General features: G+C 61.0%; 53 protein-coding genes (1 of these 53 cut by a window edge). 19 read left to right on the plus strand and 34 right to left on the minus strand.

Annotation, left to right across the window (positions count from 1 at the left end; genetic code table 11):
- From AC07N4_RS18460 to AC07N4_RS18480, 5 genes are all read right to left on the minus strand, one after another.
- On the minus strand, nucleotides 1–188 hold the beginning of the coding sequence (locus AC07N4_RS18460) for a nucleoside recognition domain-containing protein (protein WP_007954056.1). Its footprint begins 1,042 nt before the window's first position; the window shows 188 of its 1,230 coding nt (coding positions 1–188); its start codon is at nucleotides 186–188; its stop codon lies beyond the left edge, outside the window.
- A 102-nt stretch (nucleotides 189–290) separates the two neighbouring features.
- On the minus strand, nucleotides 291–1,622 hold the full coding sequence (gltP, locus tag AC07N4_RS18465; RefSeq protein WP_011331769.1) for a glutamate/aspartate:proton symporter GltP: 1,332 nt from the start codon (nucleotides 1,620–1,622) through the stop codon (nucleotides 291–293).
- A 697-nt stretch (nucleotides 1,623–2,319) separates the two neighbouring features.
- Nucleotides 2,320–2,784 (minus strand): inhibitor of vertebrate lysozyme family protein, encoded by a 465-nt coding sequence (locus AC07N4_RS18470; protein WP_096822412.1) that lies wholly within the window; start codon nucleotides 2,782–2,784, stop codon nucleotides 2,320–2,322.
- Nucleotides 2,785–2,786: 2 nt separating this feature from the next.
- Entirely contained in the window at nucleotides 2,787–2,951 is a 165-nt protein-coding gene (locus AC07N4_RS18475) for a DUF1328 domain-containing protein (protein ID WP_003177151.1), read from the minus strand.
- Nucleotides 2,952–3,018: 67 nt separating this feature from the next.
- On the minus strand, nucleotides 3,019–3,303 hold the full coding sequence (locus AC07N4_RS18480; RefSeq protein WP_493065556.1) for a hypothetical protein: 285 nt from the start codon (nucleotides 3,301–3,303) through the stop codon (nucleotides 3,019–3,021).
- 427 nt (nucleotides 3,304–3,730) lie between these two features.
- Here AC07N4_RS18480 and algB point away from each other — a divergent pair, with 427 nt between their 5' ends.
- Both algB and AC07N4_RS18490 read left to right on the plus strand, forming a co-directional pair.
- Nucleotides 3,731–5,077 (plus strand): sigma-54-dependent response regulator transcription factor AlgB, encoded by a 1,347-nt coding sequence (algB, locus tag AC07N4_RS18485; RefSeq protein ID WP_096822414.1) that lies wholly within the window; start codon nucleotides 3,731–3,733, stop codon nucleotides 5,075–5,077.
- 10 nt (nucleotides 5,078–5,087) lie between these two features.
- The gene (locus tag AC07N4_RS18490) at nucleotides 5,088–6,878 is read left to right on the plus strand and encodes a KinB sensor domain-containing domain (protein WP_273537556.1); all 1,791 of its coding nucleotides are present in this window, start codon (nucleotides 5,088–5,090) and stop codon (nucleotides 6,876–6,878) included.
- Here the strand turns inward: AC07N4_RS18490 and AC07N4_RS18495 are convergent.
- The 7 genes from AC07N4_RS18495 to AC07N4_RS18525 form a co-directional block, all read right to left on the minus strand.
- Nucleotides 6,875–8,491 (minus strand): EAL domain-containing protein, encoded by a 1,617-nt coding sequence (locus tag AC07N4_RS18495; RefSeq protein ID WP_096822416.1) that lies wholly within the window; start codon nucleotides 8,489–8,491, stop codon nucleotides 6,875–6,877. The genes AC07N4_RS18490 and AC07N4_RS18495 overlap by 4 nt on opposite strands.
- A 72-nt stretch (nucleotides 8,492–8,563) precedes the next feature.
- Nucleotides 8,564–9,343 carry an N-acetylmuramoyl-L-alanine amidase gene (locus AC07N4_RS18500; RefSeq protein ID WP_102621166.1) on the minus strand — a complete coding sequence of 260 codons (780 nt, stop codon included), beginning with the start codon at nucleotides 9,341–9,343 and terminating at the stop codon, nucleotides 8,564–8,566.
- Nucleotides 9,344–9,438: 95 nt separating this feature from the next.
- Entirely contained in the window at nucleotides 9,439–11,547 is a 2,109-nt protein-coding gene (locus tag AC07N4_RS18505) for a diguanylate cyclase (protein WP_493065555.1), read from the minus strand.
- A complete protein-coding gene (locus AC07N4_RS18510) occupies nucleotides 11,544–12,422 on the minus strand; it encodes an endonuclease/exonuclease/phosphatase family protein (RefSeq protein WP_096822419.1) in 879 nt (292 codons plus the stop codon). Before AC07N4_RS18510 ends, AC07N4_RS18505 begins: the two co-directional genes overlap by 4 nt.
- Before the next feature lie 14 nt (nucleotides 12,423–12,436).
- Nucleotides 12,437–13,078, minus strand: coding sequence for a thiol:disulfide interchange protein DsbA/DsbL (locus AC07N4_RS18515; RefSeq protein ID WP_493065554.1), 642 nt, complete (start codon nucleotides 13,076–13,078; stop codon nucleotides 12,437–12,439).
- A 208-nt stretch (nucleotides 13,079–13,286) separates the two neighbouring features.
- Entirely contained in the window at nucleotides 13,287–13,904 is a 618-nt protein-coding gene (locus AC07N4_RS18520) for a c-type cytochrome (protein WP_096822422.1), read from the minus strand.
- A 32-nt stretch (nucleotides 13,905–13,936) separates the two neighbouring features.
- A complete protein-coding gene (locus AC07N4_RS18525) occupies nucleotides 13,937–14,242 on the minus strand; it encodes a c-type cytochrome (RefSeq protein WP_085713044.1) in 306 nt (101 codons plus the stop codon).
- Nucleotides 14,243–14,433: 191 nt separating this feature from the next.
- Here AC07N4_RS18525 and yihA point away from each other — a divergent pair, with 191 nt between their 5' ends.
- Complete coding sequence (yihA, locus tag AC07N4_RS18530; RefSeq protein WP_085606393.1) at nucleotides 14,434–15,078, plus strand: ribosome biogenesis GTP-binding protein YihA/YsxC; 645 nt, start codon at nucleotides 14,434–14,436, stop codon at nucleotides 15,076–15,078.
- Nucleotides 15,079–15,491: 413 nt separating this feature from the next.
- Here yihA and polA read toward each other — a convergent pair whose 3' ends face one another.
- The gene (gene polA, locus AC07N4_RS18535) at nucleotides 15,492–18,296 is read right to left on the minus strand and encodes a DNA polymerase I (protein WP_493065553.1); all 2,805 of its coding nucleotides are present in this window, start codon (nucleotides 18,294–18,296) and stop codon (nucleotides 15,492–15,494) included.
- Between the two features lie 74 nt (nucleotides 18,297–18,370).
- On the opposite strand from polA, the gene AC07N4_RS18540 reads away from it, so the two are divergent.
- Together AC07N4_RS18540 and AC07N4_RS18545 are read left to right on the plus strand one after the other, a co-directional pair.
- A complete protein-coding gene (locus tag AC07N4_RS18540; protein WP_493065552.1) occupies nucleotides 18,371–18,661 on the plus strand; it encodes a DUF2782 domain-containing protein in 291 nt (96 codons plus the stop codon).
- A gap of 60 nt (nucleotides 18,662–18,721) precedes the next feature.
- On the plus strand, nucleotides 18,722–19,675 hold the full coding sequence (locus AC07N4_RS18545) for a homoserine kinase (RefSeq protein ID WP_493065551.1): 954 nt from the start codon (nucleotides 18,722–18,724) through the stop codon (nucleotides 19,673–19,675).
- Nucleotides 19,676–19,717: 42 nt separating this feature from the next.
- Here AC07N4_RS18545 and AC07N4_RS18550 read toward each other — a convergent pair whose 3' ends face one another.
- Nucleotides 19,718–20,638 (minus strand): zinc ABC transporter substrate-binding protein ZnuA, encoded by a 921-nt coding sequence (locus tag AC07N4_RS18550; RefSeq protein WP_102621161.1) that lies wholly within the window; start codon nucleotides 20,636–20,638, stop codon nucleotides 19,718–19,720.
- Between the two features lie 66 nt (nucleotides 20,639–20,704).
- Here AC07N4_RS18550 and zur point away from each other — a divergent pair, with 66 nt between their 5' ends.
- Genes zur through AC07N4_RS18570 form a run of 4 tightly spaced genes read left to right on the plus strand, consistent with a single transcriptional unit; the run spans nucleotide 20,705 to nucleotide 23,504 of the window.
- The gene (gene zur, locus AC07N4_RS18555; RefSeq protein ID WP_011331783.1) at nucleotides 20,705–21,187 is read left to right on the plus strand and encodes a zinc uptake transcriptional repressor Zur; all 483 of its coding nucleotides are present in this window, start codon (nucleotides 20,705–20,707) and stop codon (nucleotides 21,185–21,187) included.
- Nucleotides 21,187–21,972, plus strand: a complete 786-nt coding sequence (znuC, locus tag AC07N4_RS18560; RefSeq protein ID WP_096822428.1) for a zinc ABC transporter ATP-binding protein ZnuC — start codon at nucleotides 21,187–21,189, stop codon at nucleotides 21,970–21,972. Before zur ends, znuC begins: the two co-directional genes overlap by 1 nt.
- Nucleotides 21,965–22,753: a zinc ABC transporter permease subunit ZnuB gene (znuB, locus tag AC07N4_RS18565; RefSeq protein ID WP_065260666.1), complete on the plus strand. Its 789-nt coding sequence runs from the start codon at nucleotides 21,965–21,967 to the stop codon at nucleotides 22,751–22,753. Before znuC ends, znuB begins: the two co-directional genes overlap by 8 nt.
- A 37-nt stretch (nucleotides 22,754–22,790) precedes the next feature.
- Nucleotides 22,791–23,504 (plus strand): PA5502 family lipoprotein, encoded by a 714-nt coding sequence (locus tag AC07N4_RS18570; RefSeq protein ID WP_102621160.1) that lies wholly within the window; start codon nucleotides 22,791–22,793, stop codon nucleotides 23,502–23,504.
- Nucleotides 23,505–23,541: 37 nt separating this feature from the next.
- Here the strand turns inward: AC07N4_RS18570 and katE are convergent, their stop codons facing one another.
- On the minus strand, nucleotides 23,542–25,683 hold the full coding sequence (katE, locus tag AC07N4_RS18575; RefSeq protein ID WP_493065550.1) for a catalase HPII: 2,142 nt from the start codon (nucleotides 25,681–25,683) through the stop codon (nucleotides 23,542–23,544).
- A gap of 259 nt (nucleotides 25,684–25,942) precedes the next feature.
- Between katE and AC07N4_RS18580 the strand changes: the two genes are divergently transcribed.
- From AC07N4_RS18580 to AC07N4_RS18590, 3 genes are all read left to right on the plus strand, one after another.
- On the plus strand, nucleotides 25,943–26,950 hold the full coding sequence (locus tag AC07N4_RS18580; protein ID WP_493065549.1) for a methionine ABC transporter ATP-binding protein: 1,008 nt from the start codon (nucleotides 25,943–25,945) through the stop codon (nucleotides 26,948–26,950).
- Nucleotides 26,950–27,624: a methionine ABC transporter permease gene (locus AC07N4_RS18585; RefSeq protein ID WP_096822432.1), complete on the plus strand. Its 675-nt coding sequence runs from the start codon at nucleotides 26,950–26,952 to the stop codon at nucleotides 27,622–27,624. Before AC07N4_RS18580 ends, AC07N4_RS18585 begins: the two co-directional genes overlap by 1 nt.
- Nucleotides 27,625–27,698: 74 nt before the next feature.
- On the plus strand, nucleotides 27,699–28,472 hold the full coding sequence (locus AC07N4_RS18590; protein WP_096822433.1) for a MetQ/NlpA family ABC transporter substrate-binding protein: 774 nt from the start codon (nucleotides 27,699–27,701) through the stop codon (nucleotides 28,470–28,472).
- Nucleotides 28,473–28,754: 282 nt separating this feature from the next.
- Here the strand turns inward: AC07N4_RS18590 and AC07N4_RS18595 are convergent, their stop codons facing one another.
- The 5 genes from AC07N4_RS18595 to AC07N4_RS18615 are packed head-to-tail and all read right to left on the minus strand — an operon-like array spanning nucleotide 28,755 to nucleotide 32,663.
- Complete coding sequence (locus AC07N4_RS18595; protein ID WP_085733848.1) at nucleotides 28,755–29,390, minus strand: SCO family protein; 636 nt, start codon at nucleotides 29,388–29,390, stop codon at nucleotides 28,755–28,757.
- Nucleotides 29,387–30,286 (minus strand): heme o synthase, encoded by a 900-nt coding sequence (cyoE, locus tag AC07N4_RS18600; protein ID WP_085733847.1) that lies wholly within the window; start codon nucleotides 30,284–30,286, stop codon nucleotides 29,387–29,389. Before cyoE ends, AC07N4_RS18595 begins: the two co-directional genes overlap by 4 nt.
- Nucleotides 30,274–31,353 carry a COX15/CtaA family protein gene (locus AC07N4_RS18605; RefSeq protein ID WP_273537541.1) on the minus strand — a complete coding sequence of 360 codons (1,080 nt, stop codon included), beginning with the start codon at nucleotides 31,351–31,353 and terminating at the stop codon, nucleotides 30,274–30,276. Before AC07N4_RS18605 ends, cyoE begins: the two co-directional genes overlap by 13 nt.
- A gap of 10 nt (nucleotides 31,354–31,363) precedes the next feature.
- Nucleotides 31,364–31,957: a PA_0111/PP_0108 family redox-active disulfide protein gene (locus AC07N4_RS18610; protein ID WP_493065548.1), complete on the minus strand. Its 594-nt coding sequence runs from the start codon at nucleotides 31,955–31,957 to the stop codon at nucleotides 31,364–31,366.
- On the minus strand, nucleotides 31,923–32,663 hold the full coding sequence (locus AC07N4_RS18615; RefSeq protein WP_273537544.1) for an SURF1 family protein: 741 nt from the start codon (nucleotides 32,661–32,663) through the stop codon (nucleotides 31,923–31,925). The genes AC07N4_RS18610 and AC07N4_RS18615 overlap by 35 nt, the downstream gene beginning before the upstream one ends.
- 71 nt (nucleotides 32,664–32,734) lie before the next feature.
- Between AC07N4_RS18615 and AC07N4_RS18620 the strand changes: the two genes are divergently transcribed.
- Nucleotides 32,735–32,938 carry a twin transmembrane helix small protein gene (locus AC07N4_RS18620; RefSeq protein ID WP_065260656.1) on the plus strand — a complete coding sequence of 68 codons (204 nt, stop codon included), beginning with the start codon at nucleotides 32,735–32,737 and terminating at the stop codon, nucleotides 32,936–32,938.
- A 9-nt stretch (nucleotides 32,939–32,947) separates the two neighbouring features.
- Here the strand turns inward: AC07N4_RS18620 and AC07N4_RS18625 are convergent, their stop codons facing one another.
- The 4 genes from AC07N4_RS18625 to coxB all read right to left on the minus strand — a co-directional run bounded on the left by AC07N4_RS18625 (nucleotide 32,948) and on the right by coxB (nucleotide 37,236).
- Nucleotides 32,948–33,835, minus strand: coding sequence for a cytochrome c oxidase subunit 3 (locus AC07N4_RS18625; RefSeq protein ID WP_085733844.1), 888 nt, complete (start codon nucleotides 33,833–33,835; stop codon nucleotides 32,948–32,950).
- A gap of 25 nt (nucleotides 33,836–33,860) precedes the next feature.
- Nucleotides 33,861–34,412 carry a cytochrome c oxidase assembly protein gene (locus tag AC07N4_RS18630; protein ID WP_085733843.1) on the minus strand — a complete coding sequence of 184 codons (552 nt, stop codon included), beginning with the start codon at nucleotides 34,410–34,412 and terminating at the stop codon, nucleotides 33,861–33,863.
- A 27-nt stretch (nucleotides 34,413–34,439) separates the two neighbouring features.
- Nucleotides 34,440–36,026, minus strand: a complete 1,587-nt coding sequence (ctaD, locus tag AC07N4_RS18635; protein ID WP_102621155.1) for a cytochrome c oxidase subunit I — start codon at nucleotides 36,024–36,026, stop codon at nucleotides 34,440–34,442.
- Between the two features lie 82 nt (nucleotides 36,027–36,108).
- Entirely contained in the window at nucleotides 36,109–37,236 is a 1,128-nt protein-coding gene (coxB, locus tag AC07N4_RS18640) for a cytochrome c oxidase subunit II (RefSeq protein ID WP_102621154.1), read from the minus strand.
- Between the two features lie 369 nt (nucleotides 37,237–37,605).
- On the opposite strand from coxB, the gene AC07N4_RS18645 reads away from it, so the two are divergent.
- Nucleotides 37,606–38,238 (plus strand): hypothetical protein, encoded by a 633-nt coding sequence (locus AC07N4_RS18645; RefSeq protein ID WP_096822440.1) that lies wholly within the window; start codon nucleotides 37,606–37,608, stop codon nucleotides 38,236–38,238.
- A 51-nt stretch (nucleotides 38,239–38,289) separates the two neighbouring features.
- On the opposite strand, the gene AC07N4_RS18650 is transcribed toward AC07N4_RS18645, so the two are convergent.
- The 3 genes from AC07N4_RS18650 to AC07N4_RS18660 form a co-directional block, all read right to left on the minus strand.
- Nucleotides 38,290–39,816: a SulP family inorganic anion transporter gene (locus AC07N4_RS18650; RefSeq protein WP_493065547.1), complete on the minus strand. Its 1,527-nt coding sequence runs from the start codon at nucleotides 39,814–39,816 to the stop codon at nucleotides 38,290–38,292.
- A gap of 90 nt (nucleotides 39,817–39,906) precedes the next feature.
- A complete protein-coding gene (locus AC07N4_RS18655) occupies nucleotides 39,907–40,638 on the minus strand; it encodes a carbonic anhydrase (RefSeq protein ID WP_096822442.1) in 732 nt (243 codons plus the stop codon).
- A gap of 238 nt (nucleotides 40,639–40,876) precedes the next feature.
- The gene (locus tag AC07N4_RS18660) at nucleotides 40,877–41,935 is read right to left on the minus strand and encodes a PA0069 family radical SAM protein (protein ID WP_102621152.1); all 1,059 of its coding nucleotides are present in this window, start codon (nucleotides 41,933–41,935) and stop codon (nucleotides 40,877–40,879) included.
- Nucleotides 41,936–42,168: 233 nt separating this feature from the next.
- Between AC07N4_RS18660 and AC07N4_RS18665 the strand changes: the two genes are divergently transcribed.
- Nucleotides 42,169–42,471, plus strand: a complete 303-nt coding sequence (locus AC07N4_RS18665) for a hypothetical protein (protein ID WP_102621151.1) — start codon at nucleotides 42,169–42,171, stop codon at nucleotides 42,469–42,471.
- Between the two features lie 53 nt (nucleotides 42,472–42,524).
- Here the strand turns inward: AC07N4_RS18665 and AC07N4_RS18670 are convergent, their stop codons facing one another.
- The 3 genes from AC07N4_RS18670 to AC07N4_RS18680 are packed head-to-tail and all read right to left on the minus strand — an operon-like array spanning nucleotide 42,525 to nucleotide 46,372.
- Complete coding sequence (locus AC07N4_RS18670) at nucleotides 42,525–43,826, minus strand: c-type cytochrome (protein WP_493065546.1); 1,302 nt, start codon at nucleotides 43,824–43,826, stop codon at nucleotides 42,525–42,527.
- Between the two features lie 12 nt (nucleotides 43,827–43,838).
- Nucleotides 43,839–45,623 (minus strand): GMC family oxidoreductase, encoded by a 1,785-nt coding sequence (locus AC07N4_RS18675; RefSeq protein WP_096822445.1) that lies wholly within the window; start codon nucleotides 45,621–45,623, stop codon nucleotides 43,839–43,841.
- A gap of 2 nt (nucleotides 45,624–45,625) precedes the next feature.
- The gene (locus AC07N4_RS18680) at nucleotides 45,626–46,372 is read right to left on the minus strand and encodes a gluconate 2-dehydrogenase subunit 3 family protein (RefSeq protein ID WP_493065545.1); all 747 of its coding nucleotides are present in this window, start codon (nucleotides 46,370–46,372) and stop codon (nucleotides 45,626–45,628) included.
- Nucleotides 46,373–46,670: 298 nt separating this feature from the next.
- Here AC07N4_RS18680 and AC07N4_RS18685 point away from each other — a divergent pair, with 298 nt between their 5' ends.
- On the plus strand, nucleotides 46,671–47,315 hold the full coding sequence (locus AC07N4_RS18685) for a dual specificity protein phosphatase family protein (protein ID WP_096822447.1): 645 nt from the start codon (nucleotides 46,671–46,673) through the stop codon (nucleotides 47,313–47,315).
- Here the strand turns inward: AC07N4_RS18685 and AC07N4_RS18690 are convergent.
- From AC07N4_RS18690 to prlC, 3 genes are all read right to left on the minus strand, one after another.
- Nucleotides 47,302–49,353: a M3 family metallopeptidase gene (locus AC07N4_RS18690; RefSeq protein WP_493065544.1), complete on the minus strand. Its 2,052-nt coding sequence runs from the start codon at nucleotides 49,351–49,353 to the stop codon at nucleotides 47,302–47,304. The two genes, AC07N4_RS18685 and AC07N4_RS18690, sit on opposite strands and share 14 nt — an antisense overlap.
- Nucleotides 49,354–49,465: 112 nt before the next feature.
- A complete protein-coding gene (locus tag AC07N4_RS18695) occupies nucleotides 49,466–49,756 on the minus strand; it encodes a YheV family putative zinc ribbon protein (RefSeq protein ID WP_007953955.1) in 291 nt (96 codons plus the stop codon).
- A complete protein-coding gene (gene prlC, locus AC07N4_RS18700) occupies nucleotides 49,753–51,831 on the minus strand; it encodes an oligopeptidase A (RefSeq protein ID WP_493065543.1) in 2,079 nt (692 codons plus the stop codon). The genes AC07N4_RS18695 and prlC overlap by 4 nt, the downstream gene beginning before the upstream one ends.
- A gap of 62 nt (nucleotides 51,832–51,893) precedes the next feature.
- On the opposite strand from prlC, the gene AC07N4_RS18705 reads away from it, so the two are divergent.
- Both AC07N4_RS18705 and AC07N4_RS18710 read left to right on the plus strand, forming a co-directional pair.
- Complete coding sequence (locus AC07N4_RS18705) at nucleotides 51,894–52,439, plus strand: gamma carbonic anhydrase family protein (RefSeq protein ID WP_085647197.1); 546 nt, start codon at nucleotides 51,894–51,896, stop codon at nucleotides 52,437–52,439.
- Between the two features lie 28 nt (nucleotides 52,440–52,467).
- Entirely contained in the window at nucleotides 52,468–53,118 is a 651-nt protein-coding gene (locus AC07N4_RS18710) for an HAD family hydrolase (RefSeq protein WP_493065542.1), read from the plus strand.
- 3 nt (nucleotides 53,119–53,121) lie between these two features.
- On the opposite strand, the gene AC07N4_RS18715 is transcribed toward AC07N4_RS18710, so the two are convergent.
- A complete protein-coding gene (locus AC07N4_RS18715) occupies nucleotides 53,122–54,207 on the minus strand; it encodes an aminopeptidase (protein WP_493065541.1) in 1,086 nt (361 codons plus the stop codon).
- A 59-nt stretch (nucleotides 54,208–54,266) separates the two neighbouring features.
- Between AC07N4_RS18715 and AC07N4_RS18720 the strand changes: the two genes are divergently transcribed.
- Nucleotides 54,267–54,689, plus strand: coding sequence for a PA0061/PA0062 family lipoprotein (locus AC07N4_RS18720; protein ID WP_096822451.1), 423 nt, complete (start codon nucleotides 54,267–54,269; stop codon nucleotides 54,687–54,689).
- Nucleotides 54,690–54,727: the final 38 nt, after the last annotated feature.

Here is a 54,727-nt window from a genome sequence, read left to right on the forward strand (position 1 = left end):
CGCAGGAAGCCCAGCCACAGGGTCAGCGTGCCGAACAGCAGCACCATGACCTCGACCGACAGCTTGGCCATGGCAAAAATGCTTTCCACCATCGCCGCGAAGATCCCGGCGTTGCCGCCGATCAGCCATTGCCCCAGCGCCGAAACGGCTGCCACGATGAAGAAGCCAAGCCACAGGCCATTAAGCATCAGTCAAATCCCCCGGAAGATGCGGCGAATGATAGCGGGGTCGCCAGAAACGACAAACCCCGGATTTCTCCGGGGTTTGTCAGGGTGCCTTGCGGGCGGGGATCAGTTCTTGGAAACGTCACCGGCCGGCAGTTTTTCCTTGCTGCGCCAGTGCGGCAGCGAGTTCCAGTAGCGCTGGCCTTTCGCGTCGTCGTACATGCCTTCCCAACGCGCGATAACCAGTACGGCGAGGGCGTTGCCGATTACGTTCAGGGCGGTACGCGCCATGTCCATCACACGGTCGACACCAGCGATGAACGCCAGGCCTTCCAGCGGAATACCGACGCTGCCCAGAGTGGCCAGCAGTACTACGAAGGACACGCCCGGCACGCCGGCGATACCTTTGGAGGTCACCATCAGGGTCAGGACCAGCAGCAGTTGCTGGCTGATCGACAGGTCGATGCCGTACAGCTGGGCAATGAAGATCGCCGCGATGGACTGGTACAGGGTCGAACCGTCGAGGTTGAACGAGTAACCGGTCGGCACCACGAAGCTGCAGATGGCTTTCGGTGCGCCGTAGGCTTCCATCTTCTCGATCACGCGTGGCAGCACGGTTTCCGAGGAAGCGGTGGAGTAAGCCAGGACCAGCTCATCCTTGAAGATGCGCATCAGCTTGATCACCGAGAAACCGAACATCTTGGCGATCAGGCCCAGAATCACGAAGGCGAAGAAGGCGATGGCGACGTAAACCAGGATCACCAGTTTGGCCAGCGGCAGCAGCGAGGCGAAACCGAAGTTGGCCACGGTCACCGCGATCAGAGCGAACACACCAATTGGCGCGTAGTTCATGATCATGTGGGTGACTTTGAACATGCTTTCCGAGACGCCCTGGAACATCTTCACCAGCGGCTCGCGCAGGTCCGACTGCAGGCTCGACAGACCGAGACCGAACAGCACGGAGAAGAAAATGATCGGCAGCATTTCGCCGCGGGCCATGGCCGCGAAGATGTTCGACGGGATCAGGTTGAGGATGGTCTCGATGAACGCGTGTTCATGCTGTACTTCGGCGGCGGTCGCCTGGTACTTGGAGATGTCCACGGTGCCCAGGGTGCTCATGTCGATGCCGGCACCCGGATGGAACAGGTTGGCCAGCAGCAGGCCGACGACGATGGCGATGGTGGTGACGATTTCGAAGTAGATGATGGTCTTCAGGCCGATGCGCCCGAGCTTCTTGGCGTCGCCCACGCCGGCGATGCCGACGATCAGGGAAGAGATGACGATCGGGATCACGATCATCTTGATCAGACGGATAAAGATATCGCCTGCCGGTTGCAGGACGTTGCTGATCCACCAGGCCTTCTCGGCACTGAAATGGTTGAGCAACGCACCGATTGCAATCCCCAATACCAGACCGATGAGGATCTGCCAGGCGAGGCTAAGCTTTGCCTTCTTCATTATCTTTACCCTTACTTGCGTTTGACTCAGGCACATGCAGGAACTGGAACGCTCTTTAGCGGAAAAGTTTGTGCATCTGCCTCCGTATAAGGTGCCCCGGGCCGCGTGTTTACGGCTCTCCGGCAGGCGAAAAAAGGCGCAACTATTCCGATGCAAGGTTGCGCCGTCTAATGCCGTAAACGCCTACCCTATGCCGAATCGGCATGAGCTTTTTTAAATGAAACTGGCGTCCCAACCGGTTCGAATACGACATTTCAGCAGGCATAAGTGCCGTGAACCGGCCATTACAGCGTAGGTTGGTTATTTTTTGAACGAGTGATTTCGACGAAAAATTTAGGAAAAAGCCTACGTTTGGAAACTAAAAGTCCGACTGGCTCAATCGACTCTTTCTCGATATACGGTCGCGACGAAACACCGCGAAACGCTTTTCGCGCGCAGTCTGAGCGATAAAAAGATGAGCAGAACGCTCTGGATCAATGTTTTGTCACTTTGAAAGCTCAGCGCAAGTCCGTCGAACCACCCCGGGTTGGCGAACTTGCGTCGCAGCTTTTACCCTGACCCGGCCCTTATCGCAGGCACTCCCTGTACCCGTAGGTCACTCCGACCCTGCAACAGTCAGAACGTCCCGGCCCCCTGGTCATGCGCCGGCCTTCCTCGGGCGGGCGCAATGGAAGGCAGCGCGTTGCTGCCCTCATGTTCAATACCAGTTCGGATCTTTCTTCAGCGTTTCCATCAACAGATCCTGCATGCCCTGATCGGGTTTGCCGAGGAAGCGGTAGGTGGCATGTCGCGTTGGCGACTTGTCGGCCGGCAGTCCTTCGGGCACATCGACCAGCATGGCGTAAGCGTGTTTCTTGTCGAAGCTGAACGCGACGATCAAGCGGTGGTTGAGGCACTTGTCCTGGGATTCGCAGAGCGGCCCGACCAGGTACTTGTCGCCGTCTTCAGTGACGGCATTCATCTGTTGGTCCGGCGTACCGGAAAGGTTCATCACCCATTCCGGCAGGCGTTCTTCCTTCTTCACCACGCCTTCCCAGGTTTCCCTGTAGTGCGGGTCCGAACTCAACAGTTCGTTGACCCGCGCCTGGCCATCATTGGCCGCCATCGCCATGGCACTGCCGCCCAGGAGCAGGGCGGCTGCCAGTGTCTTTAAAGCACTCATGGTCAACCTCGGCCGCGACGGCCAAAGAAGAACGAGGCGATGAACATCACCAGGAACACGACAAAGAGAATCTTGGCGATACCCGTGGCGGTGCCCGCGATACCACCGAAGCCCAGTACTGCAGCGATGATGGCAATGATCAGGAATGTGATTGCCCAGCTCAACATGGTGATTCTCCTTGTTTCTATTTAGGGGTGTTGCCGGTCTCGGCGCGGGGGCGCCCAGATTCGTTGATCAGAAAACCCAGCGTTCTTCGCGTGGTATGTCGCCCAGGGGTTGTGGCTGGTCGACATCCATCATGCGCATCGCGCCGCTATCGGCCTGGCTGCTGCTGACGGCGCTGAAGTGCGTTTGTGTCGCGTGCTGCATCGAAATCAGGGGTTCAGGTTGCTGACTCTGTTCCCAGCGCAGGTATTGCTGGCAAGCGATCAGAGTGATCAGCAGCGCAAGTGCGCCAAACAGGCCCTGCTGTAGATGCAGGGGCGAGATACGCATTTGGGCGGCACGTTGGCGAGTCATCCTGGGTTCCTCACTCTTATTCGGTTAGGGCAGTGCATATCTGCCCGGGCTGAGAGAGGTATTGCAGCCTGCATGCCAGCTTTTTTGTTTGAAAAAAGTCAATAAAATCAAATAGTTAAAGATGCGTAGAAAAATCCAGACGACGCATCCTGCACGATGGGTCCGCCACGGTCGTGCGTAATGCACGATTGTTTCGTAGGAGAAATCATTCTTTTTGAATTGAGAGCAGGGTGCGGATGTCAGAAAAGGACGCAGGCAAATGCATGAAAAACGCTGATTGCTTAAAAATTCAACAAATTCAGTGGATTAGCTGTGAGGGCAGGAGAGAGCTACCCTGCTATGACTGGAATCGATCAGAATCAACCATGCAACTTGCCCGATTTTTCCGGGACTAAACCAAGACATTCACTTATGGAGCGTAGGAAAAATGGAATCAGCCACTGAGCACCAAGGCCGCATTCTGCTGGTGGACGATGAATCCGCCATCCTGCGAACCTTCCGTTATTGCCTCGAAGACGAAGGTTATACCGTCGCCACCGCCAACAGCGCGGCCCAGGCTGACGCGCTGTTGCAGCGTCAAGTGTTCGATCTGTGCTTTCTCGATCTGCGTCTGGGCGAAGACAACGGCCTGGATGTATTGGCGCAGATGCGCATTCAGGCGCCGTGGATGCGCGTGGTGATCGTCACCGCTCATTCGGCCGTCGACACGGCGGTGGACGCGATTCAGGCGGGTGCCGCCGACTATCTGGTCAAGCCGTGCAGCCCTGACCAGTTGCGTCTGGCCACTGCCAAGCAGCTGGAAGTGCGCCAGCTCTCGGCGCGTCTGGAAGCCCTCGAAGGTGAGATCCGCAAACCCAGGGACGGTCTCGATTCCCACAGCCCGGCGATGAAAGTCGTACTGGAAACCGCGCGGCAAGTGGCGAGTACCGACGCCAATATCCTGATCCTTGGCGAGTCCGGCACCGGTAAAGGTGAACTGGCCCGGGCGATCCATGGCTGGAGCAAGCGCGAGAAGAAGTCCTGCGTCACCATCAATTGCCCGTCGCTGACCGCCGAACTGATGGAAAGCGAGTTGTTCGGCCACAGTCGCGGCGCGTTCACCGGGGCCAGCGAAAGTACCTTGGGCCGGGTCAATCAGGCGGATGGCGGTACGCTGTTTCTCGACGAGATCGGCGATTTTCCACTGACCTTGCAGCCAAAGTTGCTGCGTTTCATCCAGGACAAGGAATACGAGCGGGTAGGGGATCCCGTCACGCGTCGCGCCGACGTGCGCATCCTTGCGGCCACCAACCTCAACCTTGAAGACATGGTGCGCGACGGACGCTTCCGCGAAGACCTGCTCTATCGCCTGAACGTCATCACCCTGCATCTGCCGCCGCTGCGCGAACGCGCTGAAGACATTCTGACTCTGGCTGACCGATTCCTTGCTCGCTTCGTGAAGGAATACGCGCGGCCGGCCCGGGGTTTCAGTGACGAGGCGCGGGAAGCGCTGCTGGGTTACCGCTGGCCCGGCAACATCCGCGAGCTGCGCAACGTGGTCGAGCGGGCGAGCATCATCTGCCCGCAGGAGCGCGTGGAAATCAGCCACCTCGGCATGGCCGAGCAACCCGCCAACAATGCGCCTCGGGTCGGCGCGGCCCTGAGCCTCGACGAGTTGGAGAAGGCTCACATCGGCGCGGTACTGGCGACCGCCGGCACCCTCGACCAGGCGGCCAAGACCCTGGGGATCGACGCCTCGACCCTGTATCGCAAGCGCAAGCAGTACAACTTGTGAGCGTGCGCCGATGAAACTGGCGATGAAGTTGCGGACCCGCTTGTTCCTGAGCATTTCCGCGCTGATCACCGTGGCCTTGCTCGGGCTGATGCTCGGGCTGGTCAGCGTGATGCAAATGGCCGGGACTCAGGAGGCGTTGATCCGCAATAACTTCGTCACCCTTGATCTGGGGCTCAAGCTGCGCCAGACCCTGGGCGATCAACTGATCATGATGCTCGCCGAGAAGCCCGATCCAGCCGCCTTCGAAGCGTCGAAACAGCATTACTTCGAGCTGCTCGACGAAGGCATCGCTCAGGAGCAGAAAGGCGACGACCGTCAATACGGGTTCAGTCAGGCCAAGGCCGATTACCTGAGCTTTCTTCAGGCGTTCGACGTGTCCCGCAATCCGGGCGCGGCCCTGAGCGGCGGTGGCGACTTGCGCGAGCGCTTCAACACCCTGCGCAACGGTCTGATCGCCGAGCACAAGCACGCATTGGATAACATCAACGCCGTGCAACATGCCGCCCGCGACCGGGCGCTGCTGATCGCCGGCCTGCTCGGGTTGGTGGGGCTGGCGGTGTTGATCATCGGTTTCATTACCGCCCAGGGGATCGCTCGTCGGTTCGGTGCACCGATCGAGGCACTGGCGAAAGCAGCGGACAACATCGGCCAGGGCAATTTCGAAGTGACCCTGCCGGTGTCCTCGGCCATGGAAATCAACCTGCTGACCCGGCGTTTCGGGCTGATGGCCGAAGCGCTACGCGAGCATCAGGCGACCAATGTCGATGAACTGCTGGCCGGCCAGCAACGCTTGCAAGCCGTGCTCGACAGCATCGATGACGGCTTGCTGATGATTGACCGCCAGGGGCATCTGGAGCATTTGAACCCGGTGGCCCAGCGGCAACTGGGCTGGGACAGCGACCGGTTTGGCGAGGGCCTTGGCACTGCGCTTCAGCGTCCCGAACTGGATGCGCAGCTGCAACTGGTGCTGCGTGGCGGCACCCTTGAGCGTGCACCGGAAGATTTGAGCATCGAAGTTGATGGCGAGTCGCGACTGCTTACCTACAGCCTGACCCCGGTCAGCCACACTCAGGGGCATATCCTCGGCGCGGTGATGGTGCTGCACGACGTCACCGAGCAGCGGGCCTTCGAGCGGGTGCGCAGCGAATTCGTGTTGCGTGCATCACACGAACTGCGTACGCCGGTGACCGGCATGCACATGGCGTTCGGGCTGTTTCGTGAGCGGGCGAAGTTTCCGGCGGAATCCCGGGAGTCCGATCTGCTCGACACCGTCAATGAAGAGATGCAGCGCTTGATGCAGCTGATCAACGATCTGCTGAATTTTTCGCGCTATCAGAGCGGCCTGCAGAAACTCGCGCTGGCGCCGTGCTCCATCGAGGATTTGCTGGCCCAGGCGCAATCGCGTTTTGCCGACTCGGCAGCGCAGAAGGGCGTTGCATTGAACATTGAGGTGCAAGGCCCGCTACCGCGTTTGCAGGCTGACCAGGCCCAACTGGATCGAGTCCTGGACAACCTCATCGACAACGCGTTGCGCCATACCGCCCGCGACGGCCTGATCCGTTTGCAGGCGCGCCGGCATGGCGAGCGGGTGATCATCAGCGTCGAGGACAATGGCGAAGGTATTGCCTACGGCCAGCAAGGGCGGATCTTCGAACCGTTCGTTCAGGTCGGGCGCAAGAAGGGCGGGGCCGGGCTCGGGCTGGCGCTGTGCAAGGAAATCGTCCAGTTGCACGGCGGGCGGATGGGTGTCTATTCGCGACCGGGGCAGGGCACGCAGTTCTACATGGCGCTGGCGGTCTAGGCCTCGTCATCCATCCGGCGGCCGGCGAGACGCCGTCCTCGGGTGATCAGCTCGATGAATTGCACGGCGCTCAAGGCGTGAGCGAACAGCCAGCCCTGGCCGAACTTCACGCCTTCGCTGCTGAGCAGCGCCGCCTGGGACTCATACTCGATCCCTTCGGCGATCACTTTCAGATCCAGTGCCTGGGCCATGTGAATGATGTGCGGTGCCACGCCGCTGCTGGCGGCGTCATGGCCGAGCGCATCGATGAACGCCTTGTCGATTTTCAGGCAATCCACCGGCAGGGTTTGCAGGTAGGCGAGGCTGCAATAGCCGGTGCCGAAATCGTCGATCAGCACTTGGTGGCCGACATCGCGCAGCGCTTGCAGGTTTTCCCGGGCCACCACCACATCGATCAGGCCGCGCTCGGTCACTTCAAAGGCGATCTGCCGTGCCGCCACCCGGTGCAGCGTCAACAGCCGCGCCATGACCTGGCCGATACGCGGCACCATCACGTCGCACGCCGCCAGGTTCACCGAGATGTACAACTGCGGATTGGCCCGCAGTAATTGGCCCAGTTGTTCCAGCAGGCGCTGGAGGACGAAGTCGGTCATCTGGCGGATCTGTCCGGTGTTTTCCGCCATCGGGATAAACAGGTCGGGACTGGTCAGCGTGCCGTCCGGCCGGCGCCAGCGCAGCAAGGCTTCGGCGCCGACGCAGTTGCGGCTGTCGAGGTCGAAGATCGGTTGATACAGCACCTGCAATTCGCCACGGCGGATCGCGCCGTGCAGTTCGGCATCCAGCGATTGATGCTGACGCACCAGCCAGAACACGGTGAGCCCGACCAGCACGCCCAGCAGCAGACAGACCGGCACCATCCACCACCAAAGCTCGGGGATGTGCATGCCGGTGCGCGGGGTAATCAGCACCAACTGATATTCCGGGTTGTCGGTGGGCATGCGATAGATCAGATGGCTCTGGGTGACTTGCAGGGCGTCCAGACTCTTGGGAGGCCATGGCTCGGTGGGCGGCCATGTCTGTGGCACGCCGAGCACGGGAATCGCCCGGCTGCCATGGTCCAGCACCACCAGCAGGCTGCTGCCGGGGGACAGGTCGACCATGTCGGTCAGGTGCCCGCGTGAGGTGGCCACGCGAAAGTTGCCGCGCCCGAGCATCAGCGCCGCGCGATTTTCATCGGGTTCGGTGGTGGTGTTCAGCCAGTAGCTGTAGGTCGGGCCCTTGATGTCGGGCGGGCGCACGACCGACAGGCCTTCCTGACGCGGGCGGTTGGAGCAGATCCGCGAGGCGTCCATATAGGCGGCTTCATAGACGAAGCGATAGTTGAAGGTCACTTGCTGCAGCGTGGCGATCATCTCGTCGTCGCAGCTGCGCAGGGGCTGGGCCTCGAGGTCGTCGAGGCTTTCACGCAACTGGCCGAACAACTGTTCCAGTCGGGCCAGGAAGCGCTCCCCCTGGGCGTTCATTTCTTGGCTTTCGCTTTGTTCGACCTGATGCACGGCCACGAACAACCCGCCGGTGATCAGCAGACTCGCACTGAGGACAGCCGCCAGCATCGCCAGAAACCAGGGGCGATAAAACCAGCTACGCAGCGTCTCTCGGGTAGCAACCATCATGGATATCCGAAGAATTACCAATGAGTTATAGCTGCTGATTGCACTTTCGCCCTGACCGTCGGGCGGGCGTCATTATTTTGTCTGATTCAGCACCAGCAGCAAGGCTGCCGTTTGCGCATCCGGGGTGCCGTCGAAGCGGGAAGGGCGGAAGTGCATCTGGAAGGCTGCGAGTACATGGCGGGTCGCCACGTCCAGCTCGCCGTTCTGCGGCGTTGCGTAGCCCAGGCGTGCCAGTTGCGCCTGGAACCAACTGATGCTCGGTAACTCGACGTCGAACCTTACTTGCTGGCGGGCTACGGCGTGTTCATCGGGCCACAAGCCAAGACCTTCGGCGGCCAGGCGCTTCCACGGGAACAACGGGCCCGGATCAAGCTTGCGCAACGGTGCGATATCGCTGTGACCGATGATGTGGTCCGGGCTGATGCCGTTGCGTTTGCTGATGTCTTTGAGCAGCACGATCAGCGACTGCACCTGGGCTTCACTGTACGGATACCAAATGCGCCCGGTCGGAGTGTCCTTGAAGCCAGGGTTGACGATTTCGATGCCGATCGAGCTTGAGTTGAGCCAGGTACGACCCTGCCATTCGCTTTCGCCGGCATGCCAGGCGCGCAGGTTTTCGTCCATCAGCTTGTAGATCGTGCCGTTTTTGTCATCGCCGATCAGGTAGTGGCTGCTGACTTCACCGTGGGTCAGCAGTTGCAGCGAACGCTCGAGGGAGGCGGAGGTGTAATGCACGATCACAAACTGCGCGCGGCTGTCGTGATTGGCAGAAGGGTGGCTGGTGTCGTAGCGCGGGCCGCTGGCACAACCGGCCAGAACGAGCAGCGACGCGATGAGAGCAAGGAATTTCATGGCAGTACACGCAAGTCGATAATGCAACAGTGTAACGTACTGACTTGCGTGCGAACGGCAAAAGGGCTGATTTAAATGAAATGGAACAATTGTCTTCAGCCCAGCTCCACCCGGTTGCGGCCTGCGTTTTTGGCCCGGTACAACGCCTGATCGGCTCTTTTGAGCACCAGATCGCTGTGTTCTCCCGGCCTGAACGCCGCCAGCCCCATGGAAATAGTGATCGTGACTCGCTCACCCTTGAAGTGGAACGGGCAGGCCTCGATGGAGGCGCGCAGGGTTTCCAGCAGTTTGGCGCCGACGGCCGGCGGGGTTGCCGGTAGCAGCAGGACAAATTCCTCACCGCCGAAGCGGGCAATGAAATCGCTGCCGCGCAGGCGCTTGCGCAGCACCGTGGCGATGATCTTCAACACCTTGTCGCCGGCCAGATGCCCGTAGTTGTCGTTGATCCGTTTGAAGTGATCGAGGTCGAGCATCGCCAGGCTCAAGGTGTTGCCATGCTGCTGCCATTGGGCGATTTCGTGGTCGAGTCGCTCGCTCCAGGCGGCGCGGTTGGGCAGGCCGGTGAGCGGATCGTTCAGGGCTTTCTGGCGCTGCTCTTCGAGGTGTTCGCGGTAACCAAGGGCTTCCTGTTCCATGTGCGCCACGCGCTCGGCCAGGCTTTTCAGGCGTCCAGCCACTTCCTGTTCACGGGCGTCACGTTGTTTCTGGTGCTGGTCCATCGTGCCGAGCAGGCCTTCGAGATGGTTTTCCAGTACCTGCTTGAGGTCGTTCAGATCCGCCGCTTCCTGCACGCTGTTCTGCAGGCCATCGACCTGTTCACGGATCTGCGTGTCCATCGCCCGCGCCGCAGAGCTGTTGTCGGCGTGACCTTCGCTGGCGGCCTGCAGGTTGCTCTGGAACGCCTCGAGGCGTTCGTTGAGTTGTTGCAGATAGGCTTCGAACTCGTGCTGACCGCTGTCGGTGATGGCCAGCATCAAGGTCGCCAGATCGTCGAGGATCGGTAGCAACTCGTACCAGTTGAGGCCATGTTTCAGTCGATCGCGCATGGCCTCGGCTTGCGGGCGATGGCGTTCCGGCAAGGTCAGATCGTCCAGCAGGCCGATCAGCGTGTCTTCGATGTGTTTGGCCACCGAGCTGTAGGACGGTTCGGGCGAGTCCGGTAACGCGTAGAGAATGTCCTGCTCGGACTGCTCCGGATCGATGGCCGCCAATGCCTGCGCGATAGGCTCGGGCAAGGGCAGGCTGTCGAGGATGACCGGGAGCGGGTTGTCGCCGGGGTGGATCAGTTCGTCAGGGTTGAAGGCCGCCGGCATTGCCGGCGCGAAGACCGGAGGTGGCGTGAAGGCTTGCGGCTCGGGTTCTGGCTCTGGCTTGGCGGGTGCCGGTTCGCTGGGAGCCGGAACAACTTCTGTGAGGATCCGGGCAGGCTCGAAGGCAACCACCTCCGGCTCTGCAACAGGCTCCGGAGTTGAGAGTGGTGCTGGCGCTGAAGCTTGCAGTGGCGCGACCAGAGGTGCGGTGACCGGTGTTTCGATGACGGTCGCAATGGCTGCCGGTTCGACGATTGCGACAGGCGCTTCCGGCACTGGCGTGCTTTCAGGTGCAGCGGGTGGTTGCTCTGGCTGAGCGGCTGGAGAAGCCACGGCAGGCTGAGCCACAGGTGCAGGCGTTTCCTCGCTGTCGCGGCTGCCGAACAGGCGCTGCAACAGTCCCGGCCGTCCCGGTTCCGCCGGGGTCTCCAGTTGGCTCAGGGCCTTGCCCTGCAAGCCGCTGAGTTCGCTGAGCAGCAGCGGCATTTCCCGCGCCTGACTGACCCGGCCATCCAGCTGCTTGGCGAATTTCTTCAGTGGCTGGGCGACTTCCCGGGGCAGGGGCAGCGATTGCAGCTGAGTCACCAGCGAGTTCAGGGCAGTGCTGACCTGATTGATCCGGGTTTCACGACGCTGTTCGGAGTCGAGCACGGCTTTCTCAAGGCGCGGCAACAGGGCGGCGAGGCCGGCATCCATGTCGTCGGTGCGCACCACGTCGCGCATTTCTTTCATGCATTGATCGACCACGCGGTCGGTGCCTTCCGCCGCCAGCGTGCTGCGCACCAGGCCGCGGCGCAGCAGGTCGAGCCGGGCGTCCCATCGACGTTCGAGCTTTTCCTGTTGTTCGATGCTTTTGAGGTATTTCTCTTTCCAGCGCTGGGCTTCGTCGCTCATTCAGGCGTTCCGCGAGGGGCAGGACTCAACGCGGGCAATGCATCGGCCGTGAGCGAACCCGGCAGACGAATCTCTACCGCGACGGGCAGGTGATCGGAAATCGGTTGCGCCAGCACTTCGACTTTTTCCAGGGTCAGGGTCGGGCTGAGCAGAATATGGTCCAGGCAGCGCTGCGGGCGCCAGCTGGGGAACGTCGCTTCGAGTTGCGGGGCCAGCAGGCCGAGGTCGCGCAAGGGCGAGTGTTGGAGCAGGTCGCTTGCGTGGGTGTTCATGTCACCCATCAGGACCTGATGCTTGTAGCCGCCGATCAGCTCGCGAATGTAGGCCAGTTGCATCGTGCGTACCCGGGCGCCGAGCGCCAGGTGCATCATCACCACCACCAGCGCCTCGGGACCTTCGCCGAAACGTACCAGAATCGCCCCGCGACCTTTCGGCCCCGGCAGCGGGTGGTCTTCGATCGCCCACGGGCGCAGACGACTGAGCACACCGTTGCTGTGCTGGGCCAGTCGGCCGAGGTTGCGATTGAGTTGTTGATACCAGTACGGGAAGGCGCCGAGATGGGCCAGGTGTTCGACCTGATTGACGTAGCCTGAACGCAGGCTGCCGCCATCGGCTTCCTGCAGGGCGACCAGGTCGAAGTCGCCGAGCAGATTGCCGATCTTTTGCAGATTGCCGGAGCGCCCGGGGTGCGGCAGCAGATGCTGCCAGCTGCGGGTCAGGTAGTGCCGATAACGCTCGGTGCTGATGCCGACCTGGATGTTGAAGCTGAGCAGGCGCAAACGGCTGTCTGCGGGCAGGCCCGTGGACTCCAGGTGATGCTCGTTGACCTGCGGATCATGCAGGCCAACGAGACGTTCGGCTCCCCAGCGGCGCATGGCGATTGCCGCGCTTAGTTGGCGGCTGCCTTGTTGGTCGCTCGCTCTTTGGCGACCAGTTGGTCAGCCAGCTTCAGAGCTTCTTCGGCACCACCGGCGGAGCCGATGTCGAAACGGTATTTACCGTTGACGATCATGGTTGGAACGCCGGAGATTTCATACTTCTTGGCCAGTTCGCGAGCCTTGATGATCTGGCCCTTGATGGCGAAGGAGTCGAAGGTGGCCAGGAACTTGTCCTTATCTACGCCTTGGGTGGCGAGGAAGTCGGCCATGTCGTTCTTGTCGGTCAGCTTCTTGTGTTCTTTCTGGATCGCGTTGAAGACGGCAGCGTGAACGCTGTGCTCGACGCTCATGGCTTCCAGGGTCAGGAACATTTGACCGTGAGCGTCCCACGGGCCGCCGAACATGGCAGGAATGCGTACGAAGTTGACGTCGGAAGGCAGTTTTTCAACCCATGGATTGATCACGGGTTCGAAGGCGTAGCAGTGCGGGCAGCCGTACCAGAACAGCTCCACCACTTCGATCTTGCCAGGCACGGCAACCGGCACCGGATTGCTCAGTTCGACGTACGGGGCGGCAGGTGCTTCGGCGGCCTGGGCCGTCACGCCGAACAGGCTGGCAGCGACGAGGGCGGCGCTGATGATCAGATTACGCATGCTTTACTCCTGGGCAAATTGGGTCGCCTCGCGCGACCTGTTTTCAGACAGATCCTGGCGGGCATGAGTTCTGTAGTGTAACGGCAGCGGCCACAAAAAAGGGCGGCCAAAGCCACCCTTTTTATACTTCATGCAACGGATTAATCGAGCGTTAACGTGGCAGGCGTTGTCCTTCGCACGCAACGCTCGAATCACCATCGCAGTGACCTTAGTGCAGGCCTTGAATGTAGCTGGAGACCGCCGCGATGTCCTCGTCGCTCAGCTTGCGAGCGATGGTGCGCATGGTCATGGCATCACCGTCGTTGCTGCGGCCGACGGCAGGATCTTCCTTACGGAAATCGGTCAGTTGCTTGGCGATGTATTGAGCGTGTTGGCCACCCAGATGCGGGAAACCGGCGGCTGCGTTGCCAGCGCCGTTCGGCGAGTGGCAACCGGTGCAGGCTGGCAGGCCTTTTTCCAGGTTGCCGCCACGGAACAGGGCTTCACCGCGAGCGACGATCTTCGGATCGGCGGCGCCGACGCTGCCTTTCTGGCTGGCGAAGTAGGCGGCGATGTCGGACAGGTCCTGATCGCTCAGGTTGGTCAGTAGCCCGGTCATTTCCAGAACGGTGCGCTTGCCCGACTTGATGTCGTGCAACTGCTTGGTCAGGTAGCGTTCACCCTGTCCGGCCAGTTTTGGAAAGTTTGGCGCCATGCTGTTGCCATCCGGGCCATGGCAGGCCCCGCAAACGGCGGCTTTCGCCTGGCCTGCGGCGGCATCACCGGCAGCATGGGCGAAGCCTGAGATTCCCACGGTCAACAGCAGACTCACGATCAATTTGTTCATCAGCTAATCCAACTACGGCTAAGGGTTAAGAGTTATGGACCGGGTTTACTTCCGCTCATCCAGAGGATGATGGCCTGGTAATCCTCGGCACTGCAGTCCATGCACAAACCACGCGGCGGCATCGCCTTGAAACCCTGGGTCACGTGTTGCACCAGCGTCTCCATACCTTTCGCCAACCTCGGCGTCCAAGCTTCCTGATCGCCTCTTCTGGGCGCCATGGGGAGTTGGCCGGAATGACAGGCACCACAAACACGGTTGTACACTGCTTCCGGATCCTGTGTAGCCTGTGCGCTGTAAAGCGGCATCAAGACTCCGGCAGCCAGCAGCCATTTCGTCATAAAACGACCTTTTCAGGGTTGAGAGCGTTCTGCGTTCTAATGCGCAATCAAGGTCTGTCGCTCTCGTGAACTTCATCCTTCGCTGGGACAAAGCACACACAAAATCTGCGGCATTATATACTGGCGTCACTGAAACGGAAGCGACACCGCGTTCCGCGCCCAATCCCGGCGCCGCCCACATCGGAAATCCCATGCAACTCAAGAATCCCATCCTCGGCCTGTGCCAACAGTCCACGTTCATGCTCAGTGCCGCCAAAGTCGATCAGTGCCCCGACGACGAAGGCTTCGAAGTGGCGTTCGCCGGTCGTTCCAACGCCGGTAAATCCAGCGCGCTGAACACCCTGACTCACGCCAGCCTGGCGCGCACCTCGAAAACCCCGGGTCGCACACAGCTGTTGAACTTCTTCAAGCTAGACGATGAACGGCGTCTGGTCGACCTGCCGGGCTACGGTTATGCAAAAGTACCGATCCCGCTCAAGCAACACTGGCAGCGTCACCTCGAGGCTTACCTCGGTGGTCGCGAGAGTTTGAAGGGTTTGATTCTGATGATGGACATCCGTCATCCAATGACCGACTTCGACCTGCTGATGCTCGATTGGGCCGTTGCGGCCGGCATGCCGATGCACATTCTGCTGACCAAGGCCGACAAGCTGACCTACGGCGCAGCGAAGAACACGCTGCTCAAGGTGCAGTCGGAAATTCGTAAGGGTTGGGGTGATCTGGTGACAATCCAGCTGTTCTCCGCACCAAAACGCATGGGCCTGGAAGAGGCCTACACTGTGCTGGCGGGCTGGATGGAACTGGCAGACAAAGGCGCCGAAGCGGCGACCGAATAATCGGAATATAGAAAATTGGCTGTAGTGCGGTCAGGCAAGGCAAAAGTGTTAGTAAAAAGCGGAGTTTAGGGGACCTAAATGAGCATTTTTAGTAACGCTTTTAACGCAGCATGACCGCGCTACAGCCGATTTTGGGGCAAAAAAAGCCCCGGACTTCATATGGGGAGGGAGAAGTTCCGGGGTTCAAGTTCCGAACCGCTAGGGCGGGGTTCAGATATCTGCCAACACTTAACACAACATAGGAGCATCGAAGGGCTTCACCAGCCATTCAGTAACTCTGAGTGGCCTGTCGCAAGATTAGTTCAGATTCTTTTCAAAAAACTTTGGAATAAGCTCAAGAGCGATCAGAACTAAGCGTCATTCGATGCCTTTGCCGCGACGTCATGTCGCGGCAAAACCCCGTCCCAGAGGCCTCAGTGCGCCTCGTCCCAATTGTTGCCAACCCCGACTTCCACCAGTAACGGCACGTCCAGTTTCGCCGCTTCGCTCATGTGGACGCGAATTTCGTCGCGAACCTGATCGACCAGATCCTCGCGAACCTCCAGTACCAGTTCGTCGTGCACCTGCAGGATGACTTTGGCGTCCAGCCCCGAAGTGCTCAGCCAGTTATCCACCGCGACCATGGCTTTCTTGATGATGTCCGCTGCGGTGCCCTGCATCGGCGCGTTGATCGCCGTGCGTTCAGCGGCAGCGCGTTCCTGCGGCTTGTTGGAGTTGATGTCCGGCAGGTACAGACGACGGCCGAAGATCGTTTCCACGAAGCCTTGGTCTGCAGCCTGTGCACGGGTGCGATCCATGTATTCACGTACGCCCGGATAGCGCGCGAAGTAGGTGTCGATGTAGGCCTTGGCGGTCTTGGTGTCGACACCGATGTCCTTGCCCAGTTTCTGCGCGCCCATGCCGTAGATCAGGCCGAAGTTGATCGCCTTGGCGCCACGGCGCTGGTCGGATGTCACTTCGTTCAGCTCGACCTTGAACACTTCGGCCGCCGTGGCGGTGTGCACGTCCAGGTTGTTGCGGAAAGCGTTCATCAGGCCTTCGTCGCGGGACAGGTGCGCCATGATCCGCAATTCGATCTGCGAGTAGTCCGCCGCCAGCAGTTTGTAGCCTTTCGGCGCGACGAACGCCTGACGAATGCGTCGGCCTTCAGCGGTACGCACCGGAATGTTCTGCAGGTTCGGATCGCTCGACGACAAGCGGCCGGTCGACGCGACAGCCTGATGATACGAGGTGTGGATACGCCCGGTGCGCGGGTTGATCTGCTCCGGCAGGCGATCGGTGTAGGTGCTTTTCAGCTTGCTCATGGAACGGTGTTCCATCAGCACTTTTGGCAAGCGGTGATCGTCTTCGGCCAGTTTCGCCAGCACTTCTTCGGCGGTGGACGGCTGGCCCTTGGCGGTTTTCTTCAGCACCGGCAGGCCGAGTTTTTCGTAGAGGATCACGCCGAGTTGCTTCGGCGAGCCCAGGTTGAACTCTTCACCGGCGATTTCGAACGCTTCACGCTCCAGCGCGACCATCTTGTCGCCCAGCTCGATGCTCTGAACGCCGAGCAGTGCTGCGTCAACGAACGCGCCTTGACGCTCGATGCGCGCCAGCACCGGCACCAGCGGGATCTCGATGTCGGTCAGCACGCTGGCCAGGCTCGGGATGGCGCTGAGTTTTTCGAACAGCGTCTGGTGCAGGCGCAGGGTGACGTCGGCATCTTCGGCGGCATACGGCCCGGCCTGTTCCAGAGCGATCTGGTCGAAGGTCAGTTGCTTGGCGCCTTTGCCGGCGATGTCCTGGAAGCTCACGGTGGTGTGATCCAGGTACTTCTGCGCCAGGCTGTCCATGTCGTGACGGGTGGCGGTGGAGTTGAGCACGTAGGACTCAAGCATCGTGTCGAAGGCAATGCCGCGCACGGTGATGCCCTGGCTCTGATCGCCACCGATGGCGCAGTTGGCCAGGATGTTCATGTCGAACTTGGCGTGCTGGCCGACCTTGAGCTTGCTTGGGTCTTCCAGAATCGGCTTGAGCGCGCGCAACACGGTGTCACGATCCAGCTGCTCCGGCACGCCGATGTAGGAGTGGGTCAGCGGGATGTAGGCCGCTTCGTTGGCCTGCACCGCGAAGGACAGACCGACCAGTTGCGCCTGTTGGGCGTCGACGCCGGTGGTTTCGGTGTCGAAGGCAAACAGCTTGGCGTTCTTCAGTTTTTCCAGCCAGACGTCGAAACGGGCCTGATCGAGGATAGTTTCGTACGCGGCTTCAGCCGGAGCGACCGGCGTTTCTTCCGCAGGTGCGCTGAACAGATCGGCGGCCGGCTCAGGGGCAGCGGCGCTGCTCAGTTCCAGACGCTTGGCGTCGCGTTCCAGATCGTTGATCCAGCTCTTGAACTCCAGCAGGGTGTAGAGCTCAAGCAGTTGGGCCGGGTCTTCCGGGCCCATTTGCAGGTCGTCGAGGCCAATGTCCAGCGGCACGTCGACCTTGATGGTCGCCAGTTGATAGGAGAGGAAGGCCATCTCCTTGTGCTCTTCAAGCTTGGCCGGCAGGGTCTTGGCGCCGCGAATCGGCAGGGTCGGCACGATATCGAGCTGCGCGTAGAGCTCGGTCAGGCCGCCGTTGACGCCGACCAGCAGGCCGGACGCGGTTTTCGGCCCGATGCCGGGAACGCCGGGGATGTTGTCGGAAGAGTCGCCCATCAGGGCCAGATAATCGATGATCTGCTCCGGAGCGACGCCGAATTTCTCCTTCACGCCCTCCACGTCCATCGAACTACCGGACATGGTGTTGACCAAGGTAATGTGGCCGTCGACCAGTTGTGCCATGTCCTTGTCGCCGGTGGAGATGATCACCGGACGATTGGCGGCCGCGCTGCTGCGGGCCAGGGTGCCGATCACGTCATCGGCCTCGACGCCTTCGACGCACAGCAGCGGGAAGCCGAGGGCTTTCACGCTCTGGTGCAGCGGCTCGATCTGCACGCGCATGTCGTCGGGCATGCTCGGGCGGTTGGCCTTGTATTCGGCGTACATCTCATCGCGAAATGTCCCGCCCTTGGCGTCGAACACCACGGCGAACGGGCTGTCCGGATACTGCTTGCGCAGGCTCTTGAGCATGTTCAGCACGCCCTTGACCGCGCCGGTCGGCAGGCCTTTGGAGGTGGTCAGCGGTGGCAGCGCGTGAAAGGCGCGGTACAGGTAAGACGAACCGTCCACCAGGACGAGGGGGGCTTGGCTCATGAGCAGGATCAACCTTTTCGGCGGGTCCGGCGCTAGAATAGCGGGACCGTTGACGACAAAGGGACAAGGTTATCATGCGTACGTTAAATCGCTTGCTGCTGGTCAGTTTGATTGCAACCACGCCACTGGCCGCGATCGCGGCGGATGATGCGCCGTCAGCGGAACCGGAGGTCACCATCCGTACCGAAGGTGACAGGACCATCCAGGAGTACCGGCAGAACGGTTTCCTGTACGCGATCAAGGTGACTCAGAAGGGTTTCCCGCCCTATTTTCTGGTGCGCGCGGACGGTACTGATGCAAACTTCATCCGCTCGGACCAGCCGGATATGCTGATCCCCGCGTGGAAGATTTTCGAGTGGAAGTAGTTTCTTAATTTCAACCGGCGCCGACGCGATGGCGGCGCCAGAACTGAGCAGTTTTTAACCATGTCTGTGTTCACCCCCCTGGCTCGGCCCGAGCTGGAAACCTTTCTCGCCCCTTACGGGCTCGGCCGTCTGCTCGATTTCCAGGGGATCGCCGCCGGCAGCGAAAACACCAACTTCTTCATCAGCATGGAAAAGGGCGAGTTCGTCCTGACCCTGGTCGAGCGCGGCCCGGTGCAGGAAATGCCGTTCTTCATCGACCTGCTCGACGTCCTCCACGAAGCCGACCTGCCGGTGCCCTACGCGCTGCGCACCACTGACGGCGTGGCCCTGCGTGAGCTGAAAGGCAAGCCGGCGCTGTTGCAGCCGCGCCTGGCCGGCAAGCACATCAAGCAGGCCAACGCCCAGCATTGCGCGCAGGTCGGTAACTTGCAGGCGCACCTGCACCTGGCAACCCAGGGCAACAACATGATCAAACGCAAGACCGATCGTGGCCTGGACTGGATGCTGGAAGAGGGCACACAGTTTCTTTCGCACCTGAGCGACGCGCCGCGCGCTCTGCTGCAAACCGCGCTGGACGAAATCACGCAACAGAAAGACAAAATTCTCGCGCTGCCGCGGGCGAACATCCACGCCGACCTGTTCCGCGACAACGCGATGTTCGAAGGCACGCACCTGACCGGGCTGATCGACTTCTACAACGCCTGCTCCGGGCCGATGCTCTACGACGTGGCGATCGCCTTGAACGACTGGTGTTCGGACGATGATGGCCTGATCGACGGCCCGCGTGCGCGGGCCTTCCTCGGTGCCTACGCGGCACTGCGCCCGTTCACTGCGGCCGAGGCCGAGTTGTGGCCGACCATGCTGCGAGTGGCGTGCGTGCGGTTCTGGCTGTCGCGGTTGATTGCGGCGGAATCGTTCGCCGGGCAAGACGTGCTGATTCACGATCCGAAGGAGTTCGAGCAGCGTCTGGCGCAGCGTCAGCAGGTCAGCACACCGCTGCCGTTTGCCCTGTAAAAGAAAAAAACCGCAGCCTGTGCAGGCTGCGGTTTTTTTGTATTAGAGCGACTCCAGGCACCCTGCCAGATCATTCCCCAGCTTCTCCAGCACTTGCTCATAACCCTGAGCAGTTGCCGGCGTGTAGCCGCCCAACGCATCCAGCTCCGCCAGCTTCACCGGCAGGCCCGCCACCAGGGTTTCGGCCAAGCGTGGGCGCAACGGCGGCTCACTGAACACGCAAGTCTTGCCGACTTCCTGCAAGCGCGCACGCATCGCCGCGACATGCTGGGCGCCTGGCTGCACTTCCGCCGCAACGCTGAACACGCCGGTGTGTTTCAAGCCGTAGGCCTCTTCGAAGTAGTCGAAGGCTTCGTGGAAGACGAAGTAGGGTTTGCCTTCAACGCTGGCCAGGCGCTTCTTCAAACGCTGATCCAGCGCATCGAGACGCGCGTCGAACGCCTTGGCGTTGCTTTGATAGCGCTCGGCATTGGCCGGGTCGGCAGCGCTCAGGTCGGCGGCCATCTTGTCGGCAATAACCCGCGCGTTCACCGGCGATAGCCACAAATGCGCATCGAGAGTACCTGGGCGGTGATCATGATCATGCTCGTCGGCGTCTTCGGCGTGGGAGTGGCTGTCTTCGGCGAAGCGGCGCAGCTTCATGCCCGGCAGGTCCTGCACCGCGACGCTCGGCAGCGTACGACCATTCAGCACGCGAGGCAGGAAACCTTCCATGTCCGGGCCGATCCAGTACAGCAGGTCCACCGATTGCACCTTGCGCACGTCGGACGGGCGCAACGCATAGTTATGCGGCGAAGCCCCCGGTGGCAGCAGCACTTCGGGAATCGCCACGCCGTCCTGCACGGCGGCGGCAATCAATTGCAGCGGCTTGATGCTGGTGAGGACTCTGACTTCGGCCTGGGCCGAACCGATCAGCAGAAAACTGGCGACAAATGCCACAAAAACAGAAAAAAGTCGGGACACGATGACCACTCAAGGAGGCGAGAACGGGTAACATAATAACGTCTCTAACCAAACTCGTCGCCGCTCATGCCTATTACCCCGATTGCCAGCCGTCCCCACGACCACTCCCATTGCGTCCACAGCGCCCTGTCCGAGGCCGATGCCTTGTGTGCACAGAAAGGCCTGCGCCTGACCGCATTGCGTCGGCGGGTGCTGGAACTGGTCTGGCAGAGCCACAAGCCGCTGGGTGCCTACGACATTCTGGCGGTGCTCAGCGAGCAGGACGGCCGCCGCGCTGCGCCGCCGACCGTGTATCGCGCGCTGGATTTCCTGCTGGAAAACGGCCTGGTGCACCGCATCTCCTCGCTGAACGCCTTTGTCGGTTGCGTTCACCCGAAACATTCGCACCAGGGTCAGTTTTTGATCTGCCGCGAATGTCACGCGGCCATCGAGCTTGAGCAAAAAACCATCAGTGACGCCATCGTCCACAGCGCCAAAGACGTCGGCTTCATCGTCGAGGCCCAGACCGTCGAAGTGGTCGGTCTCTGCTCCGGTTGCCGGGGGGCTTGATGAGCGATGCGCTGATCCGTCTGGAGCAGGTGGCTGTCCGGTTTGCCGGGCAGAACGTGCTGGACAACATTCACCTGAGCGTCGAACCGGGGCAGATCGTCACCCTGATCGGCCCCAACGGCGCCGGCAAGACCACGCTGGTGCGCGCCGTGCTTGGGCTATTGAAGCCCGACAGCGGCAGCGTCTGGCGCAAGCCGAAACTGCGCATCGGCTACATGCCGCAAAAGCTGCACGTCGATCCGACCTTGCCGCTGTCGGTGCTGCGCTTTCTGCGGCTGGTGCCGGGTGTTGATCGCCCGCGTGCGCTGGCGGCACTCAAGGAAGTCGGCGCCGAGCACGTCATCGACAGCCCGGTGCAAAGCGTTTCCGGCGGCGAAATGCAGCGCGTGCTGCTGGCCCGGGCGCTGTTGCGCGAGCCGGAACTGCTGGTGCTCGACGAGCCGGTGCAAGGTGTCGATGTGGCCGGGCAAGCCGAGCTGTACAGCCTGATCACCCGCCTGCGCGACCGTCATGGCTGCGGCGTGTTGATGGTCTCCCACGACCTGCATCTGGTGATGAGCACCACCGACCAGGTGGTGTGCCTCAACCGTCACGTCTGCTGCTCCGGGCATCCCGAGCAGGTCAGTGGCGACCCGGCTTTCGTCGAGTTGTTCGGCAATCACGCGCCGAGCCTGGCGGTCTATCACCACCATCACGACCACGCCCACGACCTGCACGGTTCGGTGGTCAAAGGGCCTGTGACGGGCCAACCTCACGTTCACGGAGATAGCTGCAAGCATGGCTGATTTTCTGTTTTACGCCCTGCTTGCAGGTCTGGCGCTGGCGGTGGTCGCGGGGCCGCTGGGCTCGTTCGTGGTCTGGCGGCGCATGGCCTATTTCGGCGACACCCTGTCCCACGCCGCGCTGCTCGGCGTGGCGCTGGGCTTTCTGCTGGATGTCAGCCCGACCGTTGCTGTCACCGTGGGCTGCCTGCTGCTGGCGGTGCTGCTGGTAACCCTGCAACAGCGTCAGCCGCTGGCGTCCGACACGTTGCTGGGCATTCTTGCGCCGAGCACGCTCTCTCTCGGGCTGGTGGTACTAAGCTTCATGCATGAAGTGCGGATCGACCTGATGGCCTATCTGTTTGGCGATCTGTTGGCGATCAGTCCGACTGACCTTGCATGGATCCTCGGTGGCAGCGCGGCGGTGCTGGTGCTGCTGGTGACGCTGTGGCGGCCGCTGCTGGCGATCACCGTGCACGAAGAACTGGCCCGGGTCGAAGGCCTGCCGGTGGCCGGTTTGCGCATGGCGCTGATGCTGTTGATCGCGGTGGTGATCGCCGTGGCGATGAAAATCGTCGGTGTGCTGCTGATTACGTCGCTGTTGATCATCCCGGCAGCTGCGGCACAACGTCACGCCCGCTCGCCGGAGCAGATGGCACTGGGCGCGAGCCTGCTGGGCATGCTCGCCGTGTGTGGCGGGCTGGCGTTGTCCTGGTTCAAGGACACCCCGGCCGGCCCGTCAATCGTTGTGACGGCGGCCGCACTGTTTCTGCTGAGTTTTGTTCTGCCCCGTCGAGGGGTGTAGACTTGCTCGTTTTTTGCGCAAATAGAGAGTCGCAGGAATGAAGCCGTTCGCCTCCCGTTATCTGCTCCTTGTCGCATTTTCAGTGCTGCTGGGCGCCTGCCAAAGCACGCCGCCGGTGGCCGAAGCCCCCGATGCGCGGGCCACGGCCATCGCACAGCTGGAGCAAAGCCTGGCCAGCAGCGAACTGGCCACTGCCGAAGACCAATTGGCAGCCTTGCAGGCCGAAACGCCCAACGATCAGTCCCTTGAGCAATACCAGCGCCAGTTGGCCGAAGCCTATCTGCGCCGCAGCCAGATCGTCCTGCAGAAGGGCGATGTGAATGCTGCCGCAACTGCTTTGGCCCGCGCCCGCGCGCTGATGCCCAAGGCCCCGGCGCTGACCGGTGGCGTCAACGGTGCTATCACCGAAGCCCGCAAGGCTGAACTGGAGAAAGCCGAAGCGGCACTTCAGGCCGCCGAAGCCAAGCCGAAAGCCAAGGTGATCGATCCGACCGCCGAAAGCACCACGGTTGCGCTGAATATCACCGATAGCCGCAAACTTCGCCGTCAACTCGACGCGATCGCCGCCGATGTGGTGAATTACGACTGTGCGGTGAGCATTCAGGCGCCGCGCACCAATGATTACCCATGGCTGGCGACGTTGATCACCAAGCGCGTGAAGAAGCTCGATCCGGATTTCGATCTGCAGATCGAGAAACAGATCTTGCGCACAGTTCCGGCACAGATGGTCTTGAGCCCACGCAAACCTTGAATGACCGCAGCCTGCATTTCGCAGGCTGCGGTTTTTTTCAGGCCGGAATCGCCTTGGCCTTCGCTTCCCGATCCCAGACCCGATGCTGCCCGATCGCCGCAAAGAACGACTTGGTCAGCGCTTTCACATCCTTGCCCTCGATCAGCCCGGCATCCACCTCCAGCTTCAACACATCCAGTAACTGCCTGGCGTCGCCTTGCAGCGCAATTGCCTTCAGGTGTTTGTAAGCCTCCAGCAGGTAATGCAACGCCACGCCGTCACCACTCAACACCTTGACCGACGCCGCGCCACCCGGCACGAACACCGCGTCGAACGCCACCGAAGGCAAACCTTCCATCGACGCATCCACCGCCAGGCTTTTGCCATCGGCTGTCTTTACCGGCGCCGAGGTCGGGCCGAGCAATTTGGCATGCGCACCTTCTGCCGCCAGAGCCTTCTTCATCGCATCGATCGCTGCACCATCGACACCATTGGCCGCCAGAATCGCCACTTTTCGCGTCTTTATGTTCTCCGGCAACAGGTTGGCCTGACTCAGGGCCGGCGAGTGATCCAAAGATGTCTTGCGTACCTCGACCGTGCCTTTGGCCGGCGCTGGCAACCCAAGGTTGTGCGCCACGCGCTTGGCCAGTTCCAGGTCGATGTTGGCCAGAATCTCGTTCACTTCCCGGGCCCGAATGTGCTCCCGCTCAACCTTGCCCAGTTCGAAGCTGTAGGCCGAAATGATGTGTTCCTGTTCGTGCTTGCTCATGCTCTTGAAGAACAGCCGCGCCTGGGAGAAGTGATCGCTGAACGACTCGCTGCGCTGACGGATCTTGTTGGCGTCGATGCGTTCCGGGTAGCTTTCGAACCCGCCGTCCTGCGCGGCCGGTGGAGTTTCTTTCGGCCAGCCGCCATCAATCGAGTTCGGCTCGTAGGACGCGCGACCCTTGTCGATTACCGTGCGGTGCTGGGCATCGCGCTGGCCGTTGTGGAAGGGCGCGACCGGGCGATTGATCGGCAGCTCATGAAAGTTCGGCCCGCCGAGTCGGCTGATCTGTGTGTCGGTGTAGGAAAACAGCCGACCTTGCAGCAACGGGTCATTGGAGAAGTCGATGCCCGGCACGATATGGCCGGGGCAGAACGCGACCTGTTCGGTCTCGGCGAAGAAGTTGTCCGGGTTGCGGTTGAGGGTCATCTTGCCCAGCGGCGTGATCGGGACGATTTCCTCGGGAATCAGTTTGGTCGGGTCGAGGATGTCGAAATCGAAGTCGTGCTCGTTTTCCTCTTCGATGATTTGTACGCCAAGTTCCCATTCCGGGTAGTCCCCGGTCTCGATGGCCTCCCAGAGGTCGCGCCGATGGTAGTCAGTGTCTTTACCCGCCAGCTTCTGCGCTTCGTCCCACACCAGCGAACAGGTGCCGGCGGTGGGGCGCCAGTGGAATTTGACGAAGCGCGATTTGCCCTCGGCGTTGATCAGTCGGAAAGTGTGCACGCCGAAACCCTGCATGCTGCGCAGGCTTTTCGGGATGGCCCGGTCGGACATGGCCCAGATGACCATGTGCGCCGATTCCGGTACCAGCGACACGAAGTCCCAGAACGTGTCGTGAGCCGAGCCGCCGGTAGGCATTTCGTTGTGCGGCTCGGGTTTTACCGCGTGGACGAAGTCGGGAAACTTGATCGCGTCCTGAATGAAGAACACCGGCATGTTGTTGCCGACCAGGTCGAAATTGCCTTCGTCGGTAAAGAATTTCACGGCAAAACCACGCACGTCGCGCACGGTATCGCCGGAGCCGCGTGGACCTTGCACCGTGGAAAAGCGTACGAAAACCGGGGTTTTCTTCCCCGGATCCCGTAGGAAACCGGCCTTGGTCAGCGCCGAATGGTTCTCGTAGGTTTGAAAGAAACCATGTGCACCTGTGCCGCGGGCATGGACGATACGCTCGGGAATCCGCTCATGGTCAAAGTGCGTGATTTTCTCACGCATGATGAAGTCTTCGAGAAGCGACGGCCCACGGGGTCCGGCCTTCAAGGTGTTCTGGTTGTCCGCGACCTTCACGCCCTGATTGGTGCGCAGGGCCTGGCCGGTGGCGTCGGAGCGAAACTTTTCCAGGCTGTCGAGTTTGGCGTTGGTGTTGGCGCGATCCGGGGTGTTGGTCCCGGCCAGTTGGCTTTTGTCGGTGGCAGGCTTTTTGGTACTCATCAGACGTAAACTCCTCGTTTGACCCCGGTCGCGCCGGGGCTCTTGAGTGGTTCCCGGGCACGGTACCCGGAGTTTCAAGTCGCTTAACTAGTGACTGACGAGGGTTTTTGCCGTTCCTTTTTTATGACCTTTGATCGCGTTATTGCCAAATGAAAGGTTGAATGCGGAATAAATGCTAATAACCTCTATACGGACAGGCTAAAATGCGCGCCCGGCTAACCGCTGATCCTTTTCCAACGCGCCCCACAAGGTTCGCTACGTGATCGAGTTTCAAAACGTCCATAAGACTTACCGCGTCGCCGGTAAGGACATCACCGCGCTGCATCCGACCAGTCTCTCCATCGAGAACGGTCAGGTGTTCGGCCTGATTGGCCATTCCGGTGCGGGAAAAAGTACCCTGCTGCGTCTGATCAATCGCCTGGAAGAATCCAGTGGCGGCAAGATCATTGTCGACGGCGAAGAAGTCACCGCGCTGGACGCCAACGGCCTGCGCCGTTTCCGTCAGCAAGTCGGGATGATCTTCCAGCACTTCAACCTGCTGGCGTCCAAGACCGTGGCCGACAACGTCGCGCTGCCGCTGACCCTCGCCGGTGAACTGTCCCGCGCCGAGATCGACCAGCGTGTGGCCGAGTTGCTCAAGCGCGTCGGTTTGTCCGATCACGCGAAAAAATTCCCTGCGCAGTTGTCCGGTGGCCAGAAGCAGCGCGTCGGTATTGCCCGTGCCCTGGCGACCAAGCCGAAAATCCTGCTGTGCGACGAAGCCACCAGCGCCCTCGACCCGCAGACCACCGCGTCGGTGCTGCAACTGCTGGCCGAGATCAACCGTGAGCTGAAGCTGACCATCGTGCTGATCACCCACGAGATGGACGTGATCCGCCGTGTGTGCGATCAGGTGGCGGTGATGGACGCCGGCGCGATCGTCGAGCAAGGCTCGGTGGCCGACGTGTTCCTGCATCCGAAGCACCCGACCACCAAGCGTTTCGTCCAGGAAGACGAACAGATCGACGAAAGCGAGCAGCGCGATGACTTCGCTCACGTGCCGGGCCGCATCGTACGTCTGACCTTCCAGGGCGAAGCGACCTACGCGCCGTTACTCGGAACCGTCGCCCGGGAAACCGGTGTGGACTACAGCATCCTGGCCGGTCGTATCGACCGCATCAAAGACATTCCTTACGGGCAATTGACCCTCGCCGTCACCGGTGGCGACATGGACGCGGCGTTCGCCCGCTTCACCGCCGCTGACGTTCACATGGAGGTGTTGCGCTAATGGCAGACCTGATGAGTTTCTTCACCAATATCGACTGGTACGAAATCTGGCTGGCCACTGGCGACACCATGATGATGCTCGGCGGTTCGCTGCTGTTCACCGTGTTGCTCGGCCTGCCGCTGGGCGTGTTGCTGTTCCTGTGCAGCCCGCGTCAGTTGCTCGAAGCCAAAGGCGTGTACGCCTTGCTGTCGCTGGTGGTGAACATCCTGCGTTCGCTGCCGTTCATTATTCTGTTGATCGTGATGATCCCGTTCACCGTGCTGATCACCGGCACCTCACTGGGTGTGGCCGGTGCGATTCCGCCGTTGGTGGTGGGTGCAACGCCGTTCTTCGCGCGGTTGGTGGAAACCGCCCTGCGTGAAGTCGATCGCGGCATTATCGAAGCGACCCAGTCGATGGGCGCGACCACTCGGCAGATCATCATGAACGCCTTGTTGCCGGAGGCCCGTCCGGGCATCTTCGCGGCGATTACGGTGACGGCGATTACACTGGTTTCCTACACCGCAATGGCCGGTGTGGTCGGCGCCGGTGGCCTGGGTGACCTGGCGATTCGTTTCGGCTACCAGCGTTTCCAGACCGACGTGATGATCGTCACCGTGGTGTTGCTGCTGATTCTGGTGCAAGTGCTGCAAATGGCAGGCGACCGACTGGTCGTTCACTTTTCGCGCAAATAACCGGTTTTGTAATGACATGAGCCGGCCATTCGCTGGCAGGCGCCAGACGGGCGCCGTAAAAAGGAGTTAGCTGAATGAAAAAACTGATCGTTGCCCTGGCTGCCGTTGCAGCGTTCTCGGCCCACGCCGACGAAACCCTGACCGTTGCGGCCACCCCGGTGCCGCACGCGGAAATCCTCGAATTCGTGAAGCCGGTTCTGGCCAAAGAAGGCGTGGATCTGAAGGTCAAGGTCTTCACCGATTACATCCAGCCGAACGTGCAGGTGGCCGAGAAGCGTCTGGACGCCAACTTCTTCCAGCACCAGCCGTACCTCGATGAGTTCAACAAGGCCAAGGGCACCAGCCTGGTCGCCGTGACCGGCGTGCACCTGGAGCCGCTGGGCGCTTACTCCAGCAAGATCAAGAAGCTCGACGAGCTGCCAAGCGGCGCCAACGTGGTGATCCCGAACGACGCCACCAACGGCGGCCGTGCGCTGTTGCTGCTGGCCAAGGCTGGCGTGATCACCCTGAAGGATCCGACTAACATCCTGTCGACCGTCAAGGACATCGCCCAGAACCCGAAAGACCTGAAAATCCGTGAACTGGAAGCCGCGACCATCCCGCGCGTGCTGACTCAGGTCGACCTGGCGCTGATCAACACCAACTACGCGCTCGAAGCCAAGTTGGATCCGTCCAAGGACGCGCTGATCATCGAAGGCAACGACTCGCCTTACGTGAACATTCTGGTGTCCCGTGCGGACAACAAGGACAGCGACGCGATGAAGAAACTGGCCGCTGCCCTGCACAGCCCGGAAGTGAAGAAATTCATCACCGAGAAGTACAAAGGCGCGGTGTTGCCGGCGTTCTGATTGATATAGCTGCAACGAAAAAGGGGACGCCATGAGCGTCCCCTTTTTTGTGTCTTCGATTTGGGTTTTGTAGCGCATTTGAAATCGCGCCCTCACCCCAGCCCTCTCCCGGAGGGAGAGGGGGCCGATCGAGGTGTCTTGCGTCCTGCATCGACCTGAAAGATCTTGGCGATTATGGATTCAAAGCAATACGTTCAATTCGGTGTAGCTCGCCAATATCCCCCAATCAGTCCCCTCTCCCTCCGGGAGAGGGTTAGGGTGAGGGCAGGCTTTTGATCTTGGCTATTTGCGGTTCAACATCACCGGCAACTGCGCGACCAGTTTGGCGTTGTTCAACGGCGCCCGAATGAACCCGCGCTGTGTCCCGTCCGGCCCGATCACCGCAAGGTTTCCGCTGTGATCAACGGTGTAGTTCGGCTTGCTGGTGTCCGCCGGAATGAACGGAATGCTCACTGCGTTTGCCACCTTTTGCAGCTCCTCGATCGACTTCGGCGTCAGGCCGATGAACTGCGGATCGAAGTAGCCCAGGTACTGCTTCAACTGCGCAGGGTTATCGCGGTTCGGGTCGACGCTGACCAGCACGATCTGCAACTTGTCCACAGCATCCTTCGGCAGTTCGCTCTTGATCTGGCGCAGTTGGGCGAGGGTGGTCGGGCAGATGTCCGGGCAGAAGGTGTAGCCGAAGAACAGCAGGCTCCACTTGCCCTTGAGCTCGTTGACCGTGACCGGTTGGCCGTCCTGATTGGTCATCGTCACGTCCGGCAGGTTGCGGCTTTGCGGCAGCAGGATGATGCCGGCGTCGATCAGCGCCGTCGGGTCGCCCTGGCCCTTGCCGCTCAGCACTTTGTTGACGGTCAGGCCGAGGATCAGCGCGATCACGGCCACGAGGATGAAGACGGTTTTCTGGGTTCGAGTCATAGGTTCAACAGTAAGTAGTGGTCTACGAGCAGGGCGATGAACAGCAGAAACAAGTACCAGATAGAGTACTTGAAGGTGTTGATCGCCGCGTGCGGCCGAGTGCCACGGTACAGCACCACGGCCCATTGCAGAAACCTTGCGCCCAGGCCGAGGGCGCAGATCAGGTACAGCGCGCCGCTCATGTGGATCACGTACGGCAACAGGCTGACCGCCAGCAGGGCGAAGGTGTACAGCAGAATGTGCACCTTGGTGTAGTGCTCGCCGTGGGTGACCGGCAGCATCGGGATGTCGGCTTTCGCGTATTCCTCCTTGCGGTGGATCGCCAGCGCCCAGAAGTGCGGCGGGGTCCAGGCGAAGATGATCAACACCAGCAGCAACGGTTCGGCGCTGACGTGGCCGGTGGCGGCGGTCCAGCCAAGCAGCGGCGGTGCGGCGCCGGCGAGGCCGCCGATGACGATGTTCTGCGGCGTCGCGCGTTTGAGGAATCCGGTGTAGATCACCGCGTAGCCGAGCAGCGAGGCCAGGGTCAGCCACGCGGTCAGCGGATTGGTGAAGGTCAGCAGCAAGGCCTGGCCGAGCAGCGCCAGCACCAGTGCAAAGGTCAGTGCCGCCGTGGGCGAAACCCGGCCCTCGGCCAGCGGCCGTTTATGGGTGCGCGCCATGACGGCGTCGATGCGCCGATCCACCACATGATTGACCGCCGCCGCACCACCGGCACACAGCGCGATCCCCAGGTTGCCGAACACCAGCACCGTCCACGGCACGCCAGCGCGGGTCGCGAGGAACATGCCGACCAGCGAGGTGATCAGCATCAGCACCACAACTTTCGGTTTGGTCAGCTCCAGATAGTCTCGCCACAACGCCTGCGCGGGACGTTCGCCGATCAGAATCGCCATGGCGTCTCTCCTTTTATCGTGATGGGCGCGGCCGACTGTTTACGCGGGCTCAGGTGCCAGCGCGCAAGCATCGGTTGCTTGACCCGAACCAGACTGGTTCGCGCGTGATAGTTGACCAGCACCATGGTCAGCAGCAGTGCAGCGCCGCCGGCGTTGTGCGCCACGGCCACCGGCAGCGGCAGGTGAAACAGCACGTTGCTGATGCCGAGGGTGATCTGCGCAGCGAGGGCGATCAGCACCAGCCCGGCCAGCCGCGTCATGCCCACGACTTTCAGTTGCCACGCCAGTCCGAGCAGGACAATCGTCACCAGCAAGGCGCCGATGCGGTGGGTCAGGTGAATCGCCGTGCGCGCATCGCTGTCGAGTTGCCCGCCGAGGTAATTGGGGCCGATGTGTTGGGTCAGGTGAAAGCCGTTGGCGAAGTCCGCCGGCGGCAGCCATTGGCCGTGGCAGGTCGGGAAGTCGATGCAGGCCACCGCCGCGTAGTTGGAACTGACCCAGCCGCCGAGGGCGATCTGGCCGATCACCAATAGCAATCCGGCGGTGGCCCAATATTGCAGGCGCTTGGGTACGGTCAGTGCCGGCAACACGCCGGACAGTCTCAATGTCAGCAGAAACAGCAGGCTCAAGGTCGCGAAGCCTCCAAGCAAATGCCCGGTCACCACTTGCGGCCAGAGCTTGAGCGTCACCGTCCACATGCCGAACGCGGCCTGGGCGAACACCACCGCCAGCAGAAACAGCGGCAGCTTCAGCGGTTGCCCCGGATGACGGCGGTTAACCCAAGCGCGACCGGCCAGAATCGAGATCAACATGCCGAGGGTGCCGGCGAAGTAACGGTGGATCATCTCGTTCCAGCCTTTGTGCGCCTCCACGGGCGAGTCGGGGTAATGCAGTTCGGCATGGGCCAGTTGGGCTTCGCTTTTCGGCACGCTGATAAACCCGTAGCAGCCGGGCCAGTCCGGGCAGCCGAGACCGGCGTGAGTCAGGCGGGTGTAAGCGCCGAGCAGCACCACGATCAGCGCCAGCAGGGTGGCAAACAGCGCGAGGCGAAATCCAGGTTTGGCCATGACGATGCCCTTATCCGATGTTCGACAGTTTCAGCAGGTGGCGCAGGTCGTTGAGCAGATCCTTGCCCTTGACGCTCGGGTCGTAGCGCAGCACGAGATTGCCGTGGGGATCGATGATCCAAAGCTGTGGCGTGGTTTTGTCGCCGGTGGCTTTGCTGAACGCGGCGCTATCCAGTGGGTAACGTTGCAGCTGTGGATATTCGCGGCTCAGCTTGGCTTCGTAGTCGGCCGTCAGCGGTTGCGCGGCAGCGAGGGCATGGCTGGCGCGACCGGCATCGCGGCCGAGGCCGATCTGAATCTGCCGCGCCAGGTACACCAGTTGCTGGCAGTCCACCGCGCAGTCCTTCGGCGCGGTCACCAGCATCTGCCAGCGCTCTTCGTCAGCCGTTACGCCGAGGTCGGCACGGCTCTGGCCGTTGCCGATCAGTTCACCGTGATAGCTGCGACCGTCCGGCACCCAGAACTGCAGCTTGTACATGCCGGTGGCGAGGATCATCGGGCCGATCACGCCGAGCAGGATCAGCAGCAGTTGAATGCGGCCGCGACGGCGACTGGCCGGGGCTTTTGCTTCAGACATGCTGGGTGGATTCATGGCCGCTCCCATGGTGTTTCTCCTTTGCGTTGTGCCAGCCGAGATAGAGGTAAAGACCGAACAGGGCGGTGGCCATGGCGAACCACTGCACGGCGTAACCGAGGTGTTTTTCCGGGCCCATGGCAACCACCGGCCAGTCGACCTGATAGCTGGCGGGGCCGGGTTCTGCGCGTAATTCATAGGCGAAGCCGTCGCGCTCGAGGGTTTTCCACCATTTGGCGGGTTCGACGGCGGTGACGGTTTGCGGCCAGGTGCTGCTGACCGGGTCGGCGTGCAACTGGAAGGTCGCGCCGGGGGCGACATACACCCAGGCGTCGACATTCACGGCATCGGCCGGTGTCTTGAATTGCGGGGTAACGCGCCGGTCCGGCCACGGCAGCCAGCCACGATTGACCAGCAGCCACAGGCCGGTGCGCTGATCCTGAAACGGTTGCAGCAGCTCGACGCCGACCTTGCCGTCACGTTGACGGTTGTCCAGCAGCAGGCTGTGGGCGGCATCGAACTGGCCGTGCAGATGCACCCGGCGAAAGGCCGGATCGGTGCTGTGCACGAGCTCGGTGCTGGCCATCGGTTCGGCGGCGCGGCGTTCGGCGTAGCTGGCGAGCAGGGCGGTTTTCTCCGCGCCCCGGCCCAACTGCCAGAAACCCAGCGAAATCAGCAGCGGCAGCAGCAAGGCGACCACCAGCGTCGGCACGACGCCCGGCCGAAAGCGCTTCATGGCCGCGCCAGAAAAGCAGTGAATGCGACCGCTATACTTGATTGCATCGCCTGTACCCCCGGAGTCTTCCCATGCTCAAAGCAGCTATCGTCCTGATGCTGATTGCCACGGTGATCAGCCTGTTCAGCGGCCTGTTTTTCCTGGTCAAGGACGATAGCAGCTCGAATCGCCTGGTCATCGCCTTGAGTGTTCGGGTGGCATTGGCCGCTTGCACCGTCGGCTTGATTGCCTGGGGTTTCTACAGCGGCCAACTGGTGTCGCACGCGCCTTGGTAGCTCTGTCCTTCAGAGCACGTAAACGAAGATGAACAAGCCGATCCACACCACATCGACGAAGTGCCAGTACCAGCTCGCGGCTTCGAAGCCGAACTGGTGCTCGTTGTCGAAGTGGCCGCGCATGATCCGCATCAGCATCACGAACAGAATGATCGTGCCGATGGTCACGTGGGCGCCGTGGAACCCGGTGAGCATGAAGAACGTCGCGCCGTAGATGCCGGAACCGAGGGTCAGGCCCAGCTCGTGATAGGCGTGCATGTACTCCTCGGCCTGCAAGGCGAGGAAGCCGCAACCCAGCAGCACGGTGATCAACAGCCACAGCTTCAGCGCACCGCGATGACCTTTCTTCAGGGCGTGGTGAGCGATGGTGATGGTCACGCTGGAGCTCACCAGCAGGATGGTGTTGATCAGCGGCAGGCCCCACGGGCTGATGACTTCCTTGGGCGGCGGGAACAGTTTCGGATCCGGCGTGTGCAATAGCGGCCAGGTGAACTGGAAGTTCGGCCAGAGCATGTGGGCGATGCCTTTGGTACCTTCGCCGCCCAACGCCGGACCGGAAATGTGCCGCACATAGAACAGCGCGCCGAAGAAGGCGATGAAGAACATCACCTCGGAGAAGATGAACCAGCTCATGCCCCAGCGGAACGAGCGGTCCAGCTGCGGGCTGTACAACCCCGCGCGGCTTTCCTTGATCACTGTGCCGAACCAGCCGAACAGCATGTACGCCAGCAACAGGCCACCGACGAAAAAGATCAGCGGGCCGTGGGATTCAGGGCGCGCTGCCTTCAGATCGTTGAACCAGGTCGCCAGGCCGTACACCGTGGTGACCATGCCGATGGTCGCGACGATCGGCCATTTGCTCTGGGCCGGGACGTAATAGTGCTCATGAGTTGCCATTTATTGTTCTCCTTATCGGGCACGCTTAACCGCCAGTGTTTGCAGCCACCGGAGGATGTCGGGCGGTGATATCGAACAGCGTGTAGGACAGCGTCAGGTGCTTCACGTCCTTGGGCATGTCGCGGTCAACGATGAAACGCACCGGCATCTCGATCTGCTGACCGGGCTGCAGCACCTGCTGGGTAAAGCAAAAACATTCGGTCTTGTGGAAATACGCCGCCGCTTCGCTCGGGGCGATGCTCGGCACGGCCTGGGCGCTCATCGGTTTGTCGGTGGGATTGCGCGCGATGAAAATCATCTCGTTGACCGCGCCGGGGTTGGCCGTCAGTTCGTCATGCTTGGGATAGAAATCCCAAGGCATGTCGACATTGTTGGTCGACAGGAACTGCACCCGCACCTGCCGGGACTTGTCCACAACCTGCTCGCCTTCGTACTGCCCGGCAGTCTTGCCGTTGATGCCGAAGGCCTTACACATCACGTCGTAGATCGGCACCAGGGCAAAACCGAAGACAAACATCGCCACCACCACGCCGAGCAGTCGGGTCACCAGTTTCTTCAGCGATATCGAGTCAGCCATGGCGGCGGCCCTCAAGGGCTACGGGTTTCATTTCACTTCCGGCGGCGTGGTGAAGGTGTGATACGGCGCCGGCGACGGCACGCTCCACTCCAGACCTTCGGCGCCATCCCACGGTTTGGCCGGTGCCGGCTCGCCGCCACGGATGGTCTTGATCACGATGAACAGGAAGAAGATCTGCGTGGCGCCGAACATGAATGCGCCGATCGACGAGACCATGTTGAAGTCGGCGAACTGCAGGTTGTAGTCTGGAATCCGCCGTGGCATCCCCGCCAGTCCCACGAAGTGCATCGGGAAGAAGGTCATGTTCATGCCGACGAAGGACAGCCAGAAGTGCAGCTTGCCCAGGGTTTCGTCGTACATGTGGCCGGTCCATTTCGGCAGCCAGTAATAAGCCGAGGCGAAGATCCCGAAGATCGCCCCCGGCACCAGCACGTAGTGGAAGTGCGCGACCACGAAGTAGGTGTCCTGGTACTGGAAGTCCGCCGGGGCGATGGCCAGCATCAGCCCGGAGAAACCGCCGATGGAGAACAGGATCACGAACGCCACGGCAAACAGCATCGGCGTCTCGAAGGTCAGCGAGCCTTGCCACATGGTGCTGGCCCAGTTGAACACCTTCACCCCGGTCGGCACCGCGATCAGCATCGTCGCGTACATGAAGAACAACTCGCCCACCAGCGGAATGCCCACCACGAACATGTGGTGTGCCCAGACGATGAACGACAGGAACGCGATGCTCGCCGTGGCGTAGACCATCGAGGTGTAGCCGAACAGCGGCTTGCGCGAGAAGGTCGGGATGATCTGGCTGACGGCGCCGAAGGCCGGCAGGATCATGATGTACACCTCGGGGTGGCCGAAGAACCAGAACACGTGCTGGAACAGCACCGGGTCACCGCCACCGGCGGCACTGAAGAAACTGGTGCCGAAGTGGATGTCCATCAGCATCATCGTCACGCACCCGGCCAGTACCGGCATCACCGCGATCAGCAGGAACGCGGTGATCAGCCAGGTCCAGACGAACAGCGGCATTTTCATCAGCGTCATGCCGGGGGCGCGCAGGTTGAGGATGGTGGCGATCACGTTGATCGCGCCCATGATCGAACTGATCCCCATCAAGTGGATGGCGAAGATGAAGTAGGTCACGCTTTCCGGCGCATAAGTCGTGGACAGCGGCGCGTAGAAGGTCCAGCCGAAGTTCGGCCCGCCGCCGGCGGTGAACAGGGTCGAGACCAGCAGCAGGAACGCCGCCGGCAGCAGCCAGAAGCTGAAGTTGTTCATCCGTGGCAGCGCCATGTCCGGTGCGCCGATCATCAACGGGATCATCCAGTTGGCGAGGCCGACGAACGCCGGCATCACCGCACCGAACACCATCACCAGCCCGTGCATGGTGGTCATCTGGTTGAAGAACGCCGGTTCGACGATCTGCAGACCGGGCTGGAACAGCTCGGCACGGATCACCATGGCGAACGAGCCGCCGAGCAGGAACATGCAGAACGCGAACCACAGGTACAACGTGCCGATGTCCTTGTGGTTGGTGGTCAGCACCCAGCGCATCAGGCCTTTGGCGGGGCCGTGGGCGTGGTCGGCATGACCGTGGTCATCGATGACAGCGCTCATGGCCGGTCTCCTTCAAGTGAGTGGACTTGGCAGGCCGGGGCACCTTGCCCCGACCGGTTCACGAAGTACGCAATAGACCGGCTCATTTGCTTTCCGCCTGTTTCAGCTCCAGCACTTCTTTTGGCGTGACCATGTCGCCCTTGTTGTTGCCCCAGGCGTTACGTTCGTAGGTCACGACCGCTGCGATATCGACTTCCGAGAGTTGCTTGCCGAACGCCGCCATGGCGGTGCCCGGTTTGCCGAAGTACACGCGGTGCAGGTGATCGGCTTTCGGCCCGGTGGCAATCGGCGAGCCCTTGAGCGCCGGGAACATCGGCGGCAGGCCCTGGCCTTCGGCCTGGTGACAGGCTACGCAGGTGGTGTGGTAGATCTTGTCGCCGCGCTCCTTGAGCTCGTCGAGGGTCCATTCCTTGCTCGTCAGCTCTTTGAGCTGCGCAGCCTCGGCCTTGCGATCGGCGAGCCATTTTTCGTAGTCCGCTTTCTCTTTGACCTCGACCACGATCGGCATGAAGCCGTGATCCTTGCCGCACAGCTCGGCGCACTGGCCACGGTAGAGGCCGGGCTTGTCGATGCGCGTCCAGGCTTCATTGACGAACCCGGGGATCGCATCGCGCTTGACCGCGAAGGCCGGCACCCACCAGGAGTGGATCACGTCGGCAGAGGTGACGAGGAAACGCACCTTGGCCCCGGTCGGCAGCACCAGCGGCTTGTCGACCTCGAGCAGGTAATGCTCGCCCTTGGCTTCCTTGTTGTGGATCTGCTCGGCGGGCGTGGCCAGGTTGCTGAAGAACTCGACGTCCTGGCCCAGGTATTTGTAGTGCCACTTCCACTGATAACCGGTGATCTGGATATCGATATCCGGCTCACTGGTGTCGTACATGCGGATCAGGGTGGCGGTCGCCGGAACCGCCATCGCCACCAGGATCAGCAGCGGGACGACGGTCCAGAGAATCTCGACGGTGGTGCTTTCGTGGAATTTTGCGGCGACCTGCCCGGTAGAACGGCGGTGCACCATCATCGACCAGAACATGGCGCCGAAGACGATGATCCCGATCACCACACAGATCCAGAAAATGGTCATGTGCAGGTCGAATACTGCGTGACTGATTTCAGTCGCTCCAGGCGCCATATTCACAGTCCAGGCAGCGTGCACCGGGCTGAAAATCGACCACAACAGGAGGCCCATCCAGACGTGTGGATGTCGCATCATTGCGGGTTCCCCTTATCGTTCTTGTTATCCCGCCGGCTTTCGCCTGCGGCAAGGGAGCGGCTGCATCAGACTACGAACTTGAATCGCCGGGCCTTGCTGCGGGTGCAGTCGGGCGTCATCAGCTAACTCCATTCAATGGCGAGTATAGACAGCGGCTGAAAAATGCAATGCGCGGACGTCAATCGAGTGAAACAGCTGGCACTTGCGTTCCGGGGCACGAATGGAGAAGGATGCAGACGAGTGGTGGCAAACCGATATAACGCAGGTGTATCAAGGATGAAATAATTATGACAAATGCGTCTTAGCATTTTTCGTAAGCCAGCTAAGTTATGTCTTCCCTATTTCATTGCCTTGTTTCCTGGAGTTTTCATGAACACCGCCGCATTGCGCGAGCAGATCCACATAGCCCGACAACACGAGATTGAAACCGGAAAGCTGACCCGTCAGCTGGAAGCCCAACTGCAACACCTGCACCCGGCGATCCAGTTGCCGGAAACCGACGCCAATGGCGTGCTGACGCGTTTTGTCGCCGCCTACATCGACGAAGTGCCAGACCTGCTGGATGCAGCCAATGAAGTCGCCAGGGAAGCGGGAATCGAGTCACAGATCAAACCGGTGCTGAAAATCGCCGAACAGTACTTTCTCCAGCCGCCGGTCGGCCTGGACAGTCTGCTGGACGAAGCCTATCTGGCGCACCGCTTTGTCGAAGAGGTCAACGACCTGTACATCAAGCATTTCGGCCAGCCACTGATCCCCTTGGACATGACGGTCGCCAATCTGATTGCTCACCAGTTGCTCGGTGAGGAATTTGCCAATCAACTCGACGAAGTGGTGCACCACGCGGTGGACAGCATGCTCGACGACGACAGCTTTGCGCTGGAGTCGGTGGAAGCCTACCGCGAGAAACTCAGCAGCCCGGACACCGGTGCGGCGTGGAAACGCTGGCCGTGCATGAGCCGCCGTCTGGGCGTGGGCCTGGAACTGGATCAGCCTGCGGCTTGATCTCTGCGCAAACGATTGGGGGAACAGATTGCTCTGTTCCCCCAAATGTTTTCAGCCTGCCGCACCGATCCCGGTGGTGGTACGGATTCGTCCTTCAAGCCGTCGCTTCAATCCCCGCGACTCGATCAACAGCTTCGAACCCTTGGCCGCATTGGCCCGGCCCCACTCTTCCAGCAATTCCAGACACGAATGATCGATGTAGCTCAGGTTGTTGAGCGGCACGTGCACCGTCGTGCCCGCAGGAATGCTGCCCAGCACCTGAGTCAGCGCAGGCACCTTGAGAAACGTCGCCGCGCCCACCAGACGCAACTCCATTTCCCCGTCCTGCGGCAGATCGATCAGGCTGATCTTCAGCCGCGAAGCCTTGAACGCCAGTTTCACCAGGGTCAAACCGAAACCGATCAACACGCCGGTCAGCAGGTCGGTGAAGATGATCGCCAGCGCCGTCGCGGCGTAGGTGAACATTGGCATCCGGCCATACCGCCCCAGACCGCGAAAGGCTTTCAGATCCACCAGTTTGAAACCGGTGTAGACCAGCACCCCGGCCAGGCTCGCCACCGGAATGCTTTGCAGCACACTCGACAGCAACAACACGAAGGCCAGCAGCCACAGACCATGGAAAATCGTCGAGTAGCGCGTGGTGGCACCGGCCTGGACGTTGGCCGAGCTGCGCACGATCACCCCGGTCATCGGCAGCGCGCCGACCAGCCCGCAGAGCATGTTGCCGACCCCTTGTGCCGACAATTCGCGGTCGAAGTCCGAGCGCGGGCCGCTGTGCATGCGATCCACTGCGGCGGCGGAGAGCAGGGTTTCGGCGCTGGCGATGAAGGCCACGGCAAACGCGGCGATCAGCAGGGTCGGATCGGCCAGGCTCAGCAGATCCGCCGGTTTCAGCCAGTCGATGGCTTCTGCCAGGTTCGCCGGTACTTCAACCCGCTTCACTTGCAGCGCCAGCAACAGACTGGCGCCTGTCGCCAGCCCGACACCGAGCAGCGCGCCGGGAATGAAACGCAGTGAATGTGGACGGCATTTCTCCCACAGCCACATCACGGCGATGGTCGATAGCCCGAGCAACCCGGCCTGCCATCCAAACGACGGCAAGGCCTGGGCCACCGCACCGGGGAACGCTGTGAGGTTGTCCAGCCCCGAGGGCTTCGGCGCGGCATCCAGCATCACATGCACTTGCGAGAGCACAATCAGCACGCCGATCCCGGCGAGCATCCCGTAGACCACCGCTGGCGCCGTGACCCGAAACCAGCAACCGAGCTTCAGGCGCCCGGCCACCAGTTGCAGCAATCCCGCCAACAACAGGATCGGCCCGAGCATCTGGATCCCGTGCTGGCGCACCAGTTCGAACACCAACACCGCCAGACCCGCCGCCGGCCCGCTGACCTGCAACGGCGAACCCGCCAGCCAACCCACCACCAGCCCACCGATGATCCCGGTGATCAAACCTTTGGCCGGCGGCAGCCCCGAAGCAATCGCAATGCCCATGCACAGTGGCAGGGCGACCAGAAACACCACCACCGAAGCCAGCAGCTCCCGTGGCAACACAGCTTTCAATTGAGCCGCACGCATGATGACTCTCCCGAAGTTTTCTTCAGGCGTGGCGAAGCCTGGCCGCTGAAACAGCGACCGGCGTCAGACCACACGGATTTTTAGGAGGATTTAGAAGCGCGCTTTGGGCGTCGCCACCGGAATCGGATGGCTGCCATCGAGCGGCAGGAAGCGTCCCTGATCCGCGTCGTAAGCTTTGATTTCGCTGGTTTCGATGTTGTAGACCCAGCCATGGATGAACAGATGACCGTTCGCCATGCGCGAGGCTACCGAAGGATGGGTACGCAAGTGCTGCAGTTGGGCGATGACGTTTTCCTCGGTGAGGATCGGCATGCTTTCTTTTTCGTCGGTGCAGTTGCAGTTGTCATGCACCATGGTTTTCGCGACTTCGGCATGGCGCAGCCAGGCTTTGACTGTCGGCATCTTTTCCAGGCTGTCCGGATTGAGCACTGCGCGCATGGCGCCGCAATCGGAGTGGCCGCAAATGATGATGTGCTGCACGCCAAGCGCCAGTACCGCGTATTCGATGGCGGTGGAAACGCCACCGTTCATCTGGCCGTAGGGCGGAACGACGTTGCCGACGTTACGGGTCACGAACAGATCGCCGGGGGAGCTCTGGGTGATCAGTTCTGGGACGATGCGCGAGTCGGCGCAAGTGATGAACATCGCCCGTGGCGACTGGGCCGTGGCGAGTTTCTTGAAGAGTTCTTCCTGTTGCGGAAAGACCTCATGATGAAAATGCAAAAAGCCGTCAACGATATGTCGCAGCGCTGCATCGGCGGATTCCGCCCCAGGGACGGCTTGCGCCGACGCAGCCAACGGCTGTTTATCCTTGTCACTCATGATTCATCCTCTTTGGCGGATTCGGGGAGTCGTTCCCGTGTATTCCGGTATGAAGCCAGTGGCTGTTTAAAAACATCCGGGTCATCCCGACCCGTCAGTCACTCGATGAACAAGGTAACCGCCGAAACTTAACTCAAACTGAATCAAGCGCTCTAGAACGTGTGTTCCAGGTCACAAAAAACGTGACCAGCGTAACCGGGCAAGCAATTCCCTCCACTCAACCATAGGCCAATTGTCCCTAAATCAGCGCCATCTGGCGACCCGGCGGACAAAAGGCTGTGCAATCCAGATTGAAACCTTCGCGGTGATTGAGTCCCAGGCGTTTCAACGCCTTGGCGAAGCGTTGCGCGAGCAGGTCGGCGAACGGCCCTTCACCGCGCATCCGTGCGCCAAAACGGCTGTCGTACAGCTCGCCGCCACGACTCTGGCGGATCAGGCTCAGCACATGGGCGGCGCGCTGCGGGTAATGTGCTTCAAGCCATTCCTCGAACAGCGGCGCCACTTCCAGCGGCAGGCGCAGCATCATGTACGCGGCGCTCTGGGCACCGGCGGCGTGGGCTTCGGTCAGCAGGCTTTCGATTTCGCTGTCGTTGATCATCGGAATCATCGGCGAACACAGCACACCGACTGGAATCCCTGCTTCGCGCATCACCCGGATCGCCCGCAATCGGGCCTTGGGCGCGGCGGCCCGGGGTTCGAGAATGCGTTTGAGCTCATCGTCCAGGGTGGTGAGGCTGATCATCACCGCCACCAGCCGTTGCTGCGCCAGTTCGGTGAGCAGATCGAGGTCACGCAGGATCAGCGAGCCCTTGGTGACGATGGTCACCGGGTGCCGGTAGCGCAGCAATACTTCGAGGGTCTGGCGAGTGATTTTGTGTTCGCGTTCGATCGGTTGATACGGGTCGGTATTGGAGCCCAGATTGATCGGCGCACATTGATAGCCTTTTTTCCCAAGCTGCTCTTCCAGCACCTGGGCGGCGTTGGTCTTGGCGATCAGCTTCGTTTCGAAATCCAGCCCCGGCGACATGTCCCAATAGGCGTGACTCGGCCGCGCGTAGCAATAAATGCAGCCATGCTCGCAACCGCGATAGGGATTGATCGAGCGGTCGAAGGGCAAGTCCGGCGAGCTGTTGCGGGTGATGATGGTCTTCGCGGTTTCGAAGCGGACTTCGGTGCCCTGGGTCAGTGGCACTTCCTGATACCAGCCATCGTCTTCGGCCACCGAACGACTGGGTGCGAAGCGGTTGTGCGGGTTGGTCGCGGTGCCGCGACCGCGCGGGGGCAAGAGGCTGGTCATCACAGGTGTCCTTTGTCTGTATATACATACAGTATCCGCAAGGTGGCAGATGATCCACTACCGTTCGGCCGTCCATCAAGAAATCGCGCGGTTAGTTGTAAGTTTATTTAGATGTAAAGTTGTAGTTGCGAAAATTAAAGAAACATAAGTTGGCTGTTCGTTTACTGTTCAAGTTCGTAGTATTCACTCCGCTTCACAACACTTGATTATATAAAAGACAAAAGGAATTGATGATGTCGTTTTTTAATTCGCGCGGTATTTTTCTGCAATTGATGCAACCCGGCCCATCGGAGCCCAATACACTGGTTTCCATGGAACTTGCGCGTAAAGAGTTGGGTTGGGATGCCGAAGCCGGCGTACAGACTGAAATGCTGGTTGACCCGATTTTCGTCACCGCGACCTCCAGGGATGGCGGCCATACCTTCAGCATTGGCCGTCTGGAGCACGATGTGGATCGCGACGGTGAGATCGGTGAGCAGGATCGAGCCAAGCTGGTTGCCCTGGCCAAAGCCTATGCCAGTATTACCAATCCGTAACAACTATTGAATGAACAACCCCTGCATGATTGATCATGCAGGGGTTGTTGTGCTTAGTTGTGACTGGTTACTTGTCCAAGGTCGCCGGCTGATGTTGTAGTCATATCGTCGGTTCGTAACTTGGCAACATCTTTCGCAGTAATGGCGGAGGCCTTGTTACCCCAACTTCCACGAATAAAACTCACGACATCCGCCACTTCCTGATCCGACAGACGCCAGGCGAAGCCAGGCATGGTGAAGGTCGACGGAGCAGTGTGCGTCGCAGGCAGCGTGCCGCCCTTGAGCACGATGTGGATCAGCGACGTCGGGTCTTCCGATTGCAACACCGGGTTGCCCGCCAGCGCCGGGAACACCCGGGTGTAGCCGTGGCCATCGGTGCGGTGGCACGCCGCGCAGTTGTCGATGTACACCGACGCGCCACGCTGACTGTCATCACCGTTCCATAAAGCCTTGGCGGCTTTCTCGTCGTACTGATGTGGCTGGTCGGCAGGATCATTGGCCGGCAGCGACTTCAGGTATCGGGCGATCGCAGTCAGGTCGGCGTCGGTCATGTATTGCATGCTGTGGGTGACCACGTCGCTCATGCCGCCGAACACCGCACTGCGGTCGCTGCGGCCGGTCTTGAGGAACTGCACCAGTTGCTCCTCGCTCCAGCCGCCGAGGCCGTCCTTGTGGTCGCCGCGCAGGCTCTTGGCGATCCAGCCTTCCAGCGGCGCGCTGCCTGACAGAAAACTGCTGCCTTCGGCCGCGCTCAGGGATTTTTCCTGCATGGTCAGGGCCCGTGGCGTATGGCAGGCGCCGCAATGTCCGAGGCCTTCCACCAGATACGCCCCACGGCTGACGACGGCATCGTCCGACGCGGGTTTGTAGTCCTCGACCTTCGGCGCAAACAACCAGCGCCAGCCCATCAGCGGCCAGCGCATGCTCAATGGCCACGGGATGTCGCTGGCCTTGTTCTCCTGCGCCACCGGTGCAACGCCGTGCATGAAATAGGCGTAGAGCGCCTGCATATCATCCTGACTGACACGGGCGTAGGACGGGTACGGCATCGCCGGGTACAAGGTACTACCGTTTTTGGCGACGCCATGACGCACAGCCTGGTCGAACTCTTCGAAGCTGTAGCCGCCCAGCCCGGTGTTGTCCGGGGTGATGTTGGTCGAGTAGATCGTGCCGATCGGGGTTTCCATCGGCAGGCCACCGGCGAACGGCTTGCCGTCCTTGGCTGTATGGCAAGCCACGCAGTCACCGGCACGGGCGAGGTATTCACCTTTTTTGATCAAGGATTGATCAACTTCGGCGCCGTAAAGGGATGCGCTGCCGAGCAGCGCCAGGGTCGCGATAACGAGAGTTTTCATGGTCATCGCTCCTTAAGCCTGAACCAGCGGGCCGGGGTTTTTCAGGTATTGCTCGCGGATCGCTTTCGCCGACCAGTAGGTCAGCGCGGCGACCAGCCCGGTCGGGTTGTAACCCAGGCCCTGCGGGAATGCCGACGCGCCCGGGACAAACACGTTGTGCACGTCCCAGCTCTGCAAGTAGCGGTTCAGCGCGCTGGTCTTCGGATCGGTGCCCATGATCGCGCCACCGTTGAGGTGGGTGGTCTGGTACGACGCAGTGTTGAAGTGCTCACCGACTTTCTTGCCAAGCACGGCAATGGCTTTCGGGCCCATGGCTTGCGCGACCTTGCCCATTTTTTCGACCATGAAGCGGTTCATCTTGATGTCGTTTTCCTGCCAGTCGAAGGTCATCCGCAGCAGCGGCAGGCCGTAGGCATCGCGGTACACCGGGTCCAGATCGAGGTAGTTGCCACGGTAGGACTGATGCGCGCCGTGAGCGTCCATCGACACTTGGTGGGTGTAGTAATCGGCGGTCGCGCGTTTCCAGTCGCTGCCCCAGGCCGGGGTGCCCGGCGGGTTGGAGGTGCCGGCAATTGGACGGCTGCCGGCCTGGTTGACCCACATCGGCGAGCCCCCGACGAAACCGTGTGGCCCGTGGTCGAAGTTGTCGGCGTTGAAGTCGTCCAGCGCCACGCCGTTGCCGCCGGCGCCGATGAAGTTGTTGGTGTGGGTGTCCTTGTCGAAGAACGCCTTGATGGTCGCCATGTTCTGGTAGGCGAAGTTACGTCCGACCACGCCTTCGCCGCTGACCGGATCGTACGGTTTGCCGATGCCGGAGAGCAGCATCAGCCGTACGTTGTGCAACTGGAACGCGCCGAGGATCACCAGATCCGCCGGTTGCTCGATCTCGCGACCCTGGCCGTCGATGTAGGTGACGCCGGTGGCTTTGGTTTTCGTGCTGTCGAGGTTGACCCGCAGGACGTGGGCGTTGGGCCGCAGTTCGAAATTCGGCAGCGGTTTCAGCGCCGGCAGAATGTTCACGTTCGGCGAGGCCTTGGAATACATGTAGCAAACGTAGCCGCTGCAGAAGCCGCAGAAGTTGCACGGGCCCATCTGCGCGCCGTAAGGGTTGGTGTACGGCCCTGACGTATTCGCGGAAGGCAGGTTGTAGGGTTTGTAACCGACTTCGGTAGCCGCTTTGCCGAACAGTTGTGCGGAAACCGTGTTCTTCTGCGCTTCCAGCGGAAACGGGTTCGAACGATCCGGCGCGTATGGGTTACCGCCCTTGCCCTGGCCGACCAGTTGGCCTTTCACGGTCCAGGCCTGGCCGGAGGTGCCGAAGACTTTTTCGGCGAAATCGAAGAACGGTTCCAGTTCTTCATAGCTGACGCCGAAGTCCTGGATGGTCATGTCCTTGGGGATGAAGCTTTTGCCGTAACGCTCTTCGTAGTGGCTGCGCATGCGCAGCTCGATTGGATCGACACGAAAGTGCACGCCCGACCAGTGCAGCCCGGCGCCGCCCACGCCATTGCCCGGCAGGAACGCGCCCAACTGGCGGTTCGGCAGGGCGATGTCATTGACGCTGTGACGGATGGTGACGGTCTCTTTGGAGATGTCCTGGAAGAGTTTTTTCCGCACGCTGTAGGTGAGTTCGTCGATCACCTGGGGATAGTTGCCGTCAGGGTAGGTGTCCTGCATCGGCCCGCGTTCCAGCGCCAGCACGTTGAGACCGGCTTCGGTCAGCTCCTTGGCCATGATTGCGCCTGTCCAGCCGAAACCGACGATCACTGCGTCGACCTTCTTCATTACCGTTGCCATGCTCACGCCCTCTCGCCGCGAATCGAAACTGCCGGGAAGGGGTATTGCTCGTTGCGTTCCACCCAATCCATGAAATCGGCGCGGGCGCCGGGGAAGCCGATCATGGTCCAGCCGACCATGCCTTTATTGCCACCGTGGATCGGGTCGCAGAAGAACCCCTCCTTGGTGTTTTGCAGCAAAAGATTGAAGAAAATCTTCGCTGGAACGCTGTCGAATTGCGGTTTTCCGGCTTCCAGCTGCTTGAGCAGATCGTCTCGGGTAGCGCTGTCTTGCTCGGCAAATGTTTTGCCATTGAGGGATTTTGCCCACTGATCCGTGGCGGCGATGCCGAGGCGATAGATCTCTTTTGGCACCAGTTTGCTCTGCCAGCCCATCTCGGGCGCAGCGTCGGCATTGAACGGGCCTTGCATGTACCAGAGGGCACCGGCGGCGTACGGCGTGTTCATCTGGCGGTCGATGTATTCCGGTACGCCAGCCTCGAGAGCGCCAGGGCCCTGGGCATCGTTGGGGATCAGTTGCGCGACGGCGGCATTGATGAATGCCCACTCTTCGGCGGTGAAGTAGTTCGGCTGATAGACGCCCGCGTCAGCGCCGGCCGGTTTTGCCGGTGCCGCAGCCGGTGCGCTTTCCGGGGCGGCTTGCAGCACGCTGCTACCGAGTCCGGTGCCGGCGAGGGTGACCACCGGGATCAGGGTCAGGGATTTGCGCAAAAACTCACGCCGCGGGTTGTCTCGATCTTGATCAGACATGGGGTGCACCTCATCAGGCATTGATGGTTATCAGCCGCTTCTGGGGACGGCTTTTGAGTGGTCGGTTGCGACGTGGCCGGAAATGACCCGGAAAAGGGGGACGCGTCTGCAACATGATGTGACAAATGGTAGCAGCCTAACCAACCGGATGAATCGATTCAGCCGAAAAAAAGCCCGGATTTGCGACGAAGGATGTCCCTGGCTTCACGTTTCTTTGACAAACGCCTCACAGGGATTTGACTGGACAACCCTCAAGCTGCGGCCCTCACTGACGAATCCCACACGGTCACCACTCAGCATGTCCTTGAAGCGTTTTTCCTCTGCGATCTGTTTCTCGCTGCTTGCCCTGCTCGGCTCGATCCCGGCCCACGCCGCAGATGCGCCGGTTTCTCGTCCTCCGGAATGGGCGCAACCGGTCGAAGTGAAATACAACTTCTTTCAGATGTCGCCCACGCTTTATCGCAGTGCGCTGCCTGACGCCGGTGCCGTGCCGTTGCTGCAAAACCTGAAAGTGGCCACGGTCATCAACTTTCTGCCGGAAGCGGATTCGAGCTGGCTGAACGCTCCTGGCATCAATCAGGTGCAACTGCCGTATCGCACCAATCATGTCGATGACAGCGACGTGCTCAAGACCTTGCGCGCGATCCAGACCGCCGAAGCCAACGGCCCGGTGTTGATGCATTGCAAGCACGGCTCCGACCGCACCGGCCTGATGGCCGCGATGTACCGCATCGTGGTGCAGGGCTGGAGCAAGGAAGACGCCCTGAACGAAATGACCCAGGGCGGTTTCGGTGAAAGCGGTCACTTCAAGGACGGCGTTCGCTACGTCATGCAGGCTGATGTCGAGAAGCTGCGTACCGCGCTGGCCAATGGCGATTGCAGCACCAGTGCGTTCGCTACTTGCTCGATGAAGAGCTGGTTCCAGACCGTCAATCTGAAGTAACCCGTCGGATGATCGAACGGCCGGCACCCACGTCTTCACTGACTGGCCGGCCGACGAACGCTTCTACCGCTTCCAGCAAGGGGCGCCCGGCCCCGGGTGCAAAGAACGTTTCCCGGAACGCCCGGCCGGTCTGCGGCCTGAACACCCAGTCATGACTGAAGCGTTTGAACGCTTCTTGAGCCACCACCCCTGACCAGACATAGGCGTAAACCGAGGCGTCGTACTGGGTCACCATGTAATCGAAACCATTGGCGAACCGGTGACCGTCCGGTAGTTGCAGGTGAATCATCGTCCTCTGCACGTCGGCGCAAACCGCTTCGACAGAGCGCCCATCGCCGTGGGTCAGGTGCAGCTCGAAATCGATGATCGCGCCCATCAGCAGCAAGGCTTTTTGCCGGCTGGCGTGGGCCTGACTGGCCGTCAGGGCGGCGTCGACCCGTGAGGCACTCAGGCGCTCGCCGGTCTGGAAATGCGCGCCGAGCCACAGCACAAACTCTCGCGACTGACACCACTGCTCGAACAGTTGCCCGGAGAATTCCGCTGCCTCATGGCCCAGTTGCAGGATGCCGGACAGGGTGTGATGAGGTGAACGCGTCAGTACGTGCTGAAGGCAGTGGCCAAACTCATGAAAAAGTACCTGCAGGTCGTCGAGTTCGAGACGGTACGGATGGCTGTCAGTGGCCGGAGTGAAATTGCTGTAGAGCACAGCAATGGGGAGCGCCGGGCGCCCTTCGGCATTGATCCGGCGGTTGCGCAGCGTGGAGGTGCCGGCGAAATCCGCAGCGTTTTCGCGGTGAAACGGGTCGAGGTAGATGTAGCCGATGACCTGCTCGTGCTCGCTGATTTCCAGCAGCCGTACATCGTCATGCCAGTGCCTGCCGCCGATTTGCTCGACGATGCGGATCCCGAACATGCGCTCACAGAACAGACAGAGCCGGCGCAGGGTACCCTCGAGCGGGAAGTAATCACGCAGGTCGTCCAGCGCACCGGGAAACTGCTGCTGGCGCCATTGTTCGGCGAGAAAGTCTTCATCCCATGGCTGAATCCGGTCGATGCCGCGTTGCAACGCAAAGGCGGCCAGTTGTATGGCGTCCTGCTCGAGAGCCGGCGCCAACTGCGCAACCTGGTGCTGGAGAAAATCACTGACCCACGCTGTCGTCCCGGACATGGTTTTTGCCAGCGTCAGTTGCGCGGCGTTTTCGTGGCCCAGTAAACGGGCTTTCTGTTGGCGCAAGGCAAGCAACGCCGTCAGTACCGGGCCGTTATCGAAGCGGCCGGCCAACGGCCCCTGATCGGAGGCGCGGGTCGCGTAGGCCACACAGCATTCTTCCCGCAAGGCACGGTTCTCGGCGTACTTGAGGATGTGATTGCAGGTGTTCTGATCCAGACGGATCAGCCAGCCGTCATGGCCGGCCTCGCGTGCGGCGCGCGCCAGGCGATCCCTCATCGCCGGTGACAGACCCGCGAGCAGTGCAACGTCGTCGATACGTTTGCTCCAGGTCTCGGTCCAGCGTTCGAGGTGGGTCAAAAACACGGATTCCAGGCCGCCGATCTCAAGGTTCAACCGGGCCAGTTCCTGCTGTTGCTCAGTGGGAAGCTCGATGCCCGACTGCCTGAATTTGCGCAGTATCCGCGCCAGCACGATCTTGCGTGACTCATCGAAGTTGGCCGCGATCGAACTCCGCGCTAAACGCTGGTAGGCCTCGTATAACGGGCGATTGCGGGATTTTTCGGAACGATACTGATTGATTGCCAGATGCGCCTTGGCGCTTTCCACGAGCCACGTGGCATCGTCGGACCTGACCATCGACAACGTTTCGAGAATCGAGCGGACTTCATTGAGACGGGCATCCGCTTCATCGATGCTCAGCACCAGATCATCCCAGCCGGGGTGCTCGGCCTGACTGGCGATTACTTGCGCAATGATTTGTCGGTTGACGGCAATGATGCTGTTGATCGCCGGTAGCAGATGCTCGGTGCGAATATCCGGCCAGGGTGGCAGGGTCCAGTGTTGCAGGAGGGGATTGGAGTCAGGCATGGCAGCTTCCTTCGAGGCATGGCGGAAACGGCCAGCCTACGAAGCAAGTGCAGAGGACGGGTGTTAAGCCAATACCACCTTCCACCGGGATTCGGCAGAAGGTGGTTCTGGATCAGTGTTGCTCGTCGGGCTTCTTCTTCAGTTTCGGATTCGGGAAGAACTGCACCGCCTGAACCGTTTTGTCCGGGGCCGGCTTGAGCGCGCTGGTGTTGACCCGCGTGCCCAGCTCTTTTGGAACCGACAACCCTTGTGCGTTCAGCGTATCGCTATAGCCGCACGCTACGCATTCGCGGTGCGGGACATCGTCCTCGCTCCACATCATCAGCTTGTCCGGCTCGCTGCACGCCGGGCAGACGGCCCCGGCGATAAAGCGTTTTTTGGTTTTCACAGGTGCCTCACTCATGCTGCCGCGTCCTCACTCAGGCCGCTGTGGCGCAAGAGTGCGTCAATCGATGGCTCACGGCCACGGAAGTCGACGAACAGCACCATCGGCTCCTGCGAGCCGCCGCGGGCCAGGATCGCCTCGCGGAAGGCGCGACCGGTGTCGGCATTGAGCACGCCGTCTTCTTCGAACTTGGAGAAGGCATCTGCCGACAGCACTTCCGCCCATTTGTAGCTGTAGTAACCCGCTGCGTAACCGCCGGCGAAGATGTGCGCGAAGCTGTTCGGGAAGCGGTTGTAGGCCGGAGGGCGCATCACCGAGACTTCGTTGCGCACGCCTTCCAGCACCTGCGCGACGCTGCGACCGTCACCGTGGGTGGCGTGCAGTTCGAAGTCGAACAGCGAGAACTCCAGCTGACGCACCATCATCAGGCCGGACTGGAAGTTCTTCGCCGCGAGCATTTTTTCCAGCAGATCCTGCGGCAGCGGCTCGCCGGTTTCGTAGTGGCCGGAAATCAGCGCCAGGCCTTCCGGCTCCCAGCACCAGTTTTCCATGAACTGGCTCGGCAGCTCGACCGCATCCCACGCCACGCCGTTGATGCCCGATACGCCGGCATGCTCGACGCGGGTCAGCAGGTGATGCAGGCCGTGACCGAATTCGTGGAACAGGGTGGTCACTTCATCGTGGGTCAGCAGCGCAGGCTTGCCGCTGTCGGCCGGCGTGAAGTTGCACACAAGGTTGGCCACCGGGCTTTGCAGCACGCCGTCGAGGGTGCGGCGACGGTCGCGGGCGCCGTCCATCCACGCACCGCCGCGCTTGTTGGCGCGGGCGTAGAGGTCGAAGAAGAAGCGGCCGACGTGCTGGCCGTTTTCCTTGATCTCGAACAGGCGCACGTCCGGATGCCAGGTATCGAAGCCTTTCAGTTCGGCGATCTCGATACCGTAAAGACGTTGAACGATAGCGAACAGACCGCCCAGCACTTTGTCGATCGGGAAATAGGCGCGCAGGGTTTCCTGGGCGACGCTGTAGCGTTGTTCACGGAGTTTTTCACCGTAGAAACCGCTGTCCCAGCTTTGCAGATCGGCGCAGCCCTGTTCGGCGGCGTAAGCCTTGAGCTGTTGCAGATCCTGGGCAGCGAACGGTTTGCTGCGCTTGGCCAGGTCGCGCAGGAAGCTCAGCACCTGGTCGCTGGATTCGGCCATTTTGGTCGCCAGGCTCAGTTCGGAGAAACTGGAGAAACCGAGCAGTTTTGCCAGCTCCTGACGCAGGTCGAGGATTTCGCCCATCACCGGGCCGTTGTCGTTCTGGCCGGCGTTCGGGCCTTGATCCGACGCACGGGTGCAGTAGGCGGCGTAGACTTCTTCGCGCAGCGCACGGTCCTGGGCGTAGGTCATCACCGCGTAGTAGCTCGGGAATTCCAGGGTGATCAGCCAGCCGTCGAGGCCTTTGGCCTGTGCCGCAGCAGCCATTTGCGCCTTGGCCGAATCGGTCAGGCCGGCGAGGGCGGCTTCGTCGGTCAGGTGCTTGGTCCAGGCCTGGGTGGCGTCGAGCAACTGGTTGGAGAAGCGGCTGCCCAGCTCGGACAGCTTGCTCTGCACTTTGGCGTAGCGCTTCTGTTCGGCTTCCGGCAGGTCGATACCCGACAGGCGGAAATCGCGCAGGGCGTGTTCCAGGATAGTTTTCTGCGCCACGTCGAAACCGGCGGCTTCCGGGCTGTTTGCCAGGGCTTCATAGGCCTGGAACAGTTCGCGGTTCTGGCCCATCTCGGTGGAGTAGGCACTCAGGGCCGGCAGGCACGACTCGTAGGCTTCACGCAGTTCGGCGCTGTTGCACACGGCATTGAGGTGGCTGACCGGGCTCCAGGCAGCGCCCAGGCGATCATTGAGTTCGTCCATCGCCAGCACCAGCCCGGCCCAGGTCGGGTTCTGGCCCTGAGTCTTGAGGATCTCGGCGATGGCGGCGCGGTTGTCGGCCAGGATGGTTTCGATGGCCGGCTGCACGTGTTCGGCACGGATCGCGGAGAACGGCGGCAGGTCGTAGGACTGCAGAAGAGGGTTGTTCACGCTCACGGTTGGCACCTTGGCTGGAAGAAACATGCGCCCATCTTAATTACAATCGACACCCACCGCAGCTATCGGCGACAGAGAGAGAACTAATCGTGTCCCTTCGCAAGTACCAGAATCACACCCCACGCTTGAGCAAAGGCGCTTTTGTCGACGGCTCCGCGGTGGTGATCGGCGACGTCGAAATCGGCGAAGACAGCTCCGTGTGGCCGCTGACCGTGATCCGCGGCGACATGCACCGCATCCGCATCGGCGCGCGCACCAGCGTGCAGGATGGCTGTGTGTTGCACATCACCCACGCCGGCCCGTTCAATCCGGACGGCTTTCCGCTGCTGATCGGTGACGACGTGACCATCGCCCACAAGGTCATGCTGCATGGCTGCACCGTCGGCAGCCGCGTGCTGATCGGCATGGGCAGCATCGTCATGGACGGCGCGGTGGTCGAGGACGACGTGATCATCGGCGCCGGCAGCCTGGTGCCACCGGGCAAGCGCCTGGAAAGCGGTTTCCTGTACGTGGGCAGCCCGGTGAAACAGGTTCGCCCGCTGACCGACAAGGAAAACGCCTTTTTCACCTACAGCGCAGCGAACTACGTGAAGCTCAAGGACCTGCATCTGGCCGAAGGCTACGACCAGCTCTGACTTTTCTCTCTATTGCTCGGGATTTTTCATGCATTACCAGACCGTACTGTTCGACCTCGATGGCACCCTGACCGATCCGCGCGAGGGCATCACCCGCTCCATCCAGTTCGCCTTGAGCAAACTCGGTATTGATGAGCCGGACCTGACCAAGCTGGAACACTTCATCGGCCCGCCGCTGTTGCAGGCGTTCATGCAGTTTTATGGTTTTGATGAAGCCAAGGCGTGGGAGGCGGTGAATTTCTACCGCGAGCGTTTCAAGGTCACCGGGTTGTACGAGAACCGGGTGTTCGAGGGCGTCATGCCGTTGTTGGAAACCCTGAGTGGCCAAGGCCGGCAGCTGTATATCGCGACTTCAAAACCGTGGGTGTTCGCCCGGGAAATCGCTCGGCACTTCGATTTCGCCAAACACTTCAAAGTGATTTACGGCAGCGAGCTGGACGGCACCCGTACCAACAAGGTCGAGCTGATTGCCCACCTGATCGCAGAAGAAGGGCTGGATCCGGCCAATACGCTGATGGTCGGTGACCGCAAGCACGACCTGATCGGCGCCCGCAGCAACGGTCTGGATGCAGTGGCGGTGGGGTATGGTTTCGGCAGCCATGAAGAGCTGAGCGCCGAGGCGCCGGCTTATCACTTCGAAACCCTGGCCGAGTTGCATCAGGCGTTTCTGCAGCGCTGATCGTCAATCGGAGCGAAGGGCGGCCAGCTCACGCAGGGCTGTCTTTCGCTTGTCAGCCGGCAATCCGCCCAGTTTCTCCACCTGTGCATAGAACTTCAGCCAATCCCCGCCCACCTGCCTGAACAAGGCTGCAAACGCCGGCACCCACTGGTCATACAGCCCGAACGGCAACAACCGCGCATTGTTCAGCGGTGCATTGACCCAGGTGTCGTAGCGTTTGTCCCCGGCCCACTGGCTGTCGCGCATCGCCCGATAATCCCGGCGAAACCGTTCGAACTCGGCAGCCTTGTGTTCGCGCATGTGTTCGACGGGCATCGACTGGGCGTACAGCTTCTCCAGCCGGGTTCGGGTGTCGAGGATCAGTTGAATGAACTGGTCACGACGTTTGAGTTGAGCGTCATTTTCTGGCGGCAAGCCACGAAACGCCCGCCACTGCCGGGTGCCTTCCTGCTCGACGAAGGTCGCGTAAGACTCGTTGAACTCGGTGTCGTCCTTCACATAGAAACGTTGGTGGCCCAGCTCATGGAATATCAGCGTGGCCAAGCGTTCGTCACCCCAGCCCATCATCGAGTTGAGGATCGGGTCATTGAACCAGCCCAGGGTCGAATAGGCCTCGACGCCGCCAATCGACACGTCCATGCCTTGCAGGCGCTGAATCGCCGCCTCGCCCCGCGCCGCACTCTGGCTGTAGTAGCCGCGATAGGCCACGCAGCCGGCAATCGGGAAGCAATGGTTTTGCGGGCTCAGGGAAAACTCCGGGGTGGCGAACACGTTCCACACCACGTATGGGCGATGGATATCGGCGTACAGGCGATAGCTCTGGTTATCCGGCAGGTGCAGGTGTTGGCTGGCGAAGTCCCGGGCCTTCTGCGACTGGGCCAGGTGGGCACGCAGTGTGGCGTCCCGGCTCGGGTCGGCGATCACCTCGGCCACTGGCTCGCGCGCGCGCAGCAATTGCAGCTGACCACTGGCCAACTGACTGTAATAGCTGACGCTGGAACAACCGTTGAGCAGCAAAAGCAATGTGCTCGGAAACAAAACCCGCAAAACGCGATCAAGTAACCCAAGGCTTGGAAACGGCCTGATCACAATAAGAAATCCCCCGGAAAGTCTGATCGCAAGACTATCCCGCCCATTGGAGCTCCGCCATGCGCATGTTGATACTGACGGGAGGCCTGCTGACGCTGGCCGGTTGTGCCGGATTCGGAATGCCTTCGCCCGACCCCACGCAAGCCTGGATCGACCTGGATACACGGCAACAGGACACGGCGCTGCAAGCGCTGGAAGTCGACAAGAAGGCTGCCGTCGACAAACGTTACTTCGAAGTACAACCCGGCAGTCATGAACTGAAGGTGCGTTACCAGTTTCCGGTGGAGGCAACCAACATCGGCCCCGACGCGGAGCCCCTGTGGCGCGATTGCCAGTTGAACGTGACATTCAAGGACTTCAACGCCGGCCAGCGCTATCAGCTCCAGGCCGGCAATATCGGTTTCCGGCCTTGGGCCAAACTCTATGACCAGCAGCGCAACGTAGTCGGTCAGGGCAAACCGGCAGGCTGTCAGCGCACCTGATCGGCGTTATGCTGGATGTCCGAATTCACGGACATTCA

It is taken from the genome of Pseudomonas sp. GW821-FHT09E04 (assembly GCF_059416185.1).

What these genes read in the sequence shown, in the direction of transcription:
- gltP (WP_011331769.1), bottom strand. Translation starts at nt 1,622, where the DNA reads ATGAAGAAGGCAAAGCTTAGCCTCGCCTGGCAGATCCTCATCGGTCTG.
- AC07N4_RS18470 (WP_096822412.1), bottom strand. Translation starts at nt 2,784, where the DNA reads ATGAGTGCTTTAAAGACACTGGCAGCCGCCCTGCTCCTGGGCGGCAGT.
- AC07N4_RS18475 (WP_003177151.1), bottom strand. Translation starts at nt 2,951, where the DNA reads ATGTTGAGCTGGGCAATCACATTCCTGATCATTGCCATCATCGCTGCA.
- AC07N4_RS18480 (WP_493065556.1), bottom strand. Translation starts at nt 3,303, where the DNA reads ATGACTCGCCAACGTGCCGCCCAAATGCGTATCTCGCCCCTGCATCTA.
- algB (WP_096822414.1), top strand. Translation starts at nt 3,731, where the DNA reads ATGGAATCAGCCACTGAGCACCAAGGCCGCATTCTGCTGGTGGACGAT.
- AC07N4_RS18490 (WP_273537556.1), top strand. Translation starts at nt 5,088, where the DNA reads ATGAAACTGGCGATGAAGTTGCGGACCCGCTTGTTCCTGAGCATTTCC.
- AC07N4_RS18495 (WP_096822416.1), bottom strand. Translation starts at nt 8,491, where the DNA reads ATGATGGTTGCTACCCGAGAGACGCTGCGTAGCTGGTTTTATCGCCCC.
- AC07N4_RS18500 (WP_102621166.1), bottom strand. Translation starts at nt 9,343, where the DNA reads ATGAAATTCCTTGCTCTCATCGCGTCGCTGCTCGTTCTGGCCGGTTGT.
- AC07N4_RS18505 (WP_493065555.1), bottom strand. Translation starts at nt 11,547, where the DNA reads ATGAGCGACGAAGCCCAGCGCTGGAAAGAGAAATACCTCAAAAGCATC.
- AC07N4_RS18510 (WP_096822419.1), bottom strand. Translation starts at nt 12,422, where the DNA reads ATGCGCCGCTGGGGAGCCGAACGTCTCGTTGGCCTGCATGATCCGCAG.
- AC07N4_RS18515 (WP_493065554.1), bottom strand. Translation starts at nt 13,078, where the DNA reads ATGCGTAATCTGATCATCAGCGCCGCCCTCGTCGCTGCCAGCCTGTTC.
- AC07N4_RS18520 (WP_096822422.1), bottom strand. Translation starts at nt 13,904, where the DNA reads ATGAACAAATTGATCGTGAGTCTGCTGTTGACCGTGGGAATCTCAGGC.
- AC07N4_RS18525 (WP_085713044.1), bottom strand. Translation starts at nt 14,242, where the DNA reads ATGACGAAATGGCTGCTGGCTGCCGGAGTCTTGATGCCGCTTTACAGC.
- yihA (WP_085606393.1), top strand. Translation starts at nt 14,434, where the DNA reads ATGCAACTCAAGAATCCCATCCTCGGCCTGTGCCAACAGTCCACGTTC.
- polA (WP_493065553.1), bottom strand. Translation starts at nt 18,296, where the DNA reads ATGAGCCAAGCCCCCCTCGTCCTGGTGGACGGTTCGTCTTACCTGTAC.
- AC07N4_RS18540 (WP_493065552.1), top strand. Translation starts at nt 18,371, where the DNA reads ATGCGTACGTTAAATCGCTTGCTGCTGGTCAGTTTGATTGCAACCACG.
- AC07N4_RS18545 (WP_493065551.1), top strand. Translation starts at nt 18,722, where the DNA reads ATGTCTGTGTTCACCCCCCTGGCTCGGCCCGAGCTGGAAACCTTTCTC.
- zur (WP_011331783.1), top strand. Translation starts at nt 20,705, where the DNA reads ATGCCTATTACCCCGATTGCCAGCCGTCCCCACGACCACTCCCATTGC.
- znuC (WP_096822428.1), top strand. Translation starts at nt 21,187, where the DNA reads ATGAGCGATGCGCTGATCCGTCTGGAGCAGGTGGCTGTCCGGTTTGCC.
- znuB (WP_065260666.1), top strand. Translation starts at nt 21,965, where the DNA reads ATGGCTGATTTTCTGTTTTACGCCCTGCTTGCAGGTCTGGCGCTGGCG.
- AC07N4_RS18570 (WP_102621160.1), top strand. Translation starts at nt 22,791, where the DNA reads ATGAAGCCGTTCGCCTCCCGTTATCTGCTCCTTGTCGCATTTTCAGTG.
- katE (WP_493065550.1), bottom strand. Translation starts at nt 25,683, where the DNA reads ATGAGTACCAAAAAGCCTGCCACCGACAAAAGCCAACTGGCCGGGACC.
- AC07N4_RS18585 (WP_096822432.1), top strand. Translation starts at nt 26,950, where the DNA reads ATGGCAGACCTGATGAGTTTCTTCACCAATATCGACTGGTACGAAATC.
- AC07N4_RS18590 (WP_096822433.1), top strand. Translation starts at nt 27,699, where the DNA reads ATGAAAAAACTGATCGTTGCCCTGGCTGCCGTTGCAGCGTTCTCGGCC.
- AC07N4_RS18595 (WP_085733848.1), bottom strand. Translation starts at nt 29,390, where the DNA reads ATGACTCGAACCCAGAAAACCGTCTTCATCCTCGTGGCCGTGATCGCG.
- cyoE (WP_085733847.1), bottom strand. Translation starts at nt 30,286, where the DNA reads ATGGCGATTCTGATCGGCGAACGTCCCGCGCAGGCGTTGTGGCGAGAC.
- AC07N4_RS18605 (WP_273537541.1), bottom strand. Translation starts at nt 31,353, where the DNA reads ATGGCCAAACCTGGATTTCGCCTCGCGCTGTTTGCCACCCTGCTGGCG.
- AC07N4_RS18610 (WP_493065548.1), bottom strand. Translation starts at nt 31,957, where the DNA reads ATGGGAGCGGCCATGAATCCACCCAGCATGTCTGAAGCAAAAGCCCCG.
- AC07N4_RS18615 (WP_273537544.1), bottom strand. Translation starts at nt 32,663, where the DNA reads ATGAAGCGCTTTCGGCCGGGCGTCGTGCCGACGCTGGTGGTCGCCTTG.
- AC07N4_RS18620 (WP_065260656.1), top strand. Translation starts at nt 32,735, where the DNA reads ATGCTCAAAGCAGCTATCGTCCTGATGCTGATTGCCACGGTGATCAGC.
- AC07N4_RS18625 (WP_085733844.1), bottom strand. Translation starts at nt 33,835, where the DNA reads ATGGCAACTCATGAGCACTATTACGTCCCGGCCCAGAGCAAATGGCCG.
- AC07N4_RS18630 (WP_085733843.1), bottom strand. Translation starts at nt 34,412, where the DNA reads ATGGCTGACTCGATATCGCTGAAGAAACTGGTGACCCGACTGCTCGGC.
- ctaD (WP_102621155.1), bottom strand. Translation starts at nt 36,026, where the DNA reads ATGAGCGCTGTCATCGATGACCACGGTCATGCCGACCACGCCCACGGC.
- coxB (WP_102621154.1), bottom strand. Translation starts at nt 37,236, where the DNA reads ATGATGCGACATCCACACGTCTGGATGGGCCTCCTGTTGTGGTCGATT.
- AC07N4_RS18645 (WP_096822440.1), top strand. Translation starts at nt 37,606, where the DNA reads ATGAACACCGCCGCATTGCGCGAGCAGATCCACATAGCCCGACAACAC.
- AC07N4_RS18650 (WP_493065547.1), bottom strand. Translation starts at nt 39,816, where the DNA reads ATGCGTGCGGCTCAATTGAAAGCTGTGTTGCCACGGGAGCTGCTGGCT.
- AC07N4_RS18655 (WP_096822442.1), bottom strand. Translation starts at nt 40,638, where the DNA reads ATGAGTGACAAGGATAAACAGCCGTTGGCTGCGTCGGCGCAAGCCGTC.
- AC07N4_RS18660 (WP_102621152.1), bottom strand. Translation starts at nt 41,935, where the DNA reads ATGACCAGCCTCTTGCCCCCGCGCGGTCGCGGCACCGCGACCAACCCG.
- AC07N4_RS18665 (WP_102621151.1), top strand. Translation starts at nt 42,169, where the DNA reads ATGTCGTTTTTTAATTCGCGCGGTATTTTTCTGCAATTGATGCAACCC.
- AC07N4_RS18670 (WP_493065546.1), bottom strand. Translation starts at nt 43,826, where the DNA reads ATGAAAACTCTCGTTATCGCGACCCTGGCGCTGCTCGGCAGCGCATCC.
- AC07N4_RS18675 (WP_096822445.1), bottom strand. Translation starts at nt 45,623, where the DNA reads ATGGCAACGGTAATGAAGAAGGTCGACGCAGTGATCGTCGGTTTCGGC.
- AC07N4_RS18680 (WP_493065545.1), bottom strand. Translation starts at nt 46,372, where the DNA reads ATGTCTGATCAAGATCGAGACAACCCGCGGCGTGAGTTTTTGCGCAAA.
- AC07N4_RS18685 (WP_096822447.1), top strand. Translation starts at nt 46,671, where the DNA reads ATGTCCTTGAAGCGTTTTTCCTCTGCGATCTGTTTCTCGCTGCTTGCC.
- AC07N4_RS18690 (WP_493065544.1), bottom strand. Translation starts at nt 49,353, where the DNA reads ATGCCTGACTCCAATCCCCTCCTGCAACACTGGACCCTGCCACCCTGG.
- AC07N4_RS18695 (WP_007953955.1), bottom strand. Translation starts at nt 49,756, where the DNA reads ATGAGTGAGGCACCTGTGAAAACCAAAAAACGCTTTATCGCCGGGGCC.
- prlC (WP_493065543.1), bottom strand. Translation starts at nt 51,831, where the DNA reads ATGTTTCTTCCAGCCAAGGTGCCAACCGTGAGCGTGAACAACCCTCTT.
- AC07N4_RS18710 (WP_493065542.1), top strand. Translation starts at nt 52,468, where the DNA reads ATGCATTACCAGACCGTACTGTTCGACCTCGATGGCACCCTGACCGAT.
- AC07N4_RS18720 (WP_096822451.1), top strand. Translation starts at nt 54,267, where the DNA reads ATGCGCATGTTGATACTGACGGGAGGCCTGCTGACGCTGGCCGGTTGT.